General features: G+C 56.1%; 57 protein-coding genes and 2 pseudogenes (2 of these 59 cut by a window edge). 29 read left to right on the plus strand and 30 right to left on the minus strand.

The genetic code is table 11. The annotated features are described in order from the left end of the window. A protein-coding gene (locus DIT72_RS01130; protein WP_265937487.1) for an NYN domain-containing protein crosses the window boundary here: on the plus strand, positions 1–115 show its 3' end. 335 nt of this gene lie to the left of the window's left edge; 115 of the gene's 450 nt are visible here — the last part of the coding sequence; its start codon lies off the left edge, out of view; its stop codon occupies positions 113–115. Between the two features lie 36 nt (positions 116–151). Here the strand turns inward: DIT72_RS01130 and DIT72_RS01135 are convergent, their stop codons facing one another. Next, a complete protein-coding gene (locus tag DIT72_RS01135) occupies positions 152–475 on the minus strand; it encodes a hypothetical protein (protein ID WP_135953368.1) in 324 nt (107 codons plus the stop codon). A 241-nt stretch (positions 476–716) separates the two neighbouring features. Between DIT72_RS01135 and DIT72_RS01140 the strand changes: the two genes are divergently transcribed. Both DIT72_RS01140 and DIT72_RS01145 read left to right on the plus strand, forming a co-directional pair. Further along, a complete protein-coding gene (locus tag DIT72_RS01140) occupies positions 717–1262 on the plus strand; it encodes a nucleoside 2-deoxyribosyltransferase (RefSeq protein ID WP_135953369.1) in 546 nt (181 codons plus the stop codon). After that, entirely contained in the window at positions 1255–1584 is a 330-nt protein-coding gene (locus tag DIT72_RS01145) for an MOSC domain-containing protein (RefSeq protein WP_228260702.1), read from the plus strand. The genes DIT72_RS01140 and DIT72_RS01145 overlap by 8 nt, the downstream gene beginning before the upstream one ends. Positions 1585–1610: 26 nt before the next feature. Here the strand turns inward: DIT72_RS01145 and DIT72_RS01150 are convergent, their stop codons facing one another. From DIT72_RS01150 to DIT72_RS01180, 7 genes are all read right to left on the minus strand, one after another. After that, positions 1611–1940, minus strand: coding sequence for a thioredoxin family protein (locus DIT72_RS01150; RefSeq protein ID WP_135953370.1), 330 nt, complete (start codon positions 1938–1940; stop codon positions 1611–1613). Positions 1941–2032: 92 nt separating this feature from the next. Beyond that, positions 2033–2953 carry a M14 family metallopeptidase gene (locus DIT72_RS01155; RefSeq protein ID WP_135953371.1) on the minus strand — a complete coding sequence of 307 codons (921 nt, stop codon included), beginning with the start codon at positions 2951–2953 and terminating at the stop codon, positions 2033–2035. A gap of 33 nt (positions 2954–2986) precedes the next feature. Beyond that, positions 2987–3247 carry a hypothetical protein gene (locus DIT72_RS01160; RefSeq protein WP_135953372.1) on the minus strand — a complete coding sequence of 87 codons (261 nt, stop codon included), beginning with the start codon at positions 3245–3247 and terminating at the stop codon, positions 2987–2989. Between the two features lie 94 nt (positions 3248–3341). Then, positions 3342–3632 carry a hypothetical protein gene (locus tag DIT72_RS01165; protein WP_135953373.1) on the minus strand — a complete coding sequence of 97 codons (291 nt, stop codon included), beginning with the start codon at positions 3630–3632 and terminating at the stop codon, positions 3342–3344. A 135-nt stretch (positions 3633–3767) separates the two neighbouring features. Next, entirely contained in the window at positions 3768–4547 is a 780-nt protein-coding gene (locus DIT72_RS01170; protein ID WP_135953374.1) for a hypothetical protein, read from the minus strand. Positions 4548–4650: 103 nt separating this feature from the next. Then, entirely contained in the window at positions 4651–5751 is a 1101-nt protein-coding gene (gene rho / locus DIT72_RS01175) for a transcription termination factor Rho (protein WP_228260703.1), read from the minus strand. A gap of 46 nt (positions 5752–5797) precedes the next feature. Continuing rightward, the gene (locus tag DIT72_RS01180) at positions 5798–6253 is read right to left on the minus strand and encodes a metallophosphoesterase family protein (protein WP_135953375.1); all 456 of its coding nucleotides are present in this window, start codon (positions 6251–6253) and stop codon (positions 5798–5800) included. 148 nt (positions 6254–6401) lie between these two features. On the opposite strand from DIT72_RS01180, the gene DIT72_RS01185 reads away from it, so the two are divergent. Further along, entirely contained in the window at positions 6402–6833 is a 432-nt protein-coding gene (locus tag DIT72_RS01185) for a tautomerase family protein (RefSeq protein ID WP_135953376.1), read from the plus strand. A 194-nt stretch (positions 6834–7027) separates the two neighbouring features. Next, on the plus strand, positions 7028–7708 hold the full coding sequence (locus DIT72_RS01190; RefSeq protein WP_135953377.1) for an arginine N-succinyltransferase: 681 nt from the start codon (positions 7028–7030) through the stop codon (positions 7706–7708). Between the two features lie 58 nt (positions 7709–7766). Here the strand turns inward: DIT72_RS01190 and DIT72_RS01195 are convergent, their stop codons facing one another. The 4 genes from DIT72_RS01195 to bcp form a co-directional block, all read right to left on the minus strand. Further along, a complete protein-coding gene (locus DIT72_RS01195; RefSeq protein ID WP_135953378.1) occupies positions 7767–8207 on the minus strand; it encodes a DUF4174 domain-containing protein in 441 nt (146 codons plus the stop codon). A 318-nt stretch (positions 8208–8525) separates the two neighbouring features. Then, positions 8526–9356: a substrate-binding periplasmic protein gene (locus tag DIT72_RS01205; protein ID WP_135953379.1), complete on the minus strand. Its 831-nt coding sequence runs from the start codon at positions 9354–9356 to the stop codon at positions 8526–8528. 30 nt (positions 9357–9386) lie between these two features. Beyond that, positions 9387–9743: a hypothetical protein gene (locus DIT72_RS01210; RefSeq protein ID WP_228260704.1), complete on the minus strand. Its 357-nt coding sequence runs from the start codon at positions 9741–9743 to the stop codon at positions 9387–9389. Positions 9744–9846: 103 nt separating this feature from the next. Next, the gene (bcp, locus tag DIT72_RS01215) at positions 9847–10302 is read right to left on the minus strand and encodes a thioredoxin-dependent thiol peroxidase (protein WP_135953380.1); all 456 of its coding nucleotides are present in this window, start codon (positions 10300–10302) and stop codon (positions 9847–9849) included. Here bcp and DIT72_RS18385 point away from each other — a divergent pair. The 7 genes and pseudogenes from DIT72_RS18385 to DIT72_RS01250 all read left to right on the plus strand — a co-directional run bounded on the left by DIT72_RS18385 (position 10240) and on the right by DIT72_RS01250 (position 14837). After that, a complete protein-coding gene (locus tag DIT72_RS18385) occupies positions 10240–10626 on the plus strand; it encodes a nucleoside 2-deoxyribosyltransferase (protein WP_228260705.1) in 387 nt (128 codons plus the stop codon). The two genes, bcp and DIT72_RS18385, sit on opposite strands and share 63 nt — an antisense overlap. A 57-nt stretch (positions 10627–10683) precedes the next feature. After that, complete coding sequence (locus tag DIT72_RS01225; RefSeq protein WP_135953381.1) at positions 10684–10971, plus strand: type II toxin-antitoxin system ParD family antitoxin; 288 nt, start codon at positions 10684–10686, stop codon at positions 10969–10971. A 5-nt stretch (positions 10972–10976) separates the two neighbouring features. Beyond that, complete coding sequence (locus DIT72_RS01230; protein ID WP_135953382.1) at positions 10977–11312, plus strand: type II toxin-antitoxin system RelE/ParE family toxin; 336 nt, start codon at positions 10977–10979, stop codon at positions 11310–11312. Between the two features lie 66 nt (positions 11313–11378). Next, positions 11379–11576: pseudogene (locus DIT72_RS01235) on the plus strand (enolase C-terminal domain-like protein); the annotation flags it as partial. Positions 11577–11879: 303 nt separating this feature from the next. Then, positions 11880–12638 carry a DUF2914 domain-containing protein gene (locus DIT72_RS01240; RefSeq protein ID WP_206081037.1) on the plus strand — a complete coding sequence of 253 codons (759 nt, stop codon included), beginning with the start codon at positions 11880–11882 and terminating at the stop codon, positions 12636–12638. Between the two features lie 139 nt (positions 12639–12777). Then, complete coding sequence (locus DIT72_RS01245) at positions 12778–13977, plus strand: MFS transporter (protein ID WP_135953384.1); 1200 nt, start codon at positions 12778–12780, stop codon at positions 13975–13977. A gap of 68 nt (positions 13978–14045) precedes the next feature. After that, positions 14046–14837, plus strand: coding sequence for a cobalamin-binding protein (locus DIT72_RS01250; RefSeq protein WP_135953385.1), 792 nt, complete (start codon positions 14046–14048; stop codon positions 14835–14837). A 62-nt stretch (positions 14838–14899) separates the two neighbouring features. On the opposite strand, the gene DIT72_RS01255 is transcribed toward DIT72_RS01250, so the two are convergent. Then, positions 14900–16261 (minus strand): S41 family peptidase, encoded by a 1362-nt coding sequence (locus DIT72_RS01255; protein WP_168354998.1) that lies wholly within the window; start codon positions 16259–16261, stop codon positions 14900–14902. Positions 16262–16289: 28 nt separating this feature from the next. Beyond that, a complete protein-coding gene (locus DIT72_RS01260; protein WP_135953387.1) occupies positions 16290–16979 on the minus strand; it encodes a glutathione S-transferase in 690 nt (229 codons plus the stop codon). A gap of 1011 nt (positions 16980–17990) precedes the next feature. On the opposite strand from DIT72_RS01260, the pseudogene ribA reads away from it, so the two are divergent. Together ribA and DIT72_RS01275 are read left to right on the plus strand one after the other, a co-directional pair. Then, positions 17991–18562 (plus strand): annotated as a pseudogene (gene ribA, locus DIT72_RS18535) (GTP cyclohydrolase II RibA). Then, positions 18549–19502: a hypothetical protein gene (locus DIT72_RS01275; RefSeq protein ID WP_135953389.1), complete on the plus strand. Its 954-nt coding sequence runs from the start codon at positions 18549–18551 to the stop codon at positions 19500–19502. Before ribA ends, DIT72_RS01275 begins: the two are co-directional and overlap by 14 nt. Before the next feature lie 2 nt (positions 19503–19504). Here the strand turns inward: DIT72_RS01275 and DIT72_RS01280 are convergent, their stop codons facing one another. Beyond that, positions 19505–20818, minus strand: a complete 1314-nt coding sequence (locus DIT72_RS01280) for a DNA methyltransferase (RefSeq protein ID WP_168354999.1) — start codon at positions 20816–20818, stop codon at positions 19505–19507. Positions 20819–20932: 114 nt separating this feature from the next. Between DIT72_RS01280 and DIT72_RS01285 the strand changes: the two genes are divergently transcribed. After that, the gene (locus tag DIT72_RS01285) at positions 20933–21955 is read left to right on the plus strand and encodes a dCTP deaminase (protein WP_135953391.1); all 1023 of its coding nucleotides are present in this window, start codon (positions 20933–20935) and stop codon (positions 21953–21955) included. Between the two features lie 77 nt (positions 21956–22032). On the opposite strand, the gene urtE is transcribed toward DIT72_RS01285, so the two are convergent. The 5 genes from urtE to urtA form a co-directional block, all read right to left on the minus strand. After that, the gene (gene urtE, locus DIT72_RS01290; RefSeq protein WP_135953392.1) at positions 22033–22731 is read right to left on the minus strand and encodes an urea ABC transporter ATP-binding subunit UrtE; all 699 of its coding nucleotides are present in this window, start codon (positions 22729–22731) and stop codon (positions 22033–22035) included. Continuing rightward, the gene (urtD, locus tag DIT72_RS01295; protein ID WP_135953393.1) at positions 22731–23555 is read right to left on the minus strand and encodes an urea ABC transporter ATP-binding protein UrtD; all 825 of its coding nucleotides are present in this window, start codon (positions 23553–23555) and stop codon (positions 22731–22733) included. Before urtD ends, urtE begins: the two co-directional genes overlap by 1 nt. Beyond that, positions 23552–24691 carry an urea ABC transporter permease subunit UrtC gene (gene urtC / locus DIT72_RS01300; protein WP_135953394.1) on the minus strand — a complete coding sequence of 380 codons (1140 nt, stop codon included), beginning with the start codon at positions 24689–24691 and terminating at the stop codon, positions 23552–23554. Before urtC ends, urtD begins: the two co-directional genes overlap by 4 nt. 3 nt (positions 24692–24694) lie before the next feature. After that, positions 24695–26293: an urea ABC transporter permease subunit UrtB gene (gene urtB, locus DIT72_RS01305; RefSeq protein ID WP_135953395.1), complete on the minus strand. Its 1599-nt coding sequence runs from the start codon at positions 26291–26293 to the stop codon at positions 24695–24697. A gap of 101 nt (positions 26294–26394) precedes the next feature. Further along, positions 26395–27705, minus strand: coding sequence for an urea ABC transporter substrate-binding protein (gene urtA / locus DIT72_RS01310; protein ID WP_135953396.1), 1311 nt, complete (start codon positions 27703–27705; stop codon positions 26395–26397). A gap of 351 nt (positions 27706–28056) precedes the next feature. Here urtA and atzF point away from each other — a divergent pair, with 351 nt between their 5' ends. The 8 genes from atzF (at position 28057) to DIT72_RS01350 (ending at position 39319) form a co-directional block, all read left to right on the plus strand. Further along, positions 28057–29910 (plus strand): allophanate hydrolase, encoded by a 1854-nt coding sequence (gene atzF, locus DIT72_RS01315; RefSeq protein WP_135953397.1) that lies wholly within the window; start codon positions 28057–28059, stop codon positions 29908–29910. Positions 29911–29915: 5 nt separating this feature from the next. Further along, complete coding sequence (uca, locus tag DIT72_RS01320) at positions 29916–33548, plus strand: urea carboxylase (protein ID WP_135953398.1); 3633 nt, start codon at positions 29916–29918, stop codon at positions 33546–33548. Between the two features lie 436 nt (positions 33549–33984). Continuing rightward, a complete protein-coding gene (locus tag DIT72_RS01325) occupies positions 33985–34719 on the plus strand; it encodes a GntR family transcriptional regulator (protein WP_135953399.1) in 735 nt (244 codons plus the stop codon). 398 nt (positions 34720–35117) lie between these two features. Continuing rightward, entirely contained in the window at positions 35118–35399 is a 282-nt protein-coding gene (locus DIT72_RS01330) for a ComEA family DNA-binding protein (protein WP_135953400.1), read from the plus strand. Positions 35400–35530: 131 nt separating this feature from the next. Then, positions 35531–36310 carry a (Fe-S)-binding protein gene (locus tag DIT72_RS01335; protein WP_135953401.1) on the plus strand — a complete coding sequence of 260 codons (780 nt, stop codon included), beginning with the start codon at positions 35531–35533 and terminating at the stop codon, positions 36308–36310. Next, positions 36307–37746 (plus strand): LutB/LldF family L-lactate oxidation iron-sulfur protein, encoded by a 1440-nt coding sequence (locus DIT72_RS01340; protein ID WP_135953402.1) that lies wholly within the window; start codon positions 36307–36309, stop codon positions 37744–37746. Before DIT72_RS01335 ends, DIT72_RS01340 begins: the two co-directional genes overlap by 4 nt. Continuing rightward, the gene (locus tag DIT72_RS01345; RefSeq protein ID WP_135953403.1) at positions 37743–38402 is read left to right on the plus strand and encodes a LutC/YkgG family protein; all 660 of its coding nucleotides are present in this window, start codon (positions 37743–37745) and stop codon (positions 38400–38402) included. The genes DIT72_RS01340 and DIT72_RS01345 overlap by 4 nt, the downstream gene beginning before the upstream one ends. Beyond that, positions 38399–39319, plus strand: a complete 921-nt coding sequence (locus DIT72_RS01350; RefSeq protein WP_135953404.1) for a DMT family transporter — start codon at positions 38399–38401, stop codon at positions 39317–39319. The genes DIT72_RS01345 and DIT72_RS01350 overlap by 4 nt, the downstream gene beginning before the upstream one ends. 15 nt (positions 39320–39334) lie before the next feature. Here the strand turns inward: DIT72_RS01350 and gloA are convergent, their stop codons facing one another. Further along, entirely contained in the window at positions 39335–39895 is a 561-nt protein-coding gene (gene gloA, locus DIT72_RS01355) for a lactoylglutathione lyase (RefSeq protein ID WP_135953405.1), read from the minus strand. Positions 39896–39985: 90 nt separating this feature from the next. Next, on the minus strand, positions 39986–41035 hold the full coding sequence (locus DIT72_RS01360; protein ID WP_228260759.1) for an alkane 1-monooxygenase: 1050 nt from the start codon (positions 41033–41035) through the stop codon (positions 39986–39988). Between the two features lie 312 nt (positions 41036–41347). On the opposite strand from DIT72_RS01360, the gene DIT72_RS01365 reads away from it, so the two are divergent. The 3 genes from DIT72_RS01365 (at position 41348) to DIT72_RS01375 (ending at position 45670) form a co-directional block, all read left to right on the plus strand. Next, positions 41348–42406 carry a lysylphosphatidylglycerol synthase transmembrane domain-containing protein gene (locus tag DIT72_RS01365; protein WP_135953407.1) on the plus strand — a complete coding sequence of 353 codons (1059 nt, stop codon included), beginning with the start codon at positions 41348–41350 and terminating at the stop codon, positions 42404–42406. Further along, a complete protein-coding gene (locus tag DIT72_RS01370; RefSeq protein ID WP_135953408.1) occupies positions 42403–44619 on the plus strand; it encodes a glycosyltransferase in 2217 nt (738 codons plus the stop codon). The genes DIT72_RS01365 and DIT72_RS01370 overlap by 4 nt, the downstream gene beginning before the upstream one ends. 103 nt (positions 44620–44722) lie before the next feature. Continuing rightward, positions 44723–45670 (plus strand): YbgA family protein, encoded by a 948-nt coding sequence (locus DIT72_RS01375; protein ID WP_135953409.1) that lies wholly within the window; start codon positions 44723–44725, stop codon positions 45668–45670. A gap of 7 nt (positions 45671–45677) precedes the next feature. On the opposite strand, the gene DIT72_RS01380 is transcribed toward DIT72_RS01375, so the two are convergent. The 3 genes from DIT72_RS01380 to DIT72_RS01390 all read right to left on the minus strand — a co-directional run bounded on the left by DIT72_RS01380 (position 45678) and on the right by DIT72_RS01390 (position 48288). After that, positions 45678–46409 carry a DUF481 domain-containing protein gene (locus DIT72_RS01380; RefSeq protein ID WP_135953410.1) on the minus strand — a complete coding sequence of 244 codons (732 nt, stop codon included), beginning with the start codon at positions 46407–46409 and terminating at the stop codon, positions 45678–45680. Positions 46410–46431: 22 nt separating this feature from the next. Further along, positions 46432–47442: an oxygen-dependent tRNA uridine(34) hydroxylase TrhO gene (gene trhO / locus DIT72_RS01385; protein WP_135953411.1), complete on the minus strand. Its 1011-nt coding sequence runs from the start codon at positions 47440–47442 to the stop codon at positions 46432–46434. A gap of 123 nt (positions 47443–47565) precedes the next feature. Next, positions 47566–48288: a DsbA family protein gene (locus tag DIT72_RS01390; RefSeq protein WP_135953412.1), complete on the minus strand. Its 723-nt coding sequence runs from the start codon at positions 48286–48288 to the stop codon at positions 47566–47568. 108 nt (positions 48289–48396) lie between these two features. Between DIT72_RS01390 and DIT72_RS01395 the strand changes: the two genes are divergently transcribed. Continuing rightward, complete coding sequence (locus DIT72_RS01395) at positions 48397–49362, plus strand: NAD(P)H-dependent flavin oxidoreductase (protein WP_135953413.1); 966 nt, start codon at positions 48397–48399, stop codon at positions 49360–49362. 56 nt (positions 49363–49418) lie between these two features. Here the strand turns inward: DIT72_RS01395 and DIT72_RS01400 are convergent, their stop codons facing one another. The 3 genes from DIT72_RS01400 to DIT72_RS01410 form a co-directional block, all read right to left on the minus strand. After that, complete coding sequence (locus tag DIT72_RS01400; protein ID WP_135953414.1) at positions 49419–50969, minus strand: DUF5666 domain-containing protein; 1551 nt, start codon at positions 50967–50969, stop codon at positions 49419–49421. Between the two features lie 49 nt (positions 50970–51018). Then, positions 51019–51876, minus strand: coding sequence for a DUF6502 family protein (locus DIT72_RS01405; protein ID WP_135953415.1), 858 nt, complete (start codon positions 51874–51876; stop codon positions 51019–51021). 81 nt (positions 51877–51957) lie between these two features. Beyond that, complete coding sequence (locus DIT72_RS01410) at positions 51958–53400, minus strand: DUF5666 domain-containing protein (protein WP_135953416.1); 1443 nt, start codon at positions 53398–53400, stop codon at positions 51958–51960. A 157-nt stretch (positions 53401–53557) separates the two neighbouring features. Here DIT72_RS01410 and DIT72_RS01415 point away from each other — a divergent pair, with 157 nt between their 5' ends. After that, a complete protein-coding gene (locus DIT72_RS01415; protein WP_135953417.1) occupies positions 53558–53728 on the plus strand; it encodes a DUF6435 family protein in 171 nt (56 codons plus the stop codon). A gap of 133 nt (positions 53729–53861) precedes the next feature. On the opposite strand, the gene DIT72_RS01420 is transcribed toward DIT72_RS01415, so the two are convergent. Together DIT72_RS01420 and DIT72_RS01425 are read right to left on the minus strand one after the other, a co-directional pair. Further along, complete coding sequence (locus tag DIT72_RS01420) at positions 53862–54206, minus strand: chaperone modulator CbpM (protein WP_135953418.1); 345 nt, start codon at positions 54204–54206, stop codon at positions 53862–53864. A gap of 12 nt (positions 54207–54218) precedes the next feature. Next, positions 54219–55196 (minus strand): DnaJ C-terminal domain-containing protein, encoded by a 978-nt coding sequence (locus tag DIT72_RS01425; protein ID WP_135953419.1) that lies wholly within the window; start codon positions 55194–55196, stop codon positions 54219–54221. Between the two features lie 245 nt (positions 55197–55441). Between DIT72_RS01425 and DIT72_RS01430 the strand changes: the two genes are divergently transcribed. Then, positions 55442–55888, plus strand: the 5' portion of a protein-coding gene (locus tag DIT72_RS01430; protein ID WP_135953420.1) for a TVP38/TMEM64 family protein. Its footprint extends 306 nt past the window's final position; 447 of the gene's 753 nt are visible here — the first part of the coding sequence; it begins with the start codon at positions 55442–55444; its stop codon lies off the right edge, out of view.

Raw genomic sequence — 55888 nt, forward strand, 5'->3', positions numbered from 1 at the left:
CTCCTTCTCCCCGGTGAACTACGGCTACAAAAAACTCAGTGACCTCATCCGGGCCAGTGACTTATTCGAGATCAGCATGCGGGATAAAAACGTTTTGTACGTCAAGAGCCCATAGAGAACAAATCTGTCCCGGTTTTCGCGCACATAACACTCAGCCAAAATAATCCTGCATCCAGTCGAACAGCTTCGCAGAATCGAACTCCGAGAGGGCCATCTGTCTGAAATCGTCACCCACCTCATCCTCCATGGTCACAAACTGGTAGAGCAACAGGCCCGGCTGCTCATCATGCAGGATAAGCGTAATGCGCCGGTGGGTTCGCAGGCAGTCAATGGTCATCACGTCTGCGGGTATGCCGGCATCACGCATGCCACGACGCACTTCCACCACCGGGTTGATATGCTCATGGGCCGCCTGAATGCGGGCATGCGCATCGCTGGCCATATCGGACAGGGCCTTGAGGGGATCTTCTGACATTTTATTCAACCATTCCTGATTTCTGAACGAGACAGTTAAACACAGATCCCACACAGTATAACCCTGACGTTTCTTCTGGAAGCTGACCGCAGCCGGTGGCTGCTCAGTTTTGCGATTACACGCTGATTGCGACAATGCCTTGCTCCAGAAATCGGCCGCTCCCTGCAAAATCGACGTTCTCCGCCCTACCTCGAAAAGGCTGGATGCTATCCTGCAGTTTTATCAGCTCTGAGAGGCACCCATGGCAAAGCCAAAACGGATCTACCTCGCCGGCCCGGAAGTCTTCTTCCCGGCCACGGAACACCAGCCCATCATCGGCGAGAAAAAACGCCTGCTGCGGGAATACGGATTTGAGGGTGTGGACCCGCTGGACACGGAGCTGGCATTTTCAGACGACGAAGCAAAACCCGGGCGCGGGCAGCGGATCTACCAGGCCAACCGAGAACTGATGGACAACTGCGGTGCCATCATCGCCAACCTGACGCCCTTCCGCGGCATCAGCGCGGACCCGGGCACCGTCTTTGAGGTGGGCTACATGATCGGCCAGGGCAAGCCCGCCTTCGGATTTACCCTGGACAGCCGTCGCTACCGGGAACGGGCAGGCGCAACCGGCCTGGACAAACTGGGCCACACCATTGAGGACTTTGAGATGAGCGACAACCTGATGATCGAAGGCGGAATCAGCGATTCCGGTGGTCAGCTGTTCGTGGCAGAGCAGCCAGGCGAACACCGGTTTTTCTCGGCGGAACTGTTCCGCCACTGCGTGCGGGCGCTGACCGATGCCTGAACAAACTTCACTTCAGACCCTGTTCGACACCCTCCCCCAGACCGGCCGGGTGGAATGGATTGGCATCCGCCCCGCCCGTGGTGAGGCCATGGAGGCGCTCGACAGCGTAGCGGTCTCCCCCGGCAAAGGCCTGGAAGGTGACCGCTTCAAGGGCCGCGAGACCAGCAAGCGGCAGGTGACCCTGATCCAGAAAGAGCACCTGCACGCCATCGCCTCCTGCCTGCACCGGGAGGCCATCGCACCCGAAGTGTTCCGGCGCAACATTGTGGTGTCTGGCCTCAACCTGCTGGCCCTGAAAGGCAAGCGATGTCGCAATCAATAGAAAATAAATCTGTCCCGGTTTTCCCGTTAGGTCAAAAGCCCATAAGGCCGCTCCAGCGCAGCACGAACATCACCGATGGAGAACACCCTGGCGAATTCCGCGAATCGCTGCCCTTCAAACCACAGCTGAATAACCGGCAGAGAAAAAATACCGCGAGCCGCACATAACGGGCCGGCGGCTTCCTGGCAATCGATGTAAGCGGTTACCAGTTTTGGGAATTCTTCGCTGGCAAGCTTCTCCAGCCTGGGTTTTATGGACTGACAGACGCCGCAACTCGCTCCCCCATACAGGAGGAGCACCGCAGGGCTGGACTGAAGCAATTCCGATAAGGCCTCTTCTGAGCAGATTTTTTTCACAGTTACATCCTGATAAGCATGACCGGTTTAATCTCCAGCGCCTGGGGGGAAGGAATGAAAATAAACCTGTCCCGGTTTTCGTCCCGGTTTTCCTATCCGGACAGCGCATAGTCGATTGCCGCACATACCGCGGCAACCTGCGCGGCGTTGCATTGCCCGGGGGTCACTCTGTTGCTGTCCGGGTAGACCTCGGTGGTGGTCCTGTAGCGGGCGTTGGTCATGCTGGTGCAAAGGCCAAGCTGCGCCAGCGGATACTGAATAACGCCCCGGGCTGCCGCCGGTGAGCCGAGGATCTCGCCGTTGTCATCCGCCGGCGCGATATGGGTGATCTTTTCCACCGCGTTGATCAACGCCTGCTGGAATTCCGGCTGCGGGCTCTCCGTGTCATCCACCAGGTAGAAGCCGTCCGGAATGTCACCCGGCTCAAACGGTTTGCCATCACGGGCCGCAAGCGCCGGACGGAACTCGGTTTCGTCGGTATCGGTGGTCTCGTGCAGGTCGATGTGCAGCAGTATTGGCTCAGCTATCGAAGCGACCAGTTGCATGAGCGCCGCCGATTCCCCGGCCTGGCCGTCACCACGAAACGAGCGGTTTGGATCAATCGCGTTCGCGTTCCAGCGATGGATGCGTTCGTAAGCCCAGGGGCTGACGCAAGGCGCGACCAGCAGGTTTACAGGACCGGCATAATCCGCTGCATGTTGTTCAACGAACTGCAGCGCACCATGGACACCGCTTGTTTCATAGCCATGCACTCCGCCCGTAATCAGCACCACCGGCCGATCGGCACGCCAGTCGCGGCTGCGGATTGCCATCAGCGGATAAACGTCCGGGCCGTATTCCAGGCGGCCATACTCTTGCACGTTGAAGCGCGAACGCAGGCGCTCGACCACGCTCAATACGTCGGACTCGTAACTGCGTTGACGGGACTGCCGTGACAGCCACTCAGCACGTTCCACGTCACCCCAGGGAGTGCCGGGCGTACCGATTGGATAGGCCGCTGAAGCGGTGCTCATATCGCTTGTCTCCTTAGCAAAACCGGGACAGATCTATTTCTCAGATGCCGGCCTTCGCGGCTTACGAGCTTCAACTCTAATACCGATACGGTTTTCAATTTCATCCACGAACTTGCTGCCACCGGTCAGCTTGTTGCTATTGATCGCCGCCCGAATCAATTCATCTGACGGCGAATCATTTTCCTGCTCAACGAACTGCCGATAGGCCTCGACCCTCATCTGGTGACTGCCTGCCAGTGCCCGGAAGATGTCGGGCTCATCCAGCCAATGGCAATGCGCCCCCCCTACCAACAAAACAGGTCTGCCGACCAGCCAGGCGCTTCATCAGTTGAGGAATTGCGGTTGGTTCGACGAACACCGGGCACAATCACCCTGGCCTGTCTGGGCATCAGCTACTCCTTGCTTTTTTCGGCACAGAATCCGTTCTCCGGTTATTTTGTGTCAACCAAGCTATTGAGGTGTCGCGCATCGGTAGCCCCCTATCCTTGGCGATGGTCAGATATTCACTATAGATCGCGGATAGTGCAGACCGGCCCTCGCGACTATAGATTAATGGCGCATGAACCAGCAGAGGGTCGAGACGAATATCTTCATTTTTACGAAGGCGCTCAACTATTGCTGCCTCAGCAAGTATGAAATCGTAATCATTCAGGACCTGATCTAAAGTTTTTCTTCCCAAAATATTCAGCTCCTCATGAGCCAGTCTCGATTAGAGTGTCGATAACGCCCAGGGAAGCAGCGCCACGACAGTAGCGTCCGCCTTACGCAGCTTTTTAAATCAATGCCGGAATCGGATAGGAGTTCACAGCGACCCTTATTTGCCATACCGCATCTGATGGGCCCGCAGGATGGGTTCATTGAGCATGAGCGCCCGTTTGAGTCGTGTTTGAAGGGATGACCCACCGGCCTTCACCTGCAGCAGTGCCGAATGCGCGGCACACAGCGTTGTTGCCGCTCCCCAGTCGCAAAACAGGGCCTGTGCCCATTCCCGGAATTCCCTTGCCGCTCCGGCACGTTTTTCCAGCGCAAACGGCAGCGTGGGATGCAGACTCACAAGGCCTTTCGCCCCCACCCCCGGGAGCCAACCGGGCAGCTCTGTGTACCCAAAGGTATCGTCCACGTGGATCGCACCCGAGTCGGGATGGAACACCAGCACGGATGAGAAATGCACGTTTTCGTTGTCGGAAATGAACTCAACGCCCCGCGGCACTGAAAACTGCAGGTCATCACGGTACTTTTCATGAAGGGCATCGTGCTCGGTGCATTCGGATTCCCAGGGTAAATGCGGGAACCGGTTACGATGCCGGGCCGTGCCGTAGAGTTTCGCATGGGGGTAAAGCTCGTGCATCCTCTCGACATTAACGGTGTGGAAAGGGTGTACATTGAGAATGGCCTCTACCCTGGAACCGCCAATGATCGAGTTGATCGTGTCCTGCTGATCAGCATCGAAAGCGTAGGCGTCGAGGAACACGAAGTTGCCGCTGGCAAGCTGTACCAGGGAGGCCTGCGTTCCGATATCAATACGCCCCCCGAGCTTGAACGACCCGCGAATATTCCAGAATGTGTCGGCCACCTTGACGATGGAATTGTCCATATAAAAAACGATCCTTTCCGGTTCGGCTTTGTAAAAAGTTGATGCTTGCCGCGCTTCTCGAAGAAATCAATGGTCTTTCTGATCAGCGACCGGAAACGCGGATTCAATCGATGGGCGTCCCGGGGATGTTGTTCAGAAGCTGGGCATTTGTGGGGTACTTCTCAAGCAGTTCAACCAGCTTTCTTGTGCCCTCTAGCGGTTTGAGACCGCCAAGCGCCCGGCGCAACGCTCTTATCTTGTCTGAATATTTCGGATCTAACAGCAGCTCTTCACGGCGTGTACTGCTTTTCGAAATGTCCAGCGCGGGGAAGACTCGCTGATTCGCAACGTCTCTTGATAAAACCAGCTCCATGTTCCCCGTGCCCTTGAATTCCTCAAATATAACCTGGTCCATACGGCTGCCGGTATCAACCAGAACGGTTGCCAAAATGGTAAGCGAGCCGCCATTCTCAATATTTCGTGCAGAGCCAAACAACCTCCGCGGGATCTCCATCGCTCGAGCATCAACCCCGCCAGACATAGTACGACCGCTGCTCTTTCGCTCCGCATTATGCACGCGCGAAAGCCTGGTGAGAGAATCAATCACAATCATGACGTTGTGACCCTCGCCAGCTTGGCGGCGGGCGATATCAAGAAGCTCATCGGCAACGCGAACGTGATGAGCATAGCTTTCATCCGAAGAAGAAGCGTGTACCTCAGCGGGGACGCTACGCCTGAAATCAGTGACCTCTTCGGGTCGCTCATCTATCAATAACGCGTAAAGTTTAATCTCGGGATACGCCTTTCCCACCGCCTGGCAAATATCTTTTAAAATCGTCGATTTTCCAGACCCCGGCTGTGCCACTATCAAACCTCGCTGCCCCATTCCAATCGGCGTGATCAAATCCATCGCACGCACCGTGAGTTTTTCTGAACCTGACTCCAAACGAATCCCCGGCATTGGATTGATAGCCACACCGTTTAAAAAACGTTTTTGTGGATCAGCCTCAACCTCAACCATAGCTTCGGCTTCCTCAGCCACTGGTTTAGTGCTTTTGTTTGGTTTCCGGGTTAAACCTAATGTCTTTCTCGTCATGGGTGTTTGATAGCTCTTGTTTGATAGATATTTTTCGAAATGGGCTGATAATGCCAAAAACAGAAGCCCTGACAGATTGCCGAAGACCATTTTCGACAAAGCCAGCCCAAGGCAAAAACCAGTGTGCACAAAATAAGTCTGTCCCGGTTTTCCCAGTCACGGTTTTCCCAACTGATCAAACCTGCAGTTCAATAATCTCACCAACCACACCGTCTTCGCTCACCTGCAGCCGCCCCACCGTGATCGGCAGAGTAAAGCGCCGGGGCCCGGCGCCACCTGGATTGAAATAAAGCACATCGCCAATCCACTCATTACGGGGCTTGTGGGAATGTCCGGCGATGACCACGCGGTAACAGCCTTGCGGATTGATGTCGAGAGTTTTGGCGTCGTGGAGCATGTAAAAAGCGTGGCCTGGGAATTCCAGATCCTGAACATCGGGAAGAGTCGATGCGCGGCCTGTTTTGTCGATATTGCCACGGATCGCAACCAGGGGGGCGATCGCTTCCAGCGCTTCCAGAACCTCGTCCCGACCCACGTCACCGGCATGAAGGATCAGATCCGAGCCTTTCAAAACCTCCAGGGCTTCGGGACGCATTTTGCTGTGGGTGTCTGCGATCACTCCGATTTGCATGCTTACGCCCCTTCTAATCCTCAATGACGCCCACACAGCCCGTGCGCGTGGCCATGCAGGCAAGCGTTGCTATAGTGAAACAAGACCACCTGATTCTCAAGATCGGCCACAACAGGTAAATACATGTCACTCCCGGTAGGATTTCCTCATGCCCACTTATACCGTCACGGTCGCGAACCTATCTCTATCGCAGCAGCAGAAATCACAGATAGCGGAGGCCATAACAACGGCCCACAACACGCAAACCGGCGCGCCCCGTTTTTTTGCCCAGGTTTTGTTTTCTTCTGCCAATGAGGGCGAGCACTTTGTAGGCGGCAGCGTGAACCAGGCGCCCCAGGTATATGTGCACGGCCTGGTACGACAAGGGCGCAGTACCGGGGTCAAGCAGGCCCTGATGAGCCAGATGCTTGAAGAGATAGCCCGAATTGCGGGCATCACTGCTGAGGAGGTGTGGATCTACCTGCAGGACATTCCAGCCACTCAGATGATCGAGTTTGGCCGGTTTCTGCCAGCGCCGGGAGATGAAGCTGAGTGGGTGCGGGAAATGACTCCAGAAAAGAGGTCCAGGTTGCCTAAATAACCGGACGCGGGCACTGACAGTAGTTACACTAGTGCTTGATAGCTCAGTAGAAAGGGGCGTGAGAAAAGGGGTACTAGACAACGCCACATCCGCGTTCTTGCCCCATCACTGTAAGCCGGCTGGTGGATCGCATGGAAGCCGCGGATTCGAGAAGCGTGGCAGAGAATTCAGACTGCAACCAGGTAACATTGGGAATGAGTGAGTCCATCGAGGATAAAAGAGCATCAGCGCCGCCGCCCGCAAAGAGGGGCTTCAGTGGTTTGCAGGTCTTTGGCATCGTCCTGCTCACCCTCGTTGCCACCATCGGCGTTGGTTACTGGTGGTTAAGCCACTACGTGTTTCCTGAGCACTTCGAACCCGTAACTCTTAATGCCAGTGAACAGGATTCACTCAACACTAAACTGAATACTCTGGGTATCGATACCCAGGGCGCCGAATCTGGCCGCCCGTTGCAGCCGGAGCCCTACAGTGAAGACGGCGCCAGCCGGGAGGTACGCTTCAGCGAGCGGGAACTCAACGGTATGCTGGCCAATAACACCGATCTGGCTCAGAGACTCGCCGTCGACCTTTCGGATGATCTCCTGAGCGCCGTGCTTCTAGTGCCTCTCGAAGAGGGTTTCCCTTTACTCGGTGGCAGAACCCTACGAGTAAATGCCGGAGTAGAACTCTCCTTTGCCAACGGTCGCCCCCTGGTTAAGTTAAGGGGTGTCAGCCTAATGGGCGTCCCCATTCCGAATGCCTGGCTGGGCAACCTCAAGAATGTGGACCTCGTCAACGAGTTCGGTGCCAACCCGGGATTCTGGCAATCCTTTGCAGCAGGTGTGGATTATATCCAGGTCGAGGAGGGGCGGTTACTCGTCCGGCTCAAGGAATAGGCCCTGGCACTGATCAGAAAACCGGGACAGATCTATTTTTCCAGTCGCTACTGCTGCTTCAATTGGTGCGCATCTCGCGAATGCGCATCGGCATGGCGTCGATACGGCGGAAAATAGCACCAAGGTCGAGACTGGACTCCCGGCTTTTGATACCGCCGTCTTTGCCTATCAACAGCACCCGGGCATCCGAACGGGACTCTTCAAGCAGAGTCTTGACGTCGCTCTCGAGGCTGCCCGAAAGAGGTTTCTGATTTGAAACCACGTCCGACCCAGTGTTCACAAACCAGACAATATCACGGTCATCAACTGCGGCCCGGGCACTCTTGAGCGTTTCAATCTCACCGCCATTCTCATTTGCTGCCTGCACCAGAATGAGTCGGTTTTTCCACTGATAGTCGCTCAGTCTGTTCATGTCAGCCCCGAGAGTAGTCAGCGTAATAAGCGAAAGTACCACCGTCAGGATGGTTTGCCTTCTGGTGGCGACAAAATTGAAACTCATTTTTTTGTTCCCGTAATCGTCCGCTCAAGAAAATACGAGATTTTGTGCTCAGTTGATCATCCGAACGGCCACCAGGGATCGTGAGAACCGGCTGGCGATTATGACCGCGTTGAACAATATGATGGGGAAAACCGGGCACAATCACCCTGGCCTGTCTGGGCATCAGCGTCTCCTTGCTTTTTAAGCACAGAATCCGTTCTGTGCATTGAACGGTCGATGTTAACCGAACTACAAAGCCGGTTAATAGGGGCTCAAATTGGCCTCGAGGTACAGGAGAAGCCGGAAAATAAATCTGTCCCGGTTTTGGTTCTCGCCGCGTTATCGATAACTTTCGATCAAAGTGTTCAGTTGTGACTGGAATTCGGGATTCTGCATGGCCGCATCAACCTGATTGATCACATCCATAGCGGACGGAAGCTTCCGCGAAACGCCAATGTGGAAAGGGATCCTGGAATTCGGAATAAAATCAACCTTGCGAACTTTCAGCTTCTTCGAATAGCCAAGTTCTCGAGCAATGAATCGGGCGTCTTCAGCCGGCTGCACCAAAAAATCTCCGGCCTCCCGTAGCATAAGAAGATGCATCATCGCTTTCGTGTCCCGGCCCGGCACACGTTCCAGATAGTCGGGAATATTGTCCTCTTCCCATTGGGAGCCCTTCTCAACGATCACCGTCAGACTGGACAAGTCAGCAAAGCTGGTAGCCGATTCGATCAGGCCTATGTTGGGGTTATCAGTCGAGTAAACCAGATGGCCAAAGTCCTGAGTGAAGAGTGGCCTGGCTGAAAAGATGGCGTATTCCTCTCGCTTCTCCGACGGATACGTGAGAAGGCCATCGGTAAGGCCCTGTCTGATGTTGTACTGTGCCCTGGACCAGGGCACCACCACATTTTCCGTGGCATAGCCGGGGATAAAACTGAACGTCAGCTGCACCAAATCCGGAAACAGCCCGACAGCTTTCTCGTCAAGCGAGGAACTGTAAGGCGGTGATTTTTCGCTGAACGCGAATGTCAGATTGCGGCTGCCCATCGAGACACCAGGCAAAGCAAGGAATACAACCAGGAACGCGAGGCAAAACGACGCCGCAAATCCTTCCAGAAGATGCTTATTCGCCAAGGTTACCTCTGAGGAGCTCTTTGCTTGCATGAACAAGTCTTCATCTCGCTAACACGTCAGCTTTAATTATAGCGTGGAAATGCCGTCGATCTCGGTCACCGTTTTGGCATCCGCCCGCTCAATAATTTTCACGAGGGTGGATTGAATCGTTTCATCCTCCCGGGCATCACCGCCACTTACAAACGTTTGCTTCTGGGGATCGGCGCCCTCTTCCTCAGTAAATGAAACAACGACCTCGGTGGCTGAATCCGGCGCTTTACCAAAGTTCGCTTTACCAAAGTACTCCAGCGACACCAACGGATAGCCATGAAAGCCCTTCTTAACCTGCTTTGCAATGCGCTTTTTTGCTTTATCCAAATGCATAATAAGGCCTGTCGCTGCGCTTGTTATCTGGGTGCCACGTGAACATCCAGTTGATGCCATTCGCCAATTCCATGCCGTTAAATCCTTCAAAAAATAGATCTGTCCCGGTTTTCTGTTTGATTTGGCAACCAGAGCAACTACATCCTCCTGATGCAGCTTCTTTTTATGTCAGGTCATCCAATATTTCCTGCACATGCTGTGCCGGTTTGACCTTGCCGTAATGGCGCAGAATCACTCCCTTTTCATCAATTAGGAATGACTCCCGGTTCACGGACATCACCTGTTTACCGTACATGTTTTTCTGTCTGAGCACTTCGTACTGGTTGACCACCACTTCTTCGGGGTCCGCCAGAATCGGGAAGTTCAACGACTCTTTTCGGGCGAACTTCTCGTGTGAGCGAACCGTATCCCGGCTCACACCCAGCACCTGCACACCATGACTGCGGAGTTCGTCCAGCCGGTCCCGGAATTGCTGAGCCTCGATGGTACAGCCAGGCGTGTCGTCACGTGGGTAAAAATAGAGCAGGACTTTCTGTCCCTGATAATCCGACAGAGAGTGTTCTTTACCTTCCTGATCTTGCAGAGTGAAATCGGGTGCGCTTTTGCCTTCCCAGCTCATAGGGTTTTCCTCCTTACAAAATCTCAGGCTAACGATATACGAATCCGGTACGAGTTAAGAGTAAAATCTGCCTGGAGGGCTTGTCTCACCGGCCTGCCGAACCCACGTCATCCGTCCTACCCCAAAAATACCGGATGCTATCCTGCAATTCTTCAGCTTTCAGAGGCACCCATGACAAAACCAAAACGAATCTACCGGGCCAGCCGCGAACTGATGGACAGCTGCGATGCCATCATTGCCAACCTGACTCCCTTTCGAGGCATCAGTGCGGACCCGGGCACTGTCTTTGAGGTGGTTAACCATCAGAGTCACCGCATCCCCTAGACAGGAAATTCACGCATTGGCATATTATGCCAATGCAATTCCGACAGGATCACTCTAATGGCAACGAGAAACATTGTACTTACTGACCATCAATCCCAGATTGTCGATCACCTGGTTGCCTCGGGCCGTTATCAAAATGCGAGCGAGGTACTTCGAGCCGGCCTGAGAATGGTCGAGGAAGCCGAGTCCCGCTACGTCACCAAAATGAATGACCTAAGAGCCGCCATCGATGCGGGCCAGAAAGACCTGGAGGCTGGCAGAACCAGAACACTCACCGGTGACGAGTTCGCTACCTACCTCTCTAAGCGTGCGGAGCAAGCCATCAGGAAGAAACGGGATACCTGATTACGATGAAACCATGGAAGGTTATTCTCACGGATGCTGCTCTAGCCGATCTCGACGATATTCTCGAAACCACCCTTGAGGAATTCGGCACACTGCAACTGAAACGATATACCGAGCAAATCGAAAGGCCGATTAGAGAGCTTGAAGAAGCCGGAAACCTCGCGCCACTCCTAAAACACAGGTCTGACATTCGGTCCGGGATCGCTACCTATCCGCTTGCAAGGGAAGGCAAAGCTTCACCCCATCAGTTTTATCTTAGGATGGAAAAGGATACGCACAATCAGTCCATTATCATTTTTCGGGTCTTGCACCAAAGGATGGATCCTGAGGCGCACCTCTGACCGTCAAACTATCTGATTACTGGTTGCCAGCAGAATAAATAAGTCTGTCCCGGTTTTCTAGCGACGGCTGCCTATGCACACCTCGCCGCCAGCACATCACCCAGAGCCTTGCTGAATACCACTGATTTGCACAACTACAACACAGTGCAGCTTGCCACGGGTGCCCCGGAAGTGGCGGACGGCCGAATGTGGCTCAGTGATCGACCCGGGCTCGGCGTTGTGCCAGACTTTACCTTACTTTCCTTGCGGGATGTCTACGAGTAAGACTGAGAAATGAACCTGTCCAGGTTTTGATGCCGAGAGTGAATTAACGGCACCGTAACCTCGTATTTCCACCAGTTTGCTATATTGTCTTTTTAATAATTTTGTCTTCCGTGCTGGCAAGTTGCTCCCTTTTTTTCGTCTAACACCTTCGCAACCCGCGATGTGAAGCTGTTGTACACCTTCTAATCATCCTTTGCCCGTTTCAAGGAAGAACAACCAGTGAAAACAGCGATACCGAAAGAGCGACCTTTTTCAGCTCAGTCCTCCCGCCTACCCGAGCCCGTAGAACCCCAAGGAACTGTTGTGTATCTTTGGGGGCGCATCTTCGCTGCTCTCTTCGCATTATTTCTGGTGGTGGGGGGCATAATATGGGGAGCCTTTGAGATCTTTGGCACCGGGGAACAAAAGGAAGCGCTGGTAGAGAATCAGAGCGTTGAGGCGCCTTCTCTCCCGTCGGTATTTATCGACCAGCCCGCGTCCGAGCCTTTATCTATCCAGTTACCGAAGACCGCAGCACGAGAAAAACCGGAAGTTGGCGCACCCCCTCCCATGCCAGACCAGACAAATTCAGTTCAGGCAGAAGCTGCCGAGCCGCCTGCCTCGATGTCCGAAACTGCCTCGGAAACCGCGTCGAGTGAATCCAGTGCAGAACCCGCCTCCCGTCCGGCGCCGACTGCAGAAGAATCCGAACCGTCTCCGGAAGATGCTACGTCCATCAAGCTACTTTCTGATCACTTAATCCGGGCGCAATTGAGTACCGGCCTGGAAGAAAAAGAGCCAATCGACGAAATCCCGAACGTTTTAAGGATGGACAGTGACGGACTGATTCGAATTTACCTGTTTACCGAAATCCAGGGCATGGAAGGCCAGCTGCACTTCCACGACTGGTATCTGGAGGACGAACGGGTTGCACGGGTGGAAATCAGGCCGTCGGTCGACCCCATGCGCGCATCCTCAGCCAAGTATATCGACCGGCACATGTTGGGAGACTGGCGAGTTGAGGTGGTGACAGAGGAAGGCGAGCTTTTGGCCAAGGGGGCGTTTTCCGTCCTCCCTCAATAAGCTTCGTGGGGCTCGTCCCTCAGCCCAAGCAAAAATAAGTCTGTCGCGGTTTTCCACGTCTGTCGGCATCATGCTTCGGTTCGCCCGGCCCTTCTGATAGGGTAGCCAACTTTTAAAGATCGCCGACCGGGACTCCTGCATGCCCTCACCCAAGCAACATCGCTTGTTTCCGCTGCTTATTTTCCTGGGCGCAGCCTTCACCTTCAGTGTCACGATGATCGGCACCACCATGCCGACGCCTCTTTACCCGATCTACCAGGACCGTTTCGGGTTTTCCGACCTGATGATCACCATCATCTTTGCCGCCTATGCCTTTGGTGTGATCGCCGCACTGGTACTGACCGGACGCTGGTCTGATCAGATAGGCCGCCGGCCTTTACTGTTTGCGGGCCTGGCTTGCTCCATCACCAGTGACCTGGTGTTCTGGCAGGCCGATGGCCTGGCGATGATCCTGACCGGCCGGGTGCTATCGGGACTGTCCGCAGGGATCTTCACCGGCACGGCCACGGTGGCAGTCATTGAACTTGCCCCGCCCCACTGGCGGGAGAAAGCCACTTTCTTTGCCACGGCGGCGAACATGGGCGGGCTGGGCCTGGGGCCGATGTTAGCTGGAGCTCTTTCCCAATACCTACCCTGGCCACTGCAGCTGACCTTTCTGGTGCATATTGCCATGGCTGTGCTGGCCGTGTGCTGCATCTGGGCAGCGCCTGAGACCGTCTCGAAACCCGCTCGCCCCAAACTGTCCATCCAGCGCCTGAACGTGCCAGCGGAAGTCCGGGGTGTATTTATTCCCGCCGCCATTGCCGGTTTCGCAGGCTTCGCCATGTGCGGCTTCTTCACATCCATCGCCCCGGCGATGATGGGCAAGGTCCTGGGCTACGACAATCGGTTGTTGATCGGCGTTGTGGCCGGCAGCATCTTCATCGCCTCAACCCTGGGCCAGTTCCTGCAGGGCACACTGCCGCTCAGGCTGCGCCTACCTCTGGGCTGCGTTTCCCTGATGCTCGGTGTGATTCCGATAGCGCTAGGCATATATACCCAGTCCCTCGCGCTGTTCATCGCCGGTGCTGTGATTGCCGGTATGGGCCAGGGCATCTCATTCCGCGCCGGCATGGGCGCCATCGCCGCGGCCAGCCCTGCGAGGGAGAAGGCAGCGGTGACGTCCACGTTCTTTGTCGTGGCCTATATCGCTATCTCGGTGCCGGTGATCGGCCTGGGATTGATGGCGAGCATGACCAGCCTGAAGACGACCGGGATCACTTTCGCCGCTGTGATGGGATCACTGGCGGCGCTGGCTTTGGTACTGCTGATTCGGCGGGAACGGGCAGGCGGAAAATAGATCTGTCCCGGTTTTCGTGAAATCAACGCCAACGGGCAAATCCCCCGCTTCCGAGTTATAGTGCCCCGATGAATTATCCCCAGCGAATTGTCTGCCTTACCGAAGAAACCACAGAGACACTCTACGCCATCGGCGCAGAGGATCGCATCGTCGGCATATCCGGATTCACCGTCCGGCCCGAGAGAGCCAGGAAGGAAAAACCCAAGGTCTCTGCCTTCACCTCTGCCAAGGTTGGGAAAATTCTGGAACTGAAGCCAGACCTGGTGCTTGGGTTCTCAGACATGCAGGCCAACATCGCAGCCGAGTTGGTGCGCAGCGGCGTCGCCGTGCACATCTTCAATCAACGCACCGTGGCGGGAATCCTGTCCATGATCCGAACCCTCGGCGGCATGCTGGGCCTCGCGGACCAAACCGACTCCTACGCGCAGTCGCTATCCGACAGGATTGAACGAATAAGAGCGGAAAGAGCGAAACCCAATCGCCCCCGGGTCTACTTCGAGGAATGGGGCGACCCGATGATCACCGGAATAGGCTGGGTGTCAGAGCTGATCGGTATTGCCGGTGGCGAGGATATCTTCCCGGAACGGGCAGCCGAGCCCGGCGCCAGGGAGCGCATCATCGAAAACCCCGAAGACGTCATCCAGCGCAAACCAGACATCATCATCGGCTCCTGGTGCGGGCGTAAATTCCGCCCGGAGCAAGTAGCCGATCGGCCAGGTTGGCGTGATATCCCAGCCGTGGCAAACAACCACCTGTACGAGATCAAATCACCGCTGATTCTTCAGCCGGGGCCGGCAGCGCTGACGGAGGGGCTGGATGCGTTGTGTGGGATTATTGATCGGGTGTTACCGCCGGGCTGAGGAGCTGGAGAAGCCGGAAAAATAAATCTGTCCCGGTTTTCCTCAAAACGCCAACCCCGTGATTAATACTTCGACCAGCAACCGCCGACCAGCTTAATTACCCGCTCCAGCATTGGGTCTTTGCCTTCCTCGCGCCCTTTTCGGCCAAGGTACTTGAGACGGATGTGTGGCGGGATGCCGACATCTTCGTATATCTCACCGTCGTAGGCCCGGTAGATTTCATTGGACAAGGTCAGGTGCCAGCCATTTGGCAGATGGCGATCGAGCGTGTCGGAAAGGATGCCCTGGGTAGGCTCGCCAATAAGGGTGAGACGGGGATGCTGCAGCAATGAGAGCACGAAGATTTCTGCGGCACTGGCCGTTAGCTCGCTGGTCAGCACAAACAGGTTGCCCTGGTAAGTCTCATTGACAGGCGTGATATGGACAGACTGCTTTCCGGTGAATCCATTGCCATGACGGGCTGACTTGGTGAAAGCCAGCCGTTTGCGATCCATCAGGTACGCTGAAAAGCGCAGTGCGACACCATCGTACCCCCCACCATTATTGCGAAGATCGACCACCAGATTGGGGAGCTCGCCAACATCTGCCAGCACCCTCTTCATCACACTATCGACCGCACTGAGATCTGCAGCCGGTTTGCCTGACTTGCCGCTTTGCCCGGCCATGGCCCGGATATTCAGGTAACCGATGAGGTCATTAAGGCGCCCCCACTCCACCAGCCGGTTGCCGCCATGGCTAACGGCGCTTGCGAGATAATCCTCATGGATCACGTCACGCGCCGACTCGTTGAGATCGCCCAGGTAGCTGATGAGCTCCCGGTCATCATTGGCGTCTTCAAGTTCCCGTGTCAGCCGCCTGAAGAGCGCCGGCTGGGCACCTGCCCTGTAATGACCCCAAGGTGAATGCAGACGAATATGGCCATCCCTCAGGGGCCGTAGCATCGCAACCATGATGGCAAAGAGCGTTTCCTGTGATGTGTTCGCGTTAATCTGGGGAAGATAGTCATGATGCGCCCGGTCCCAGGCCACACCCTTGAGTTCAAACAGGGCGTATTGCTCGTGAAAGGTTCGCCAGAAAACGTCAAAGTTGTATTGCGGATCCTTAGCCCTGTGCCTGTGACTTTCAGTGACAGTGGCGGGCAATCCTTTCAGGCGACGGAAGCTGATACGTGCTACGCCAGTTACCCGATGGGCACTGAACGCCTGGCCACCAGGGGATACCGCCAAATCTTCGTAATAGTGGCCAAGCTCTTCAATACTGCCCGCATCAATCTTCAGGCAGCTGATGCTGGTTTCTTCAAAAAGGGTGTACCAATCTTCCTCGATCAGCAGCACAGTGCCGTAACCCTGGGAACGCCAGACACCCTGCAGGCGCGCAAAATCAGAGCTGGAAAGAGAACTGCCGCGGCGTTGGGCGGTTTTCATAGAGGACTCCAGCTCCATTAGCTCCGCACTACCGTATGACGTCCCGCAAAGACTGCTCAATCTGACCACCACAGTAGGCGTTACCCAATTCCCGCCGCTGATTGTCCAGAAAAGCACCTATAGAGGGGCGGCTTTCCATACGTTCGCAGAGGTTCGCCACCGTGGGGGAGTGGTGTTCCAAATCCCTGGCGAGTTCCGGAAAGCTGTGGACCAGGGAACCGAACAGTGCAGCAGTCGCAATATCGGCCACCGTGAGCCTGGTGCCCAGCAGATAGCCCGTGTCCGGCTTGAGGGAATGCGCCTGACCTGTCTTTTCAAATATGGTCATCCAGTCGGCCAGACGATGGGCCCGGAACTCCTGCCATGTGCCCTCTTCCCACATCACCATGCCATTGTGGTTGGTGATTTCCATGAGGACATCGTTGCAGTCCAGAATCACCTTCAGGGCCAGGGTGTGTTGCTCAGCTTCGTCGGGAAGAAAATGGTACGCCTTCGCCAGATGCATGAGAATTGCCGGCATCTGGGCGAACCAGACCTGGGCCCTGCAGTCGTAAAGATAGGGTGGTGCCATCCCGGGGTACTGGATGTTCAGGTTTTTATCAGGGTAGACCTCGCTGGCATCCAGCTTGCGGTAATCCGCCCCAACCTCCTCCAGAAAAAGTTGAATAAAATTACCGCGAAAGGGCAGGCCCCAGTAATAGAGTTCGTAGTCCTGCATTGTGACTCTCCCACTCTGACAGTTGAGAAGATAACTGTTGTCTGGAAGTGTAGCGCACAGGAAAAGACCCGATCCGAAAGCCAGGTCTATTCAACTCAATACCGCTGGTTTAGCAACCTGGTTTCAAAAGCCGACAATGTTAGGAAAAACCGGAGCTGAAAATAGATCTGTCCCGGTTTTCAAGGATGGAAAAGGATACGCACAATCAATCCATTATCATTCTTCGGGTCTTGCACCAAAGGATGGATCCTGAGCCGCACCTCTGACCGCCCAACTATATGATGGCTGGTTGCCAGCAGAATAAATAAGTCTGTCCCGGTTTCCCGTGGCCTCTCAAACTGCGTAGTGCGTTCGATCAGCTCAAGCCGGCCGGCTCCGATAACCCGAAGGTTCGTCATCAGGCAATAGCTGAACACATCCAGCTCATAGATCTGCTTCCATTCCTGAACGTTTGCGAGGTAGTACTCTAAATCACGGCGTTCGAAGGATGACGATTGGCGGTTATGACCGCGTTGAACAATATGATGGGGAAAACAAAGCACAATCACCCTGGCTTGTCTTGGTATCAGGGCCTCCCTGCTCTTGAACCACAGAATCCTTTCTGTGTGCTGGCAGCTGATATTAACCGAAGTACGGAGAGGGTTGGTAGTCGCTCAAATAAGCTCTGAGCCATCAGATAAGGCACGAAAATAGATCTGTCCCGATTCTCCGGTCTTAATCTGTTCTGGTTTTCTTGATTTGTCGCCAACATTAATGAGACAGTATCGAGTACGTCTAATCCGAGCCAGAAATCAATGCTTAAGTCCAGACAGCGCATCCAAGACAGGTTCTCGGCCCTCTCAAAAATTGCCAAAAATGTTAGTTTGAGATTTTTATTTAATGCTTTACAGTTTCCGAAATTGAACATTTAACACTCGAATTGAAAGTTCTTTGAGAACGATTAAAACGGACTTCTGTAGCACAAAAAATTTTTTGCAATCTTACAATGAACTTAAATGGAAAGAAAATTAAGTGGGTAAAGAAACAAAAATACAATTAGAAACAAAACATGGCAAATTAATAACTTACACTCACACTCTTAATAATGAAACGTGCGTGGTTATTAGAAGTGAAATACTCCCAAGATCACCATTCTTGAGAATCCATTCGTCTTGTTTGTTTAGCGAAAGTTTCCACGCCACAGATTGCGATTGCGCAAGCCAACTAGATGCAGCTCTTGAATATATCAAAAAAATGGTGGACTCATTATATATCTATATCAAGAGGGAAGAGGAATAGGGATTAGTGAAAAAGTAAAGTCAATACACCTAGAACAAACCAAGTCATTAAATACAGCTGAAGCATTCTCTGTATTAGGACATCAAGACGACCCTAGAAACTACGCAATAGCGATCGATGTTCTAAAAATAGAAAATATACAAAACGTAATAATTGCGACCAACAATCCAAATAAGGTGAAATCACTTCTGGAGAACGGGATCACTGTAGAGAGCCGCATAAATCTAGACATCGAAAAAAATGAAACCATGACCAGGTATCTGGAAGCCAAAACCGAGGCGCTGGGCCACTATGAAAAAGATTGAGGATCTTCTATCAAAGGAGCTATTTAAGGTTGATCCAATTTCATGTATGGAGCACGCAAAGGTACTGAGTACGTACACCCGTCCAAGTGAAGAACTACCCTGGTCTTCGGAAGACAAGCAGGACCAACTCGTATTCAAAGTAGCGTTTATTTCTGTATGTCATCAATTCAACTGGGATTTCCTTCAATCAAAGATTGCCGAGGACTTATTTAAAAATCGTGAAAATATTCTTGAACGTTTGCAAGAAATTACTGCAGCAGATATTAGTGATCTTTTGAAAGATTATCCCAAACAACAGCGCGTCAGAGCAAAAGAACGAGCAAAGCTTCTGAGAGATATAGGGATACAAGTCAAGAATATTTTCGGTGACAAGTTCGACTTTTATCAGGAAATTTCGAAAACTAAATTTTCTGACGGATCTTTTCATAGAACCTTCGATTCCTTTATTGCATATTCTGAAGATCCTTTAAGGAAAAAAACCAATATATTGAGTCATGAACTTGTCAAGGAATCTATTATCAGGTTTGAAGACGAAGAGTTCGTGAAACCTGCCATTGATTACCATATCATGAGGGTATATTTAAGAACTGGCAGAGTGGTTCCAACGGATCCTGCAATATTCCAACAGCTTGGGAAAACGCCGAACCCCAGAGGAACATTGGTAAGAATACTGCGTGAGTCGGTTGCGGAAGCTGAGGAGCTCACAGCGTTTTACGCAGGGATAAACGTTGCGGACCTAAACTACATCGAATGGCAAGTCGCACGCTCTATTTGCACCAACGTCGATCCGAGATGTACTGCAACGGAAATAGGCGTCCCTGACGATGTAAAAAAACTATGCAGCCAGGGTTGCCCTTACAATCCATTTTGTACGGCTTTTAACTATGACAAAAGGTTCATTGAGTTAGAGGAACCAAAGTTCATAAGTAGAATGTATTAGTTTTAATTTGAAAAAATCAAAACATCTTCAGTATGCTCTTTTTTTCCTTCTTTTCCCTTTCTACCTTTTCCCAAGTTATTTATATTTATCCTTACTGACTCGCGGCGTAAAATTTTAGAATCAACGCCTAGGTAAGCAAACATTTCAACAGCAATATCACTCACAGGTATAAATAAATCTTTATAGGTATTATTCTGTAAAACAAGAATGCCACTCGCTTCTTGAGATAAAACAAACTTGACTCTTTCAAGGAAGAAAAACAGTGACCTAAAATACTGAACATAAGTCCATATATAATATGACCCACTAGCATAACTTCCATGACTCCTTATTGATTCCAAAATATGGTTGCATGTTTCCCCCCACCTTTCCTCACTCGGAGATTTATTTACTATCTTAGGCGTCCCAATCATCCTTCGGCGAGCCCCTTCGATATCAACTGGAACAAATCCCGATAGAACAAGTAAATTTGGCAAGTGCTTAATTATGTAATCTAATCTGGTGAGATACGGTGGCGAAGTAATAATAAAGTTAACACGAATTCCAAGTAATTCTGTCGTCAAATCTTCTACGCTAGCATTAAATATTTTTATATTTCTTCTACTTGCATAGATATGCAAATCTGACAAATCGGACATAATCACTTCCGACATCGTTTGAGCTGGACCCATGATACTGCTTACGACATCCATCTCACCATCCTTAGCCTTCCGATACCAAGTGGGATTTGACCCTCTTACAACCTTGGCCGAACTTTCCGCAGCTATACACAAAGAAGTGAGAGCTACTACCTCCGAATCGTACTCCCCCTTCTCATCCTGCAAAATCGTATCTAAATAGTTTTTAGATCCATTTAATTTTATACTTTCTTTAATGCTGCCTATTACCTTAGCGGCATAATCAATACACGACTCTGAAAAAAAGCGGTAAGTTTCATCACAAAAATCAACTTCATCGCTATAAACTGATGCAGGAGATTTCAAAATCTTCTGCACTTTATCTCTATCAAAATCTAGCGCAACCTTGCATCGGGACAATAAACAAGCGAATGGGTCGAGATCAATACCGACAGCTGGCAGTCCCTTTTTTAGGCAGCTAACAAGTGTAGTTCCTGAACCAACGAACGGATCCAAAATAACCGAATCATCCTGCAGCCCCATTGCATCTATACTTTTATTTACGAACTCTTCAGAAAAAGATGCATAGAACTTAGTCCAGCCATGAACACCAAGCTTATCCTTAGCTTTGGTCTTTGCGGTGGGTAACAATCCTAATTGACTGTCCTCTGCTAACAAGCTTAACTGTTTAGCTCTCATTGCGCATGTCATCTCAAAAAAACAGCGGAATACCATTAAACGAATAGCCGGCAACTATAGCACAATCCCCTAAAATGCGCTATCTTCCTTGAAAGTTTCAGGTTTGGATATACGATGTACCTTACAGACAAAGAGCTCCACAACATCAGCGGCACCGTAATATCTGAGTGTAACCACCCAGATCACGCCTTCGACGCAGACAAACAGATTAAAACCTGTTCAATTGATATTCGAGTTTCCAATATATTCTGGATACCAAAAAGGCAGAGAAATAGCTTCGATTTAGGAAGAAGAAATATCTTTGAGGTATCCCCCAGAAGGATGTGGAAAAAAATTGTTTTGGCTGACAACGAATCAATTACTTTAAAGCCTGGCCAAATGATACTTGGTCGGACCTATGAAAAAATTTCGATCCCAAAAGAAAATGTAGGCAAGCTCACAACTAGAAGTTCATTTGCAAGACTTGGATTATGGACGGCGGGGAATTGCGATCTGGTAAACCCTGGATATTCTGGACATGTCCCTCTGGAACTAATGAATACCTCGCCTAACAAATTTGTGATTCACCCATATCTTCCTTTAAGTCAACTGTTCATAATGAGACTAGATGGTGAGCTTGGGAACTCTTATGACAGCGATCAATTAAACAGCAAATATGTTGACGATGATGGAGGTCCTTCTGTTTGGTGGCGTGACGAACTAGTTCAAAAAATATCTCGGCATATTGCTTCCAATGCCCTTACAAAACCGGTTCTTGAAAGACTTCAAAAAGAAGTTCATAAACTCGATGATAGGTGCTTATTCAGGCTCGATAGATTTATAGATTCCAAAACCTTTTCAAATTCTGACGACTTGTTGAGCCAGTTTGCTAAATCAGAGAGAGCTCGATTTAGCTTATATAAATTTCGGCGTACAATCTTCCTTTGGGCGTTTCCAACAGCTTTAGCTTCACTCGTCATACCTGAACTTTTACAACCGGTTAGTAAAACAATAAGCTTGTTAAAAGACTTTGACGCCTCACTCTATACCAGAATAGTGGCAACAACTATTCTTGCTTTTCCAGCTGCATATTATTTTTTCAGCAAAAAAGTGCGTTTTTTCCTTGATGAAAATGACAGGCAACAAGATGCTGATTAGGGATCAATTCTCGATCTCTAATAGGTGATTCATCCCGATACTTGAGCTCGTTTAAACGTGGGTTCTAAGCAATTGAATCAAACTTTCAGATGTTTTCGGATCAACTCATCAGACAACTCCCCAATCTCCCCCTCAGCAACCCGCCGCCCACGGTCAAGGATGGCAAACCGATCCGCATACTTCCGCGCAAACGGCAACTTCTGCTCAACCAGCAGCACCGTCAGCCCGTCTTCTTCGATTAATCGGCGAATAACCTCCCCAATCTGCGCCACAATATTCGGCTGAATACCCTCCCCCGGCTCATCCAGAATCAGCAGCCTGGGCTCAATCACCAGCGCCCGGCCAATGGCCAGCTGCTGTTGCTGCCCGCCAGAAAGATCGCCGCCTCTGCGGTTTTTCATTTCCTTCAGCACCGGAAACAGCTCATACACCCGCTCGGGGATTTTTTTGCTGCCGTCCTTGCGCACCGCCAGGCCGGTGCGGAGGTTTTCTTCCACGGTCAGCAAGGGGAAGATCTGCCGTCCCTGGGGCACGTAGCCGATGCCGAGGCGTGAGCGGTCTTCGATTTTCTTTTTGGTGAGCTCCACGTCTTCGGCAAACTCAATGCTGCCGCTTTTGGTGGTTTCCTCGCCCATGATGCATTTCATCAGCGTGGTTTTGCCCACGCCGTTGCGGCCCATTACGCAGGTGCACTGGCCCTGGGGGACGTCCAGGTCCAGATCCCAGAGGGTGTGGCTTTCGCCGTAGTATTGGTTGATCTTCTGAATCTTCAGCATTACGCCTCCTCCCCCAGGTATACCTTGATCACTTCCGGGTCGTTGGAGACCTGGTCCATGGTGCCTTCGGCCAGCACGCTGCCCTGGTGCAGTACGGTCACCTGGCGGGCGATGGAGCGCACGAAGCCCATGTCGTGTTCCACCACCACAACGGACTGTTTGCCGGCCAGGCTGGTGAGCAGTTCGGCGGTGCGCTCCATTTCCTGTTCGGTCATGCCCGCTACCGGCTCGTCCACCAGCAGCAGGCGAGGTTTCTGCATCAGCAGCATGCCGATTTCCAGCCACTGTTTCTGGCCATGGGAGAGGATGCCGGCGAGGCGGTCCCGCAGGTCTTTCAGGCCGATCATTTCCAGCACTTCGTCAATGCGGTCCCGGAATTCGGGTTTCATGATGGCGGTGAGCGTGGGTAGTACCCGCTTGTCCGCCGCCATGGCCAGCTCCAGGTTTTCGAACACGGTGAGTGCTTCGAACACGGTGGGTTTCTGGAACTTGCGGCCGATGCCCAGGGAGGCGATGTCCGGCTCGTTCATGGTGAGCAGGTTGTGGCGGCTGCCGAACCATACCGAGCCGGTGTCTGGCCGGGTTTTACCGGTGATGATGTCCATCATGGTGGTCTTGCCCGCGCCGTTGGGGCCGATGATGCAGCGCAGCTCGCCGTCGTCGATGGTGAGGTTGAGGTTGTTGATGGCCTTGAAGCCATCAAAGCTCACGTTTACGTCTTCCAGGTACAGAATGGGGCCGTGGCGCACGTCCACCGGGGACTGTACCTGGGTAAGAAACTCGAACACATGCTCGCGGTCGGCCAGTTCCTGAAAAATGCTCATGCGGTGGCCTCCTGCCCGGTGGGTGTGTCGTCATCAGTTTTGGCTTTGCGGCGTTTCTGCAATAACCCGGCGATGCCCTTGGGCAGGAACACGGTCACCAGCACGAACAGACCGCCGAGGAGGAACAGCCAGGCGTCCGGCATGACGCCGGTGAACACGGTTTTGGCGTAGTTCACCAGGATGGCGCCGATCACCGCGCCGTAGAGGGTGGCGCGGCCACCCAGTGCCACCCACACCACGATTTCAATGGAGAACAGCGGCGAGAATTCGCTGGGGTTGATGATGCCCACCTGCGGCACGTACAGCGCCCCGGCCACACCCGCCAGCATGGCGGATACCACGAACACGAACAGCTGCACCCGTTCCACCCGGTAACCCAGGAAGCGGGTGCGGGCTTCGGCGTCGCGGCAGGCGATGCTGACACGGCCCAGCTTGCTGGCCACGATGGCACGGCAGACCACGTAGCCAATGGCCAGCGCAATGCCGGTGGCGATGAACAGCCCCAGCCGTGTGGCGTCGGTGCGCAGGTTGAAGCCGAGGATGTCGCGGAAGTCGGTCAGGCCGTTGTTGCCGCCGAAGCCCATTTCGTTGCGGAAGAAGGCCAGCATCAGCGCAAAGGTCAGCGCCTGGGTGATGATCGACAGGTACACCCCTGTCACCCGTGAGCGGAAGGCCAGGAAGCCGAACACCAGCGCCAGTATGCCCGGTGCCAGCAGCACCATGATGAAGGCAAACCAGGCCATGTCGAAGCCCAGCCAGTACCAGGGCAGCTCCTGCCAGTTCAGGAACACCATGAAGTCCGGCAGCACCGGGTCGCCGTAGGTGCCGCGGTCGCCGATCTGGCGCATCAGGTACATGCCCATGGCGTAGCCGCCGAGGGCAAAGAAGGCGCCGTGGCCCAGGCTGAGGATGCCAAGGTAACCCCACACCAGATCCACCGCGACCGCCAGCAGCGCGTAACACAGGTATTTACCCAGCAGGGTGACGGTATAGGCGCTGACATGCAGGGCGCTGTCCTGGGGCATGAACAGGTGGAGGAAAGTCACCACTACCAGGGCGGCGAACAGTACGCCCAGGAATATCTGTGTGGAACGCTCCTGAAAAGGCCGGAGCAGCCAGTTCTGTGATGACGACATAACTTATCCTTCTGCCGCTCGGCCTTTCTGGGGGAAAAGCCCCTTCGGCCGTTTCTGGATAAACAGGATGATAAACACCAGCACGATGATCTTGGCGAGTACGGCACCGGCCCAGGGTTCCAGCAGCTGGTTGATGGTGCCCAGGGACAACCCGGCGATAAGGGTGCCCCAAAGATTGCCCACGCCACCGAACACCACCACCATGAACGAGTCGATGATGTAGTTCTGGCCCAGGTTGGGGCCCACGTTGGTGAGCTGGGAAAGCGCCACACCGGCCAGGCCGGCAACGCCGGAGCCCAGGGCAAAGGTCATGATGTCCACCCGGGTGGCGCGAATGCCCATGGAACGGGCCATGTTGCGGTTCTGGGTAACGGCGCGCACTTCCAGGCCCAGGCGGGTCTTGCGCATGATCAGCATCAGTGCCGCGAAAACCACCAGCGCGAAGCCCAGCACATACATGCGATTGAGAGTAAGGGAGAGGGCGTCGTTGATCACCAGCGAGCCGCTCATCCACTCCGGCGTCACCACGGTGCGGTTCTGGGGAGAGATGACGGTACGCACCAGTTGCTGCAGGATCAGGCTGATGCCGAAGGTGGCCAGCAGGGTTTCCAGCGGGCGCCCCTTGAGGAACTGGATAACGCTCCGTTCGATGATGATGCCGGCGGTGGCGGCGACCATGAAGCCGGCGGGAATAGAGAGGATCAATGCCAGGCCGGGCTGGCCCGGTAGCAGCTGCTGCATGCCCCAGGTGGTGTAGGCACCCAGCATGATCAGTTCGCCGTGGGCCATGTTGATGACACCCATCACGCCGAAGGTGATGGCCAGGCCGATGGCGGCGAGGACCAGCACCGAGCCGAGAGAGAGCCCAAAATACAGGGTCTCGGCGGCGCGGTTCAGTTTCAGTTTCTGTTCGATGGTGCCCAGCGCCTGGCCGGCCTTTTTCGCCAGTACCGGGTCATCGCTGCGGACGGCCTGGTTCAGGGCTGCACGGGCCCGGGGATGCAGGCTTCCGGCCAGTACATCCACGGCCTCGATATCGCCCTCTCCTACGCGGTAGATAGCCAGGGCTTCCTCAATACGGTTGCGTACCTGTGCGCTCTCTTCCAGTTCCAGCCGCGCTTCCAGCGGCTCGATTAGTGAGGCATCGACTTTGCCCATCATGTCCTGTGCAGAGGCTTCACGCACATCCGGGTCCGGGGCGTTCAGGTCCAGCATCGCGAGTATGCCCTCAAGCTGGCCCCGAATGGCGTTGTTGATGGCGATTCTGTCCAGCTCACGGCGGGACATTTCGCCCATGTTCTCTCCGGTCAGCGGGTTGGCAATTTCCCAGTCCCGGCCCCGGTTATTCAATACCACGACCACCTGCCCCGTGTCTTTTACCCGGCTCAGGCGATTGTTGCCATAGGCTTCAAGCCAGCCCCTGGCTCTTGGGTGGCCGCTGCTGACGATGGCATTGAGGGCCTCTTCCACCCCGCTGTTCGGCGCTTCGGCAAGATTCACCAGCAGTTCCCTGCCGGGATCGTCGTCCTGGGCGCTGGCAGGGAGCGACGACACCGAAACCAGGGCAATAAGCAGCAGAGTGAGCGATCGGATGATGCCCATGAGTGTGTCCTGTCTGTTGAAAGCGGATTGCGGGGGCGACAACCGGGGGCAGCGTGGCTACCCCCGGGGATTGCCTGTATTGCTATATCAGCTGCTATGGCTTATTCGGCTTCTTCAGCCGCCATTTCACCGGCGGAAGCGCCGCACTTGCCGGTGGCAGTGTTGAAGGTTCCGCAGAACATCGGCTTGCGCCAGTCGGCGATCATGTCCCGTGAACCGGGCAGGTAATCAGACCAGGCATCACCAGCCACAGTGGACGGGGTTTCCCAGACTACGGAGAACTGCCCGTTGTCCTGGATTTCGCCAATCAGCACCGGTTTGGTGATGTGGTGGTTGGGCATCATGGCGGCGTAACCACCGGTGAGGTTGGGCACGGTGACACCGATGATGGCGTCTTTCACCGCATCCACGTCGGTGGTGCCGGCTTTCCTGACCGCCTCAACGTACATGTTGAAGCCGATGTAGTGGGCCTCCATCGGGTCGTTGGTGACCGCTTCGTCGTCTCCGGTGTGCTCGATCCACTGGTCGATGAAGTCGTAGTTGGCGTCGCTGTCCACGCTCATGAAGTAGTTCCAGGCAGCCAGGTGACCAACCAGCGGTCCGGTGTCGATGCCGGAAAGCTCCTGCTCACCCACGGAGAAGGCAACCACCGGGATATCAGAGGCGGAGACGCCCTGGTTGCCCAATTCGCGGTAAAAAGGCACGTTAGCGTCGCCGTTGATGGTGGACACCACGGCGGTCTTCTTGCCGGCCGAGCCGAAGCTCTTGATGTCAGAGACAATGTTCTGCCAATCGGAATGGCCGAAAGGCGTGTAGTTGATCATGATGTCTTCGCTGGCCACGCCCTGGTCCATCAGGTAGGTCTCAAGGATCTTGTTGGTGGTGCGCGGGTAGACATAGTCGGTACCGGCCAGAACCCAGCGTTCAACGCCGATGTCGTTCATCAGGTAGTTCACCGCCGGAATCGCCTGCTGGTTGGGCGCGGCGCCGGTGTAGAAGACGTTCTCTGAAGACTCTTCACCTTCGTACTGAACCGGGTAGAACAGCAGGCCGTTGAGTTCTTCCACCACCGGCAATACCGATTTGCGGGAAACCGAGGTCCAGTTACCGAAGATCACATCCACTTCTTCCTGGGCCAGCAGTTCACGGGCTTTCTCAGCAAACAGGGGCCAGTTGGAGGCCGGGTCTACCACCACCGCTTCCAGCTGGCGGCCCAGAACCCCGCCTTCGGCATTCTGCTTTTCGATGAGCATCTCCACGGTGTCTTTCAGGACCGTTTCACTGATGGCCATGGTGCCGGAGAGGGAGTGGAGGATACCGACCTTGATGGGGTGTTCGTCGGCCATGGCATTAAGGGATACAGAGAGGGCCAGCGCTGACAGGCCGATTTTCACGTGTTTTTTGATCGTCATGTTTGTGCGTCCTTGTTTGCAGGTTGGTTCGTGCCATTCGCTTGAGTAAACGCACTTCTGCCACTGCATCTGTCGTTCCAGCTTTCATCAATCCCCATTAAGAACAATAAGTTATCTAGTATACAAGCTATCAGAAGGCGCCTTTAGCAGACACGGGCGCCCGTAAATCTCCGGATCAGGAGCCTTTTTCTGGTGCGTCTGCCCATCAGTGGTGCGCCCCGAAAATACCGAGACACTTCCCGCGAACTCATATCTATCTGTTTCTATTGGTTATTTCCTGAAGCGTTCCGAATGGCACGGGCATTGCCATGGCTCATGTATACAAGTTGATAACGCACATGAGGACGAACCATGCCCGCAACACCCGGATGGACCATTGAGGATTGGCGGAAGGCCTACCACTCGGGCGCGAAACCCGAGGAACTTATTGGCGAACTGGTGGCCCGCCTGGACACAACCGACAACGCCTGGATTGCACTGTCAGACAGCACGCAGTTGCAGGCGGCCCTGTTCGACCTGGCGGGCAGCCTTAACAAGGTAGGTGGCGATATCAGCCGCCTGCCTCTGTATGGCGTTCCTTTTGCGGTCAAGGACAATATTGATGCCACCGGGTTCGATACCACCGCCGGCTGCCCTGGCTACGCCTACCAGCCGAAACAGGATGCCAACACCGTGGCCCGGCTCAAGGCCGCTGGCGCTGTACTGATTGGCAAGACCAACCTCGACCAGTTTGCCACCGGGCTGGTGGGGACTCGATCGCCCTACGGTGCGGTCCCCAACAGCTTCAGGCCGGAGGTGGTGAGCGGCGGTTCCAGTTCCGGTTCTGCCTCGGTGGTGGCCCGTGGCCTGGTGCCTTTTGCGCTGGGTACGGACACCGCCGGCTCCGGCCGCGTGCCTGCGGGGCTGAACAATCTGGTGGGATTGAAGCCCACCCGGGGGCTGTTCAGCATTCAGGGCGTGGTACCCGCCTGCCGTTCCCTGGATTGTGTGTCCGTGTTTGCCCTGACCGTGAACGATGCCGGGCTGGTAGCCGGGGCCATCGCCGGCTTTGATGCCGACGATGCCTTCTCCCGCAGGGCGCCCTACGCGCTGCCCCTGGACGGCCCGGCCATCCGGCGGCCCGGCCCGGTGAAACGCATAGCCATTCCCGAGCACCCGCAATGGTTCGGCGACCAGCAGGCGGAAGCGGCCTGGAACACCTCCGTCAGCCTGTGGCGGCAGCAGAATGTGGAGCTGGTGCCGCTGGATTTCAGCCCCATGCTAGAGCTGGCGGCCCTGCTTTATGACGGCCCCTGGGTGGCAGAGCGACACGCCGCGGTGGAATCTTTCATGGCCAGCCACGGCAATGAGATGAACCCGGTGGTGAAAGGCATCATCAGCAATGCCACCCGATTCACCGCCACCGATACCTTCAGGGCCCGGTACCGCAAGGAAGAGCTGCAGCGCCAGATTGACGAACTGCTGGCCGACATGGATGCCCTGCTGGTGCCCACTGCGCCCACGGCGCCGACGATTGAAGCGGTCAACAATGACCCGGTCACCCTCAACAGCCAGTTGGGCACCTACACTAACTTCGTAAACCTGGCGGATTTCTGCGCCCTGGCCATCCCCGCCGGCTTCCGGGACGACGGCCTGCCCTTCGGCGTTACCCTGATCAGCGGCGCCTGGAAAGACACCGAACTGCAACACCTGGCCTGCCAGTGGCTGAATGCCCAGCCCACCCCCCTGGGTGCCACCGACAGACCCCGGCCGCAGGAAACCCCCGGCGCCGAAATTTCCACGCCGACGGTCCAGGTGGCGGTGGTCGGTGCCCACCTCAGCGGCATGCCCCTGAACACCCAGCTGACCGAGCGTTACGCCGCACTGCTGGAGCAGACCACCACGTCTGCCAACTACCGGCTCTGCGCCCTGCCCAACACCACACCGCCCAAACCCGGGCTAAAGCGGGTCGCGGCCGGCGGGGGCAAGGCGATCATCGTGGAAGTGTGGGAAATGCCCGCCTCGGCTTTTGGTTCATTCGTCGATCTGATTCCGGCACCGCTTGGCATCGGCAAGGTGGAACTGGCCGACGGTCGCTGGGTGAACGGGTTTATCTGCGAAGGCTACGGCCTCGAGGGTGCGCGGGATGTGACCGGGTTCGGCGGCTGGCGGGCTTTTGTTCAGGGGTCTGACCTCGCGGGTCTGACCCCAACTACGGGAGTTTAAACATCATGTTCAACAAAGTACTCATCGCCAACCGCGGCGAAATCGCGGTGCGCACCATCCGCACTCTCAAAGCCATGGGCATTGCCAGCGTGGCGGTGCACTCCTTTGAGGACCGCCACAGCCTGCATGTGACAGCGGCGGACGAAGCCGTGGCGCTGGCAGGCAACGGCGCCAGCGAAACCTACCTGGACAGGGCCCAGATACTGGCCGCGGCCAGGCACACTGGCGCCGAAGCCATCATTCCCGGTTATGGTTTTCTGTCCGAGAATGCGGATTTCGCAGAGGCCTGCGAGGCGGACGGCATTGCCTTTATCGGCCCCACGCCCGGCCAGATGCGCGAGTTCGGCCTCAAGCACCGGGCCCGGGAACTGGCAGAAGCCGCCGGCGTGCCACTGGCTCCCGGCAGCGGCCTGCTGGAAAGTCTCGGGGAGGCAGTGGCGACCGCCAACCGGCTGGGCTACCCGGTGATACTCAAAAGCACCGCCGGTGGTGGCGGCATCGGCCTGACCCGCTGTAACAGCGAAAGCGAACTGCGGAAAGCCTTTGAAACCGTCCGTCGTCAGGGCCAGAGCTTCTTCAACGACAGCGGCGTGTTCCTGGAGCGCTTCATCGCCCGCGCCCGCCATGTGGAAGTGCAGATGTTCGGTGATGGCGAAGGCAATGTCGTTGCCCTCGGTGAGCGGGACTGTTCCCTGCAGCGCCGTAACCAGAAAGTGGTGGAGGAAACCCCGGCCCCGAACCTGCCGGCCGCGACCCGCCAGAAAATGCTGGATGCTGCAGTTTCCCTCGGCCAGTCGGTGAATTACCGCTCTGCCGGCACCGTGGAATACATCTACGACGCTAACCGGGATGAATTCTACTTCCTGGAAGTGAATACCCGCTTACAGGTTGAGCACCCGGTAACCGAGTCTGTCACCGGTCTGGACCTGATCGAATGGATGCTGAAAATCGCCGCCGGCGAGAGCCCGGACCTGGCCAGCTTTGAGCCGGAGCTGAACGGCGCGTCCATGGAGGTTCGCATCTACGCCGAAGACCCGCTGAAAGATTTCCAGCCCTCCCCCGGAGAACTGACCGATGTGCACTGGCCGGAAGAGGACGTTCGCGTGGATACCTGGGTGGAAAACGGCAGCCAGGTATCCGCCCACTACGACCCGATGATCGCCAAGCTGATTGTCCACGGCAAAGACCGCGCCGATGCCCTGGCGAAACTGAAAGCTGCCCTGGGCGAAACCCGGCTGATGGGCATTGCCACCAACCTGGATTACCTGCGCCAGGTGGTGGGCCAGCAGAGCTTTGCCGACGGCATTGTCTCCACCCGTGCGCTGGAGGAATTCGAGTTCAGGCCCTCGGTGGCGGAAGTGGTCAAACCCGGCACATACACGACCGTGCAGGATTATCCCGGCCGCATGGGCTACTGGAACATCGGCGTGCCCCCCAGCGGCCCGATGGACGACTACGCCTTCCGTATCGCCAACCGTATTGTGGGTAACCACCACGAGGCGGCAGGCCTGGAAGCTACCCTGATCGGCCCCAGCCTGAAGTTCCATAAGGAGTCGGTGGTGGCGCTGACCGGTGCGCTGACCGAAGCGACCCTGGACGACAAGGCGGTCGAGTTCTGGAAGCCAATCAGGATCAAAGCCGGCCAGGTTCTGGCAGTAGGCAAGGCCATCAAGGGCTGCCGCACCTACCTGGCGGTGCGGGGTGGGTTTGATGTGCCGGTGTACCTGGGCAGCCGCTCCACCTTCGCCCTCGGCCAGTTTGGCGGCCACGGTGGCCGGCCCCTGCGCCCCGGGGACATGCTGGGCATCAGCCAGGTCAGCCTGCCTGCGTGTACCACCACTGCCCCGACCCATGATCCTGCGCCAGCTGATCCTGACCTCGTACCCGATTATCCCGACCACTGGCAAATCGGCGTGCTCTATGGCCCCCATGGCGCCCCGGATTTCTTTACCGAGAAGTCCATCGGGAAGTTCTTCGAGCAGGACTGGCAAGTGCACTACAACTCCAATCGCCTGGGCATTCGCCTCAACGGTCCCAAGCCGGAGTTCACCCGCGCCGACGGCGGTGAAGCGGGCCTGCATCCCTCCAACATCCACGACTGCGAATACGCCATCGGCTCCATTAACTTCACCGGCGACATGCCCGTGATCCTCACCAGGGACGGCCCCAGCCTGGGGGGCTTTGTATGCCCGGTGACCATCGCCAGGGCAGAGCTGTGGAAAGTCGGCCAGGTCAAACCCGGCGATACCATTCGCTTCGTGGCCATCGACAATAACACCGCCGTCAAACTTTCCCAGCGCCAGGAACTGGCCATCAGGAGTCTGATGGCACCGCCGCTCCCGGAACTGGTGGCGCCAGACCTCGCACCCCTTAACGGCCTCTCCGCCACCATCCTCGCGCACCTGGAAGAAACCGACGGCCGCCCGGAAGTCACCTACCGCCAGGCCGGCGACCAGTACATCCTGATGGAATACGGCCCCAACGTGATGGACCTGGGCGTGCGCCTGCGCATCCATGCGCTGATGGAAGCCATTGCCGATGTGCAGCCCTCCGGATTGCTGGAACTGTCCCCGGGTGTGCGCTCCCTGCAGCTGAGATACGACGCCCGCATCCTGCCGCAGGAATCACTGATGACTTACCTGCTGGACCTGGAAGCCACGCTGCCGCCCACTGACGAACTGAAAGTCCGCAGCCGCGTCATCCACCTGCCCATGGCCTTCGAAGACACCGCCACCCTGGAAGCCGTGGACAAATATCGCCAGTCCGTCCGCGACACCGCCCCCTGGCTGCCCAACAACGTCGACTTCATAAAACGCATCAATGGCCTGCCGAGCCGCGAGCAAGTGCGCGATGTGCTGTTCTCCGCCCGCTATCTCGTGCTCGGCCTCGGCGACGTCTACCTGGGCGCCCCCTGCGCCGTACCCCTGGACCCGAGGCACCGACTGCTGACCTCCAAATACAACCCGGCGAGAACCTACACCGCCGAAGGCACCGTCGGCATCGGCGGCGTCTACATGTGCATCTACGGCATGGACTCCCCCGGCGGCTACCAGCTGGTAGGCCGCACCCTGCCGATCTGGAACAAATACCTGAAAAACCCCCAGTTCGACGACGGCGCGCCCTGGCTCCTGCAGTTCTTCGACCAGGTGTGCTACTACCCCGTGTCCGAAGCTGAGCTGAATGAAATGCGGGACCAGTTCCGCGCCGGCCAGCTGACGGTGAAAATCGAAGAAGAAACCTTCGACCTCAAATCCCACCAGGCCTTCCTCGACGCCAACACCGACTCGATCGCCGAATTCCGCAAACTTCAACAAGCGGCGTACGCAAAAGAGGTCGCCCTGTGGAAAGACAGCGAAGCGGCAGAACTCGACAAACTCGCCAAGGCCCCGCCGAAAACGGATGTGTCTGACCTGGAGAAGTTCGGCGAACTGGTCAGTGCAGAGATTGCCGGCAATATCTGGAAGTGCCTGGTGAAGGCCGGGGATACGGTGGCAGAAGGCGATCCGCTAGTGATCGTGGAGGCCATGAAAATGGAGTTCGAGATCAACGCCACCCAATCCGGGGAGATCAGTGCCATGCATGTTGAGCCTGGCAAGGCTGTAACTCCCGGGGAGCCCTTGTTGAGCATCAAGATCTGACTTGGGAGTTTGACTCCTTACTGCACTGTCCGCTTGTTCGGTGGTAGGTCGATGGGGGAAGGGGTGTACCAGAAACGCCGTGAACCCATCCTTGGGGGCTTGAGCGCAGCGTCCCTGCTGCGCACATTCTGGTACACCCCTTCCCCCACCGACCGGCCAACTATTGGTGCATGCAAGTTTAAAAACAGAAATGGCGGCGTTTCGCTGAAGGCCCGCTACAAACATGGTGCCTGAACATATGCAGGCAAAGGGAGTCGGGGACGGATGTTGGGAGGGGCTATTCAAAAGTGTGCGCAGCAGGGATGCTGCGCTCAAGTCCCCATGGATGGGTTCACGACGTCTTTTGAATAGCCCCTCCCAACAGCCGGCCCCAGAGGCCAAACACCAACAGATGAGGCCCCGGAAACAAAGGGAACCAGAGGGAATCAGGAAAAAAATGGCAACAAACACCAAAAGAAAAGAGTCCATGGCAGACAGGGTTTACGAGGCCCTGAAGGACGACATCTTTGAGTTCCGGCTGATCCCCGGCGACAAATTCAGCGAGGGGGATGTGGGTTTGCGCCTGAGTGCCAGCCGCACGCCAGTGCGGGAGGCGCTTTACCGATTGCAGCGGGAAGGTTTTGTGGAAGTGCTGTTCCGCAGCGGCTGGCAGGTTAAACCGTTCGATTTCCAGCAGGTGGAAGAACTCTACGACCTGCGGATTACCCTTGAACGGGCGGCGATGCACAAGATCTGTCAGTTGCCGGCAATGCCCCAGACCGTAAGGACTCTCACCGCCATCTGGAACCCCGACCACCCCTCCGAACGTGCCGTTGGCAGCACGGTAAGGGCACTGGATGAAAGCTTCCACTGTGACCTGGTGGCCGCCGCCGGCAACCGGGAGATGACGCGGATTCACCGGGAGATCACCGATCGGCTGCGGATTATCCGCCGGCTGGACTTCACCCGCGATGACCGGATAGACGCTACCTACCGGGAACACGCCGACATACTCGACGCGCTTCGTGCGGGCCGTGCTCTCGATGCGGCGAACCGGTTAACACGCCATATTCGTATCAGCCAGAAGGCCGTTCGCGAAATCACCATGGTGAAGATTCGCGAAGCCGCGGAAGCCCATCAGGCATCATCCAGAAGCTTTCCCGGCACTGCAGAAACACCAGCAAAAACCTGAACTTATATTCATTTTATGGCTGTGAAAATGATTACATATCTGTAAGAAATATCGCACAAACCACAGAGCGAATGTCCCATTACCTGAAAATGGCTCACGCGTAGAATGAGGAGCGTCAGGGATGAGAAGCCGGCATGGAAAGCTGGCACAGGGAAGATAACCCCACGGATCAGGGGTTGCCCAGGGAATCAGGGCTTACAGGGAAGACGCGCTCAGGACGATGCGCAGCCTGAAGGATCAGGCATGGGGTCAGCCACGGGCAGAATCACACGGAAAGTGGTTCTGCCCGTGCACCTGCCAACGGTTTGACCTTTCCTTTTCTTTTCCAACCAGCTCCGCCGCTTTTACGTCCTGACCAACAATCAGAAACGTAAATACACTTTCAGGAGCAAGCTATAATGAAATCCACCCCGAAACCCACCCAGTTCATGGCCATGCTGGTCCTTCTGTTCAGCCTGTTTGCCGGTTTTGCCCACGCCGAGCCTGCCGCCATCAATATCAACACCGCCGACGTCGCCGCCCTGGCCAGCCTCAATGGCATCGGGCAAAGCAAGGCCGAAGCCATCGTGGCCTATCGCGATGCCAACGGCCCTTTCCAGTCCAGCGAGGACCTTGCCAACGTCAAGGGCATTGGTGAGCGCACGGTTGAAAAGAACGCCGAGCGCCTGACGGTCGAGTAACCCTGCCGGGCAGTGGCCTGGCGCCGCTGTCCAGCTTTCCTCAAAAATTTCCCATAAAGTCGTCTGGCAACACATGCTCCGCCACCCTATAGTTGTGGGTTACAGTCAACGATAACCCCGGCGGCAGCAATATGGTTGATCCCATCAAGGTTTACCCGGCCAAACCTCCCAAAGTCTATTTCTACGGCACCTGTCTGGTGGACATGTTCTACCCGGACGCAGGCATGGCCGGCATTCAGTTACTGGAACGGGAAGGCGTCGAGGTGATCTATCCCGAAGACCAGACCTGTTGCGGCCAGCCTGCCTACACCTCCGGCTACCACGACCAGGCCCGCGCGGTTGCGAAGGCCCAGCTCGGGCTGTTTCCGGAAGACTGGCCGATTGTGGTTCCTTCCGGGTCCTGTGGCGGGATGATGCGCAAGCACTACCCGGCTCTATTCAAGGACACCGCCGACGAGGTGAAGGCGGCGGAGATTGCCGGCCGGGTATGGGAACTGACGGATTTTCTGGTAAACGTTTGCCACATCAGGCTGGACGATCTGGGCGAACCCACCACCGTAGCCATGCATACTTCCTGCACGGCCCGCCGGGAAATGGGCGTGGCGGAAGTAGGGCCGAAACTGCTGGGTCAGCTGAAGAATGTAAACCTGGTGGAACAGGTGCGGGCTGAGGAGTGTTGTGGTTTTGGCGGCACCTTTGCGGTGCGCCACCCGGAGATTTCCGGTGCCATGGTCAGTGAAAAAGTGGATACCCTGGTGAATACAGGCGCGAAGGAATTCGTCACCACGGATTGCGGCTGCCTGATGAACATTGACGGCTACGCCGAGAAAAACCACAAGCCTGTCACCGGCCAGCACATTCTCAGCTTCCTCTGGGAACGCACCAACGGCGATGGGAGTAAACGCTCATGAGTGAAACCGCGCAACAATCACCCCATCACATTGATGTGAAGGAATTCCACCCACGCGCCCGGGCGGCCATCCATAACCCTCAGATTCGCCAGAATTTCCGCAAGGCAATGGACGGGCTGATGACCAAGCGCAAGTCCGCATTCGAGGGCTGGGACCTGGAAACGCTGCGGGACCTGGGCGCCAATATCCGCCTGCGGGCGCTGGCCAACCTGCCGGACCTGCTGGAGCAGCTGGAACAGAAACTGACCGAAAATGGCATCACCGTTCACTGGGCGGCCGATGGTGATGAAGCCTGTGAGATTGTACGGGACATTTGTGTAGCCCGTAACGCCAGCAGCGTGATCAAGGGCAAGTCCATGGTGTCCGAGGAAATGGAACTGAACCATTACCTGGAAGAACAGGGTATTGAAGCCCTGGAGTCGGACCTCGGCGAATACATCGTGCAACTGGCGGAAGAAACGCCGTCCCACATCATCATGCCGGCGATTCACAAGAACACCGAAGAAATTTCCCAACTGCTGCATGACAAGACCGGCACCGACCTGTCCCACGATGTCGAGTACCTGACCGCCAATGCCCGCCTGCAGCTGCGCGAGAAATTCATGAATGCGGATGTCGGCGTTTCCGGTGTCAACTTCGCCGTTGCCGAAACCGGCACCCTGTGCCTGGTGGAGAACGAAGGCAACGGTCGCATGACCACCACCGTGCCGCTATGCCATATTGCCGTGACCGGCATCGAAAAGGTGGTGCCCAACCTGGAAGATGTTACCGCCCTGCTGGCGCTGCTGACACGCTCCGCTACCGGGCAACATATCACTACCTATTTCAACATGATTTCCGGCCCCCGCAAGGCGGACGAACTGGATGGCCCCGAAGAGGTCCACCTGGTGCTGGTGGACAACGGCCGCTCCACCATTTACCAGGATGACGAACTGCTGGATACCCTGCGCTGCATCCGCTGTGGCGCCTGCATGAATCATTGCCCGGTCTACACCCGCGTCGGTGGCCATGCCTATGGCACCACCTACCCCGGCCCCATTGGCAAGATACTGATGCCCCACATGGTCGGCCTGGACGAAGGGCGGCACCTGCCCACGGCTTCGAGCCTCTGTGGTGCCTGTGGTGAAGTCTGCCCGGTGAAAATCCCGATACCGGACCTGCTGGTGCGCCTGCGCCAGGAATCCGTGGACGGTGACAAGTTGCACCCGGCAAAGGTCCGCGGCCATGGTGCCAAGCGCAGCAGTATGGAAGCGATGATCTGGAAGGGCTGGAGCTGGATGCACGCCCGCCCCGGCATGTACCGGATGGGGACCAGCCTGGGCGCCCGCTTCCGCAAACTGCAGCCAGGCAAATTCGGTGGCTGGACCCGATACCGCACGGCGCCAAAGCTGGCTGCCAGAACTCTCCACGAACGGATGAAGGAGCGCAGCCAGTGAGTTCCCGTGACGCCATTCTCCAACGCCTGCGCCACCGTACCGGTGGCGAGCTGACCGCTCCGGAATGCGACTTCTCGGTTCTCAACCGGCCCGAGTGGAGTACTGCAGAAAAGCTGGACATGTTCGAGCGGACCATTGAGTCCGTCCATGGCGAAGTGCATCGCACCACGGAATCCGGCTGGATTGACCGTCTGGCCGAAATTCTGCAGACCCGGGGCGCCGGGACATTGCTGATTGCGAAGGAGCACGAGATCGGCAAGGCGTTGCAAAGCGCCACGAAAAGCCGCGAGGACCTGCCGCAGCTGCTGATTTATGACGAGCCGGTGGAAAGCTGGCAGGAAGCGCTGTTCAGTGAAGTGGATGCCGGCATTACTTCAACCCGTGGCGGCATTGCCGAAACCGGATCACTGATTCTGTGGCCTTCCGTCGATGAACCGCGGTTGATGAGCCTGGTGCCGCCGATCCATATTGCAGTGCTGAAGGCCAGTGAGCTTTACACCACCTTCCACCACGCCATGCAATCCCAGAACTGGGCCGCTGGCATGCCAACCAATGCGCTGTTAATCTCAGGGCCGTCGAAAACCGCCGATATCGAGCAGACCCTTGCCTACGGTGTCCACGGTCCCAAGGAACTCATCGTACTGGTTATTGAATGATTCAAGGCGCATTACTGATCGCCCTGGCAGCCCTGCTCTGGGCGACCACGGGTATTGTCGCGAAATTCCTGTTTACCGGCACCGAGCTGCAAGCCGTAACCCTTGGTTTTTTACGTTTGGTGGTAGCCCTGCCGTTTTTCTTTGCACTTATGCGCAGAGAGCAGCGGGCGCTGGCTCGAAGCGCTACTGCGCTGCCGAAATTCACACGCAAGGCACTGGCTCCGCTGGTCGCGCTGGGATTGTTCCAGGCCGTCTACCAGGGCAGTTACCTGGTGGCCGTGGATATGACCGGCGCGGGCATCGCCACACTGATTGCTCTGTGCCTGGCACCGGTACTGGTGGCCATCCTCGCGGCGCCCCTGCTGGGGGAAAAACCCGGAGTGGTCACTATTCTGGCGCTGGCGGCAGCCATTGCCGGCACTGCCATGCTGGTGGTCAGTGATATGGACAGTGCCGGCAGGCTGCGCCTGGCGGGCATTCTGATGGCGGTTCTGGCAGCGCTGGTTTACGCCGGGTTCACCCTCACCAGCCGTCATACGTCCACTGGCACGCCGGTATTTACCACAGCGTTTGTCTGCTTCTTTACCGCAGCGCTGATCCTGTTGCCCGTGGTGGCAGCCAGCGGTGGTTTCGACGGGCTTGAAAGTCTGGGGTTCGGGCAATGGCTGATGGTGGGTTATATCGGCGTTGTGCCGACCTGCCTGGGGTATATGTGCTTTTTCAGTGGCATGAAGACAACGCCGGCGACCCTGTCCAGCATTATCGTGACCCTGGAGCCGCTGTTCGTGGCACTGCTTGCGTGGATTTTCCTGGGCGAGGAACTGGGTGTGATCGGGCTCACCGGCGCACTGATTCTGACGGCAGCGGTGATCGTGGCATCCAGAAGCAGTGCCGGGAATCGGCCCGACACTGCCTGATACAGCAGGATGCTGTCAGTCACCTTCCTCCTGCAAACGGCGCTGTTTTTCAAGCATGTCCGGTTGCAGGATCTCGATCCAGTAGCCATCGGGATCCTTGACGAACGCCAGCCCTTTCATTTTGCCATCGTCCGGTTTCTTGACGAACTCGACACCCAGCTTTTCCAGCCGCTCACTGGCGTAATAGACATCCGGAACGGCAACGCCTATATGGCCGAAGCCCTGGGGTTCATCGTTACCATTGTGGTAGCTGAAATCCGGGTCGTTTTCGGTGCCCCAGTTATGGGTCAGCTCGAGCATGGCTTCGCGGCCAAAGATGAAGGTGGTGCGATGGCTATCGTCATTGGGAACCATGTTGGCCTGGCGGTCATCCAGGTAGGCGAGAAAGTAGAGGGTGAATTTCATTTCCGGGAAGTCGAGTTTTCGGACCAGCCGCATGCCCATTATCCGGGTGTAGAAGTCCATGGAGCGCTCCGGGTCCTTTATACGCAGCATGGTCTGGTTGAAGACATAGCCTTCGGTGTCAGGCACGGGTGCTTCGTGCAGGCCTGGGGCTTGTTCGAAGTGCTTGGGCATGGGAACTCCCTTATTTATGCGTCGAGGATTCAACCATTATACCTGTGTACCTTTCCGGAAGATTTCAAGGGCGCCGTTTTTTGATTGGTCCTACGCCAGTTGGTGTTCTTCGCCATCGTAGTAGGCCTCCACTTTCGGGTTCATAACCTTCCTCCACAGTGGCGGGATCATTGCCAGGACGATCATGGCTGAGTAGCCGGCGGGTAATTGGGGCGCGACCTCGTGATGGCGAAGCACCTGGTAGCGGCGTTTGGGCCAGGCGTGATGGTCGCTGTGGCGCTGGAGGTGGAACAGGAACACATTGGTCAGGAAGTAGTTGGAGTTCCAGCTGTGCTCCGGGCCGGTGCGTTCGTAGCGGCCATTGGCGAGTCTGCGCCGGTGGAGACCGTAGTGTTCCAGGTAGTTGACGATTTCCAGCAGGTTGAGGGCAATGAAGCTCTGACCCAGGAAGAAGACGGCGCCGAGCCAGCCGAAAGCAATAGTGAAGGCGGCGAACACCAGAGCGGAGATGCCGTACCACCAGATCAGCTGGTTGCGCCAGCTGAAGGCTTTGTGGCCTTTTTTCTGCAAGCTTCTGGCTTCCAGTTTCCAGGCGTTCATGAAGTTGCGGGCCCAGGCCCGGGGCAGGAAGTTATAGAGGGACTGGTTGTAGCGCGAGGACGAGGCGTCTTCCGGTGTCGAGACGTGCACGTGATGGCCGCGCAGATGTTCGACCTTGAAGCCGGCGTAGCAGACCAGTGACAGCAGGAAGCCGCCAGCCCAGGTTTCAAGTTTGCCGTCTTTATGGATGAGTTCATGGGCGACATTGATGCCCAGGCCACCGACGATGCCGACGGAAAAAATCCAGCCGATGCCACCGGCCACACTGAAAGTGCCGGAGGCCAGCACGAACATGCTCCATACCAGCAGCACCACGAAGGCTGTAACCCAGCCCAGGGTGATGAACTTGTAGAAAATTTCGCTGTTCATGCGGGGCGTATCTGTTTCCTCGTCCGGGTTGAGGGAGTCTTGGCCCAGCAGCAGGTCAAGGATGGGGATGATGCCGAAAACCACGACGGGAACGCCCCAGGCGAACAGGTTTACCCATCCGCTGGCCTGCCCGGCCGCCAGCAGTAATGGTGGCAAGACAAGAGGCACCATGGCAATCAGGTAGCTGTATTTCTTCAGTGTCAGCAGCACTTTCCGGCGTGTGGATCCGGGGTCCGGGGTCACTGATTTGCTACTCACGGATTTTTCCTCATCGGCAGTTACACTGAATTCTGGTGATCGCTTTTTGCTGCCTGAATTATTGTCCTACAATACGACAATCGTCAACCCGTTGTTGGTCATTATGGGTTTTCAGACCGGGATCTGTCTTTTGGAGATGGCCGACTCTGCGACCCAACCCACTGACTCCAGTGACTATCTGGCTCATTACCAGTAAACTGCCAGTCTCCTGATGGCAGGCAGCCCATGACCAGAATTCCGGATCAAGATTATCAACAGCGCGCGTCCTGGCGCAGGCTGACTGTGTTCAGCCTGATCTTTGTTGTCATGACAGCAGCCGGGCTCTACGCCGTGTACGACCAGTTCGCCGGGCGCAGTGTCAGCTTTGACCAGCGCCTGGTTTCCCCACAGGCTGTTGTCTCGATTGTCGCACTGCTGACCGTTTACTTTGCAGCCGACGGGCTGCGGCTGTACTTCACCCTGCGGGCGCTGGGCCACCGCTTGCCCTTCCCGGTGATATTCCGGCTGGTATTCATCAATCTGTTTTTCTCCAACGTCACACCCATGGCCACCGGTGGCGGTTTTGCGCAGATCTGGTACCTTCAGCATCACGGCGTGCCGGTGGGCCGTGCCACGGCAGCAACGACTATCCGCACGGTCATTGCGGTGATCTTTATCTTCTCTCTGACGCCGGTTTTCCTGCTCACTCTCGACGCACTGGACAACCAGCCCATCGTTGGCGAACTGGGGCCGATACTGGCAGTGCTCATCCTCCTCTACCTTGGTTTCTTCATGGTGGTTCTGTTCCGCACACATTGGCTGATCGGCCCGCTGGGGCGACTGCTAAGCCTGTTGCACCGGTTCCATCTGATCGGGGAGCGACGGCACAGACGCTGGCAGTTCAAGGCCAAGCGGGAAATGCTGCGCTTCGCCCTCAGCTTTGGCCACTACCTCAACGGGCCGAAACAGTATGTGGCATTGTCGGTCGTATTTACCTTTGTGTTCCTGATCAGCCTGTTCAGCTTTCCGGCGTTGCTGATATCGTCTCTGGATTACGAGGTAGACTACATCGTCAGTACCGGGTTGCTGGTGGTAACCACCTTTGTGATGTATTTTTCACCAACACCCGGCGCGTCCGGCATATCGGAAGGGGTATTCGGCATTTTCTTCCGGGACATACTCACGGCCAATCATCTGGTGCTGGTGACCATCAGCTGGCGATTCATCACCATTTACATCGGCATGCTTCTGGGCCTGGTGATTCTGCAGAGGGAACTGATGAGGAACGGTAAGGAAACTCCATGAAAAGCCGTCACCCGTTAAAGGTGTTGTTTTACATCAATCTGGCGATTGTCCTGCTGCTGATCGGGTACAAGGCTTACCTCAACCTGTTCGCACCAGAGTTCGAGGCCCTGCACACGGAGCAGGTGGCCAGGATCAGTGACAAGCTGTCGGGGCCCGGTGGGTTCAGCTTTGCGGTTGTGGGCAACATCAACAACTCCGTTGGCGTGTTCGAAGAACGCATGATTCCGGTACTCAACCAGGCCGACCTGGACTTTGTCGTTTCTGCCGGTAACGCAGTCAGCGGGGGCGGGGAAGACAAGTACCGGGCCATCCAGGGCACCCTGTCCAACCTGGACGTGCCCTACCTGCTTACTTTTGGTGAAAATGAGTACGACAACTTCGGCAGTTACCGCTTTTATGACCACTTTGGTCCGCATTTCTTCAGCATAAAAGCAGGCGACGCCCGGCTGATCTTCCTCGACAGTACCGGCAAAACACCCTGGCAGTGGCAGATTCGCTGGCTGAATGACCTGTTGAATCAGGAGCCCGACCGAGCTCGGTTTCTGTTTATCGGCCACCCGGTACTGGAACCGGAACAGGAGGCCCCGTTTGAACAGGACGACGATTTCCTGCAGCCTGCGGAATTCCGGCAGGCCCTGCTCGAGGCCATCGCCAGGCACGATGTGGATATGGTGTTCTCGGCCAACCTGTCCCTGTATTCGGACCAGGTAAGGGGCAACACGCGATTCATCACCACTGGTGGGGCCGGGGGGCTGATACTCAACGACGACACCAGCTTCTACCATTACGTGCGGGTGGATGTGAGCGAAGACGGTGAAATCAGCCATTCCCTGGAGCGGCTGGAGGCCGGGCAAAATCCGGTACTGAGCACACTGGAATCCCTCTGGTTTTTTATTTACTCCCTGTTCTATGTCGGCTACGTCAACTTCATCCTGCTGGTGGCCGTGTTTGTGATGATCAGCATCAAGCTCTACACCGCCATTTTCGTGGAGAAAGACTACTACCCGGACTATGATCTGGACCCGCAGCCATGGCTGTCGCGACCACTGCGGGTTGCCATGTTCACCAACAATTATCTGCCTTTCATTGGTGGTGTACCCATCTCCATCGAACGATTGCGAAAAGGCCTGGAAACCCTCGGCGATGTCGTCCTCATCGTGTGTCCCAGATACCGTGACCAGCCCCCGCATGAGGCCCGGGTAATTCGGGTTCCGTCCCTGCTGTCCATGGGGGAAGATAGCGAATTCCGGCTCGCCAATATTTTCCTGTCACGTATCCGCAAGCAGCTGAGGGCCTTCAAGCCAGACATCATCCACTTGCACCATCCCATCTGGCTGGGATCCCTCGGGCTGTTCATCGCCCGGCGCCTCAAGGTGCCGGCGGTGTATACCTACCACACGCGCCTGGAGCACTACGCGCATTTTGTGCCCCTGCCGGGCAACCTGTTCCGCAACCTCATCTCCCATGAACTGGTCAAGCACTTCGCCAACAAATGCGACGGCGTTATTGTGCCCACCTACTCCACCGAAGAGTACCTGCGGATGATCGGCGTCAAGAGCCCCGTGTTCATTCAACCCACCGGCATCGAGTATCAGCGGCTCCAGGAGGTTGACGACGAAGACATCCGCAAGCTGCGGGAATCCCTGAACATCGGCGAGGAAATTGTATTTGTCAGCGTCTCGCGGCTGTCGAACGAAAAGAACATCGACTTCATGATCGATGCCATCGACGAGCTGCGCAGGCGTTCCGAACGCCCTTTCCGTTTCCTGATGATTGGCGAGGGGCATCAGCATGAGCGACTGCAGGAGCGGATCGACAAACTGGCATTGCAGGAGCACTTTACTCTGGTTGGATCCATTCCTCCGGAGGATATGGCCACCTGGTATCATCTGGGCGATGCCTTTCTGTTTGCCTCCAAATCAGAAACCCAGGGCATGGTGATTCTGGAAGCCATGGCCGCGGGGCTGCCGGTGGTTGCTGTGCGTTCCAGCGGCATAGACGATGTCGTGCGCCACGGTTTCAATGGATTCAAGACCCCGGAGAAGCAGGACCAGTGGTGTGAGCGGGTGCAACAACTACTGGAAGATGACGGGCTGCGCAAGGAACTGGCCGACCACGCTCTGGAGTTCGCGGCAGATTATTCCGTCGAGCAGTTTGCCCGGGATGTGCGGGAAATCTATGCCCTTACCCTGGCGAGCGTCTCTTCCCGATAGTCAACGGAACGCAACTTTTTACCCCATTTTTTAACTCCGGAGATGATCGGTCTAGACTGTGAAAACGTACTTACAGTGTACCTTTTCAATCCGGAGACAGACTGTGACAGGCATTCCCGTTGGTATCAGCACCTGCCTGCTGGGCAAGGAAGTCCGCCATGACGGCGGCCACAAACATTCCCGCTTCTGCACCCAGGTACTTTCCCGCCACTTTGATTTCCGTTCCATATGCCCGGAGCTGGAAGCAGGTCTGGGCGTGCCCCGGCCTGCCATCCACCTGCGGGAATACAGGGACGGCCTGAGACTGATCGAAACCAGGGGCACGGCAGACCATACGGACGCCATGCACGGCTTTATCGATGAAGTAATGCCCTCACTGGCAGATCTGCGGGGGTACATCCTGATGGCCAAGTCCCCCAGCTGCGGCATGGAGCGCATCAAGGTGCATAACGAAAACGGCAACGTGACCCGCCGCGATGGCCGGGGGCTGTTTGCCGAGGCCCTGATGCAGCACTACCCCCTGATGCCGGTGGAAGAGGAAGGCCGCCTGAACGACGATACGCTGAGGGAGAACTTCATTGAGCGCGTGTTCGCCTACGACGACTGGATGCAGAACGTAGCCGGCGACCGTCTTACAGGCCGTGCGCTCATCGAGTTTCACACACGCCATAAATTCCAGCTTCTGGCCCACTCCGAAAAAATCTACCGCCAGCTGGGCCCAATGCTGGGGGATCTGAAGTCAGAGCCGCTGGCAGACATTGCCGACCGATACATCACCTTGTTCATGGAAGCGATGACCCAACGCGTGCGCCGGGGCTCTCATGTGAATGCCATGCAGCATCTGATGGGGTATCTGCGGGATTCCATGGCGGATGAGGACCGCAAAGTGCTGATGGAGCAGGTGCAGGCCTATCACCGGGGAGAAGTGCCGCTGGTCGTGCCCATGACCCTGCTGCGGATGGCCCAGCGGAGGGAGCCGGTGGACTACCTCCACAGCCAGAAGTACCTGACCCCCTACCCCGACGAGCTGGGGCTCAGGAACCGGGTCTGATGCCCTGTCAGAATCCGTAAAGCAGCGACAGCGAGATTTCGGTATCGGTGGCTTCCGCACCTGCAGGCTCATCCGACAGGTGCTGTACAAGGTAGGCCACTTTCATTGAAAGGTTGCTCACCACCGTGGCCTGCAACGAGGTTTCAGACTCTGTAATGGTGTCGTTTTCATCGAGTCCGACTTCGGTGCTCAGCTTCTGGCGGAACAGGGCATTTTCCGACAGCGAGTAATCGAACTGGGCTGCCAGACGGCCGATGGCTTTCTCGTCGTCCCGGTTACCGTCTTCATCCGGCTCTTCGAGCTTGTTGAACCGGTAACCGACACCGGCTGACAGGTCCAGAAAGGAGGCCTCGCCGCGCTGCCAGACCCGGTTACCATAACCGGTGGTCGCGGATGACTGGAAATCAAAGCCCGAGAAGCGGTCGTCCTCATAGGCGCCGCGGAGAAACAGGTACTGGCTCCCCTCAAATTTGTAATCGGTCTGCAGCTCTGCCCGGTACTTTTCGGCAGTGGTTTCATCCTCTGACTCGGAGAAGTTGGAGCGGAATTCGCCGGTATGACGCCACTCAGGCACTTCGTAAATGAGCCCGAGACGGCTGTTGGTGTTGGTTTCCTCGGTGTTGCCTGAGGTTATCAGGACACCGAGCTCACCTTCACCCTCCCAGTTCTCGAAGTCTTGACCAGGCACCAGCGGCGATATGGCCAGCGTGACAATGGCAAGGGTTGCTCTGAACTGCATGAAGTCTCCTTGGTTTTGACGGTCAGGATTTCGCACGACGCTCGCCGATGGCACTTTTGCGGGCCTGCTGTTCACGCTCTGCCTTTTTGCGGGCTTTTCGCTCCGCAATGATACGCGCCGCTTCGCCACCCACATGGGCCTCACCGCGCTGCTCTGCCAGACGCATCTGGCGTTCACGCTCGGCAAAACGGGCTTTCTGCGCTTCCGTCAGCGAGGCGACACAGCGATGACAACTCACGCCCTGCTCGTATTCCGGGCGCTGCTTGTCTTCCTCGGTGATCGGCCGGCGGCAGGCGTGGCACTGGTCGAACTCGCCCCGTTCCAGCTTGTGGTTCACGGTTACCCGGTCATCAAACACAAAGCATTCTCCCTGCCAGAGGCTCCGGGACTCGGGAACCTCTTGGAGGTACTTGAGAATGCCGCCCTTCAGGTGATACACCTCTTCAAAGCCCTGTTCTTTCAGGAAAGCCGTGGATTTTTCGCAGCGAATGCCACCGGTGCAGAACATGGCTACCTTCTTGTGCTTTGAAGGGTCCAGGTTCTCCTTCACGTAATCCGGAAACTCGCGGAACGTATCCGTGGCCGGGTTTCTGGCATTCCGGAAGGTTCCAATTTCCACTTCGTACTGGTTACGGGTGTCAACAACCAATACGTCCGGGTCAGAGATCAGATCATTCCACTCTTTGGGCTCGACGTAGGTGCCCACGATGCGCTTCGGATCGATACCCTCCACGCCCATGGTGACGATCTCTCTCTTGAGCTTCACCTTGGTGCGTTTGAACGGCTGGATATCCACAAAGGATTCCTTGTAGTCGATACCTTCAAACCGGGGGTCGGCATCCAGCCAGTTTTTGATGGCATCGACGCCTTCACGGCTGCCGGCAATGGTGCCATTGATGCCCTCACGGGCAAGCAGCAGGGTGCCGTGCACGTCTTTCTCAAGCATCAGGTCCAGCAGGGGCTGGCGAAGGGTTTTGTAATCATTCAGGACTGCGAACCTGTAGAGGGCGCAGACAACAACATCCTGGCTCATATGTCGGGATACTCCTGCGGGCCGGACCGTAAATCCGGAGCATGGTTAATGATCGCCAAAGGCGTGAGGCGGCCATTCTAACGGATCCGGGCGCAGGAGAGTATTACGGGGAATTACCTGCCTTCAGTCAGCCAGCTCGCGCTCGACAACGGCAGACAGCTGTCCCCAGCCCGGGCGTGTCAGGCGGACGTTGTCCACCAGGACGGTGGGTGTGCTGGTGACACGAAGCTGCATCGCTGCACGACGACTCTGTTCGATATCATCGATATGAAGGCCGGTATTCATACAACGGCGGAATCTGCGCTCGTCCAGCCCCAGGTCATTGACGTAACGGCTGAAGGTGTCCACGGGGCTGCCGGAACCGCTCCACTCGGTTTGCATATCAAACAACTCGTCATGCATTTCCCAGTAGGCGCCCTGATCTCCCGCACAACGTGCGGCCTGGGCAGCAGGCACGGCGTTGTCGTGTTGATCCAGCGGCAGGTCAAAATATACAAAGCGGACCTTGCCGGATTCGACGTACTCCTGTTTCAACTGCTTGCTGGCATCTGAAAAGCGGGCGCAGGCGGGGCACTGGTAGTCTGCGAATTCTCTCACTACCACGGGCGCATCGTCTTCGCCTACCGATACCCCGTAACGATCCAGTTGTGCCGGGAAGGGGTCGGCGTTGGAGGCGGCAACCGGCAGTCCGTCGGACGTAGGGTCCGGACTTGCGGTGAGGAAAAAAACACCAACAGCAACAAACACCAGAATAATAACACCAAGGCCGGCATACAGCGGTTTACGGTCTTTCTGCTTGCGGGGCGGCGGGGCACCGGTTTCTTTTCTTCTTTTTGCTTCGCCCATGATGGAGCTCCTTGTTGTTTATTCGTTTCTGATCATTCTCAGGCGGTCGCGGGCACGTTAAGATCCCCTATATCGTACAAAAATTCCAACGGAAATTAAGGAATTCTCATGGCCTTGCCTGAATCGCTGAAGAACTCGCTGACCCTGCCGCTGGTCGCAGCTCCCATGTTTCTCATCTCCGGCCCGGAAATGGCACTTGCATGCTGCCAGCAGGGCATTATTGGCAGCTTTCCGGCTCTGAACCAGCGCTCCAGCGAAGATTTCGAGCAATGGGTGATTCAGATGAACGAAGGCCTGGAGGACTTCCGCCAGACCCATCCGGACCGGAAAACCGCGCCCTATGCCGTTAACCTGATCGTTCACCGCACCAACCCGCGCTGGGAGGCCGACCTGGAACTGTGCGTGAAACACCAGGTACCCATTGTGATCACTTCCCTCGGTGCTGCAACCCGCGTGACGGAAGCGGTGCATGGTTACGGTGGCCTGGTGTTCCACGACGTCACCAACCAGAAACATGCCCGCAAAGCGGCCGAAGCGGGGGTGGATGGCATCATCGCGGTTTCCGCCGGCGCAGGCGGCCATGCCGGCACTATCAATCCGTTCGTGCTGGTGCACGAGATTCGGGAAGTGTTTGACGGCATTATTCTGCTCGCCGGCGGACTCTCCAAAGGCGAGGACATACTGGCAGCCCGGGCCATGGGCGCGGACCTGGTCTATATGGGTACCCGTTTTATCAATACCGCCGAATCACAGGCGGAAGCGGGTTATCAGAACATGGTCATTGAGGCGGTATCCGGCGACATTATCCACACCCCCGCGGTTTCCGGCATCCCCGCCAACTTCATGCGCCAGAGCCTGGAGGCGGCAGGTTACCCCATGGACAAACTGAACGAGGCCGGCAAGCTTGATTACGGCGAGAAACTGAAACCGGTGGACGACGAAGCAAAAGCCTGGAAAACCGTATGGTCTGCCGGCCAGGGTGTGAGCCAGATTACCGATGTTGTGGCGGTCAGTGAGCTTGTCGGGCGACTGGGCATCGAATACCGTGAAGCCCGCTCGCGGGTTTGTGGGTAGGACTGCCGCCGTTACCGGGGTGCCCGAAAAGGCACCCACGTTGCGGCTATTGCTGATCAATCGTCTTCATTTTCTTCGAGTTCAATGTCAGTAGCCTCGTAAGGGTATTGCCCTACCACAACCGGCAAATAATCAACTTCAACTACCGGAAATTCGCCGGTTACCGGATTTACCAACTGCTCGATTTCCCACCTGGGAGCATCATCGTCAAAGGCACTGGCATCTGCGGTCATCCTCACGCCCAGAACAGTGATAGATAGATCATCTATACCACGTAACTTTCCTTCCAGCTCAAACTCGCGCTGTTCCTCGCCATCATCTTCAGACTCTTCACGCTCTATCTTGAGGGCTTCAAGAAAAATACGCCCACTGCTGTCTTCCCGTTCGACACCCTCTACCTCGACCTGATCGCCGGCAAACAGATTTTCCAGGCTGGTACGGCTATCGTTATCGTTGTCAGTGATGATGGTAAACGACGTCACTTGCACCCAAACTCCGCCAACCTCAAAGGTGCCGGCAGTGCGATCAACGACCGAAGTGATAACGCCTGTAACTTCCGCGTTAGCCTCCCTGAGCGTGATTTCTTCAGCCAGAATTGTTCTCGCACCGGTGAACTCGCCCTCGACCTGCACCAGGATTCCCTGCTGCAGATCGCTGACCGCAAGATCATCATCAAGCCCGGTATCGTCGGTCACCCGAACGATAAGGCCACTGATCACGAAGGTTCCTTGCTGGCTACCGGATCCGTCCGGGCTGAAAGGATCCTGAATAATGCTGGTGAATTCGATGTCTGCATCAGTATTGCGGCCATAGCGGCGGAAATCATCGCGCTCAATCTCCCGCGCCTGCAGTGTTCCCGTCGAATAATCGCCCTCAACCTCAAAGAAACGCCCCGCAACCAGATCGCTTACGCCAAGCCCTTCCCCGAAAACAACGGTACTGGCGTCGTACGTCACCTCAATGTCACCGATGGTGAAACTGCCCTGCTGAACAGAACCTTCTTCAATGACGCCTTCCAGTTCCACATCTGCTTTGGTGTTCCGGGTGAGTACGCCAACATAACTTGCGCGGAATGAGCCATCCGCCTGCCGCCATGCACTGACCCTGACATTCAGGCCTGTACCATTGCCAGCCAACAGATTTGCGAACGTTGTGCCATTGACCACGGTCTGTTTTTCGATAATTACGGTCTGGCCCATCACTACGAGTTCAACATACCCGCCAGCGCCAGATCCGTCAGGCGCCACACTCTCAACCTCACCCCTGAGCGTATCGTCATACTCAACGACATTCGCCGTGCCTGTGCCATCATCCTGCCATTCACCATCAATCCGCAGGATCATTCCCTCTTCCAGCTCCGACTCCGCGGCAATACCGTCATCGCTCTGAACCTGGCCGTTCAGACCCCCGGTATCAAACCGGACGCCATTGACAAACACACTGCCGAATCCGGAAACCGGCCCCACGCTGGATCCCGTCCCGCGAATGCCACCATCGGTGATATCAATGCTTGCGCCGCTGCCCCCGCCTCCACATGCGGTCAATATGCTCACAGCCAATGCGCTCAATGCGAACCCGATAGTTGATTGAATGGTCATCCGTTTCATGTGAAGTGCTCCCAGCATTGCCCGGCTTGTGAACAGGCTGCACGATGTGTCATTCCGGTTCTCTGTCTGCGTCTGGCTGAACCGGATCTTCGAAGTAGAAAATACCGACCCCGGTCCTTACCGCCTCCCCGGTTGCCTCAGCTTCACCATGGCCGGCAATATCGCGGTCGTGGGGCCCCAGCCACCTGTCCATCTGTTCCAGCATAGCCTGTGACTGTTGCGCCGCATACCGGCGCCAGCGTGCCATGACTTCCGGGGGTATGTTGTTGTAGACCAGTGTTCTCTGGAAAAGTGGCTGACTGAACTCTTCGCTGCTCACCAGATTGTGATCAATGGTCGCTACAAGATCGGACACATCCTCACCGAAGATCTGCAGCATTTCTTCACTGTCGCCCGCCGGCACATAGGCCCGTTGACGCAAAACCAGCTTTCCGGATGCATCTGTTGCTACAACGCCCACCCGCGCCAGCTCTTCCAGCACCGCCCGCGGCGTCATATCGCCACTGTAGCGTTTGACCAGTTCGGTGAAACTGAGCGGGCCGTCAAAAGGCAGATCGGCAGGTTCGCCATCACCGGTCTGGAATGCGGAATCATGAACCCAGCCAGAAACCACACGCGCCGCACGGTTCTCATGGCGGGCGCCAGCGCTGCGCCCCTGTTCACCTGCCAGAATCCCGCGCTGTTTTCTGACCTCCTTGCGTGTAAGCCCTGTCATCACCGCGGCACGGGAATCGGTTGGCTTTTTACGCCCGTCGGAAAAGTCTTCCAGGGCAGCGTCCACATAGGCGCGCCTGACCAGCTCCGCGAACTCCGCAAACGGTATACCGTTGCGAAGCAGCAGGCGTGCCAGGGGGCGAAGAATGCGATACAGCGCCCGGTGCAGGGAATTTGTCTTTGAATCTGTCATCTTTGGGATTGTATTCCCATGGTGACATCAAAACCAGAACGGGGGCCCGGGAACGCCAGGGCCGCGCCGGTGTTCAGCTGATCAGTCATCTGCCTCAATCTTGCCGATGACGTAATCACCGCCGTTATTACGGAAGTAATCCACCTCTACCTGGTTACCCACGCGGATATCAGAGATCTCCCCGTCACCAATGAGCAATGTAAGGCCCAGGACCGTGACAGAGCTGTCAGTGACCGCCGTTACCCGCCCCTCCATTTCAAAGTCGTCGTCATCGTCATCTTCACGCTCTATTTTGATGGCTTCGAGGAAGCCATCATCGGATGTGCGCTGGCGACCTTCAATTTCGACATAATCACCCACATCGAGGCTTTCAACATCCTGAGTACGCATGGTGATGCGGTCGTCGTTTTCATCATCGTCATCGTCATCTTCGATCAGCGTGTTTCCGGTCAGCACCACACGGACGCCACTGACAACCAGTTCGTCGCCATTTTTCGATTCGATCACACCTTCCAGCTCTGCATCACCTTCGCGAGGTTCAATTTCTTCGGCAACAAGGATACCGTTACGGAAGCGGCCCTCGACTTTTACCAGTAGGCCATCGCCCAGATCGCTTTCGCTCAGACCATCGTCGAATTCGGTATCGCCATTTACCTGAACAGTGATGCCGTTCAGGCTGAACTGACTGTCGGCGTCGTAGTCGCCGGCAATCGCGCCGGCAATTTCGACATCGTCTTCGTCGTCGAAAAGATCGTCTTCCCCTTCAATCTCTTCGGCAATCAGAACACCGTTTTCGATGATCCCCTCGACCTCAATGATCAGGCCGTCAAAGAGATCATCCCGGTCCAGATCACCATCGAACCCGGCATTCTGATAATCCACATCGATGCCATTTATCCGAAAGGTCTGTAACTCGGCATCGAGACCGCTGATTTCGCCTTCGATTTCGACCTCACTGACGTCATCAAAGTCATCATCGATAAGCTTCGCGCCCACATAACTGGCGCGGAAGCTGCCATCATCCAGGCGCCAGGCACTGACACGCACCCGGTAGCTGTTAGCCGAGGCGTCAGCCAGTGCCACAGGCGTAGCGCCCTTGAACACCGTCTGATCGTCTACATGGATATACTGGCCTGCAACCTGAACAGAGCCCACGCCTTCTGCCTCATTCCAGACAGCAGACTCCAGGGGTCCGCGAACACTGTCGTCATAATCCAGGCGATCTGCCTCGCCCCGGCCATCGTCACCCCAGCGACCACGGACCTTGAGAATCATGCCTTTCTCGAGCTGGGTCTCCCGCTCAATGCCATCGTCACTGTTAACGCTGCCGTTGGTATCGAACCTGGTCCCGTTTACAAACACACTGCCAAAGCCGGACACCGGCCCGACACTGGTACCAGAGTATGGCGCATTCTCAGTAGACGAGCCGGTTCCGGAACCACCACCGCCACAGGCGGCCAGGGAGCCCGCGATAGCGCCGGCCAGGGCGAGTTTGACGGCGGTTGCCAAAGCATTGCGTTTCATCGGTCTTCTCCTTTTACCGGGATTATATTTCCAAGCTTTATTTGGGAATTTATTCCCAATTTTTGAGCCTGTCCAGTTCCTGAACATGATATTTTGTGAACTTTCCTGCCTGACAGGCGTAAGCTACTGAACACACAAATGAAAACAGGTGAAGAAAATGTTGGGTTTTCTGAAGGGCGATCCGAAGAAAAAACTGCAGAAAGCGTATGAAGCCAAGCTACAGAAGGCGCTGAATGCCCAGCGCAACGGCGACTTGCGCACCCACGGTACGTTGATGGAAGAAGCGGAAAAGATTTATGCGGAACTGCAGAAGATGGATAAGGAGTAAGGCTCCGAGTTTGGCGGGAGGTCCGGCTGGTATCCCCTGTTCAAAACCGTGGAGCGCCAGGCATGGCGCGACGAGCCCTACATGGAGGTATTTACGGGCGTTTTTTGAACAGGGGGTACCAGCCGGACCGGTACTAGAAGTCTCCCATCAGATGGCGAAGTTGCCGATTCAGACGATCGACTTCACGCCGCATCTGCTGGACTTCATCAAGAAGCTCCAGCGACATGGCCAGGCCCGGCAGGTTCAGTTTTAAGTCGCGCTGAAGACGCTGGGCCTTGCGCAAACGGGCCAGGGCCTGGAGATCAAACTCCCATTGCCGCGTCTCCGGCGACTCCTCCACCGGTGCGATCACACCGTAGCTCACCAGCTTGATAACGAACTCGGCATGGCAGTCTCCACGCTCGCAAATCTCACGCAAGGTGAATGTAGCGGTGGGTTCCACCAGTTCGACGCTCAGAATCCGGTCTTTGTCAGTCATCCTTCACCCCGCTTACACGTGCAGTTTGCTGCGTGGATTGAACCCTTTTTCAGCCTCTGCCAGCTGTTTGTACAGCTCCTCGGCCTCTTCACTGTGCTGCTCGGGCATCACGATCTGAAGTACCACCAGCTGGTCTCCCGGATGCTTGCCAGGCAGGCCCTTGCCCTTGAGCCGCAGTTTGCGGCCGCTGGAGGAGCCCTTGGGCACTTTCACATTCACCTTCGAGCCCACGGTTGGAACGGTAACGGACGCACCGAGAGCGGCTTCCCAGGGTGCAATGGGAATGGTCACTACTATATCCCGGCCTTCCACCGTAAACAGTGGGTGCGGTGCGTATTCCACTTCGATGAAAAGATCGCCATTCTCCGCGCCACCAACGCCGGGCGCACCCTGGCCTTTCAGGCGGATATGCTGCCCTTCCCTCATGCCGGCGGGTATTTTCACGTTCAGGGTTTTCTGGCGCGGCACTATCCGGCCATTGGCATCAGGCTCGTGAACGTTGAACGAAACCTGTTTATCGCAACCCTTGAATGCTTCTTCCAGGAACAGTGCCAGCCGGGCGTGAACGTCTTCACCCCGCATGCGCATGGAGTGACGCTGGCCACCGAAACCGCCTCCGAATCCCGGACCGCCTCCCCGGCGCCGGCCACCACCGAAGATTTCCTCAAAGAAGTCGCTGAACTGGGCGGCATCGGCTTCGGTATAACCACCGCCGCCAAATCCGGATGCGCTCTCCCAACCGGGAGGACGCTCAAACGATCCGTCTGCCCGGGCGCCATACTTGCGTAATTCATCGTATTCGGCGCGTTTTTCAGGGTCTTTCAGTACTTCATAGGCCTCGCCGATGTCTTTGAATTTCTCATCGGCGTTCTCCTCCTTACTGACATCCGGATGGTATTTCCGGGCCAGCTTGCGGTAAGCCTTTTTGATCTCCTCGGGGGAGGCAGACTCGCTCACACCGAGTGCGGCGTAATAGTCTTTGAAGTCCATTCTTGTCCTCACACCTGTTTAAAAATGCTGGGCGTCATTTGCCCGGTTACTACCACTATATTTGATGAGGAAGTGGAAATTACAAGGTGGAAGCGTATCAGAATTGACGCGTATCAGCTGTCTGGCTGTGTCTGTACCCTTGTTTTCACCCCCTGGCCTATCCTAGGCTTGACAGGATAACAGCAACATTTCAGGCATGGCATGCCACTCATTTTCGTTTTCGTTGCGGGAGGACACCTTCCACCATGCAAGAAGCAGAGCTGGAACGGAAAGCCGGCTGGAAAAGTTCTCCCATTCTCGGGATGCTGGCCAGCATCGCTTTTGTCGGCGTTATTCTTGCGGTTCTTTATTCCCTGGGCATCCATGAACAGGTCGTGGCCCTGCTTCAGTGGTTTGAAGCTCAGGGAGCCTGGGCTGCCCTGTTGTTTATTCTGCTGATGACTGTGACCGTGGCGGCCCTGCTGCCCGGCTTTCTGTTTACCACCGGCGCGGGCTTCGTATTCGGGGTGGTGGAAGGCACCATCTATGTGGTCACGGGAACAGTGCTGGGGGCTTCCCTGGCGTTCCTGATAGCGCGCTATCTTTTTGGCGACCGGGCCAAAGAATTTGTAATGGCGAGAGCGCGCCTGCGGCTGATGAGCGAAGAGCTGACGCCCCATGGCTGGAAAATCGTCCTGCTGACCCGGCTGATT

It is taken from the genome of Marinobacter orientalis, assembly GCF_004792665.1.
Classification (GTDB): Bacteria; Pseudomonadota; Gammaproteobacteria; order Pseudomonadales; family Oleiphilaceae; genus Marinobacter; species Marinobacter orientalis.

Excerpts from the sequence above, each read along its gene's own strand:
- DIT72_RS01135 (WP_135953368.1), bottom strand. The coding sequence starts at position 475 with ATGTCAGAAGATCCCCTCAAGGCCCTGTCCGATATGGCCAGCGATGCG.
- DIT72_RS01140 (WP_135953369.1), top strand. The coding sequence starts at position 717 with ATGGCAAAGCCAAAACGGATCTACCTCGCCGGCCCGGAAGTCTTCTTC.
- DIT72_RS01145 (WP_228260702.1), top strand. The coding sequence starts at position 1,255 with ATGCCTGAACAAACTTCACTTCAGACCCTGTTCGACACCCTCCCCCAG.
- DIT72_RS01155 (WP_135953371.1), bottom strand. The coding sequence starts at position 2,953 with ATGAGCACCGCTTCAGCGGCCTATCCAATCGGTACGCCCGGCACTCCC.
- DIT72_RS01170 (WP_135953374.1), bottom strand. The coding sequence starts at position 4,547 with ATGGACAATTCCATCGTCAAGGTGGCCGACACATTCTGGAATATTCGC.
- DIT72_RS01180 (WP_135953375.1), bottom strand. The coding sequence starts at position 6,253 with ATGCAAATCGGAGTGATCGCAGACACCCACAGCAAAATGCGTCCCGAA.
- DIT72_RS01185 (WP_135953376.1), top strand. The coding sequence starts at position 6,402 with ATGCCCACTTATACCGTCACGGTCGCGAACCTATCTCTATCGCAGCAG.
- DIT72_RS01190 (WP_135953377.1), top strand. The coding sequence starts at position 7,028 with ATGAGTGAGTCCATCGAGGATAAAAGAGCATCAGCGCCGCCGCCCGCA.
- DIT72_RS01195 (WP_135953378.1), bottom strand. The coding sequence starts at position 8,207 with ATGAGTTTCAATTTTGTCGCCACCAGAAGGCAAACCATCCTGACGGTG.
- DIT72_RS01210 (WP_228260704.1), bottom strand. The coding sequence starts at position 9,743 with ATGGCATCAACTGGATGTTCACGTGGCACCCAGATAACAAGCGCAGCG.
- bcp (WP_135953380.1), bottom strand. The coding sequence starts at position 10,302 with ATGAGCTGGGAAGGCAAAAGCGCACCCGATTTCACTCTGCAAGATCAG.
- DIT72_RS01225 (WP_135953381.1), top strand. The coding sequence starts at position 10,684 with ATGGCAACGAGAAACATTGTACTTACTGACCATCAATCCCAGATTGTC.
- DIT72_RS01230 (WP_135953382.1), top strand. The coding sequence starts at position 10,977 with ATGAAACCATGGAAGGTTATTCTCACGGATGCTGCTCTAGCCGATCTC.
- DIT72_RS01245 (WP_135953384.1), top strand. The coding sequence starts at position 12,778 with ATGCCCTCACCCAAGCAACATCGCTTGTTTCCGCTGCTTATTTTCCTG.
- DIT72_RS01250 (WP_135953385.1), top strand. The coding sequence starts at position 14,046 with ATGAATTATCCCCAGCGAATTGTCTGCCTTACCGAAGAAACCACAGAG.
- DIT72_RS01255 (WP_168354998.1), bottom strand. The coding sequence starts at position 16,261 with ATGAAAACCGCCCAACGCCGCGGCAGTTCTCTTTCCAGCTCTGATTTT.
- DIT72_RS01260 (WP_135953387.1), bottom strand. The coding sequence starts at position 16,979 with ATGCAGGACTACGAACTCTATTACTGGGGCCTGCCCTTTCGCGGTAAT.
- DIT72_RS01275 (WP_135953389.1), top strand. The coding sequence starts at position 18,549 with ATGAAAAAGATTGAGGATCTTCTATCAAAGGAGCTATTTAAGGTTGAT.
- DIT72_RS01280 (WP_168354999.1), bottom strand. The coding sequence starts at position 20,818 with ATGAGAGCTAAACAGTTAAGCTTGTTAGCAGAGGACAGTCAATTAGGA.
- DIT72_RS01285 (WP_135953391.1), top strand. The coding sequence starts at position 20,933 with ATGTACCTTACAGACAAAGAGCTCCACAACATCAGCGGCACCGTAATA.
- urtE (WP_135953392.1), bottom strand. The coding sequence starts at position 22,731 with ATGCTGAAGATTCAGAAGATCAACCAATACTACGGCGAAAGCCACACC.
- urtD (WP_135953393.1), bottom strand. The coding sequence starts at position 23,555 with ATGAGCATTTTTCAGGAACTGGCCGACCGCGAGCATGTGTTCGAGTTT.
- urtC (WP_135953394.1), bottom strand. The coding sequence starts at position 24,691 with ATGTCGTCATCACAGAACTGGCTGCTCCGGCCTTTTCAGGAGCGTTCC.
- urtB (WP_135953395.1), bottom strand. The coding sequence starts at position 26,293 with ATGGGCATCATCCGATCGCTCACTCTGCTGCTTATTGCCCTGGTTTCG.
- urtA (WP_135953396.1), bottom strand. The coding sequence starts at position 27,705 with ATGACGATCAAAAAACACGTGAAAATCGGCCTGTCAGCGCTGGCCCTC.
- atzF (WP_135953397.1), top strand. The coding sequence starts at position 28,057 with ATGCCCGCAACACCCGGATGGACCATTGAGGATTGGCGGAAGGCCTAC.
- uca (WP_135953398.1), top strand. The coding sequence starts at position 29,916 with ATGTTCAACAAAGTACTCATCGCCAACCGCGGCGAAATCGCGGTGCGC.
- DIT72_RS01325 (WP_135953399.1), top strand. The coding sequence starts at position 33,985 with ATGGCAACAAACACCAAAAGAAAAGAGTCCATGGCAGACAGGGTTTAC.
- DIT72_RS01330 (WP_135953400.1), top strand. The coding sequence starts at position 35,118 with ATGAAATCCACCCCGAAACCCACCCAGTTCATGGCCATGCTGGTCCTT.
- DIT72_RS01335 (WP_135953401.1), top strand. The coding sequence starts at position 35,531 with ATGGTTGATCCCATCAAGGTTTACCCGGCCAAACCTCCCAAAGTCTAT.
- DIT72_RS01340 (WP_135953402.1), top strand. The coding sequence starts at position 36,307 with ATGAGTGAAACCGCGCAACAATCACCCCATCACATTGATGTGAAGGAA.
- DIT72_RS01350 (WP_135953404.1), top strand. The coding sequence starts at position 38,399 with ATGATTCAAGGCGCATTACTGATCGCCCTGGCAGCCCTGCTCTGGGCG.
- gloA (WP_135953405.1), bottom strand. The coding sequence starts at position 39,895 with ATGCCCAAGCACTTCGAACAAGCCCCAGGCCTGCACGAAGCACCCGTG.
- DIT72_RS01360 (WP_228260759.1), bottom strand. The coding sequence starts at position 41,035 with ATGGTGCCTCTTGTCTTGCCACCATTACTGCTGGCGGCCGGGCAGGCC.
- DIT72_RS01365 (WP_135953407.1), top strand. The coding sequence starts at position 41,348 with ATGACCAGAATTCCGGATCAAGATTATCAACAGCGCGCGTCCTGGCGC.
- DIT72_RS01370 (WP_135953408.1), top strand. The coding sequence starts at position 42,403 with ATGAAAAGCCGTCACCCGTTAAAGGTGTTGTTTTACATCAATCTGGCG.
- DIT72_RS01380 (WP_135953410.1), bottom strand. The coding sequence starts at position 46,409 with ATGCAGTTCAGAGCAACCCTTGCCATTGTCACGCTGGCCATATCGCCG.
- trhO (WP_135953411.1), bottom strand. The coding sequence starts at position 47,442 with ATGAGCCAGGATGTTGTTGTCTGCGCCCTCTACAGGTTCGCAGTCCTG.
- DIT72_RS01390 (WP_135953412.1), bottom strand. The coding sequence starts at position 48,288 with ATGGGCGAAGCAAAAAGAAGAAAAGAAACCGGTGCCCCGCCGCCCCGC.
- DIT72_RS01395 (WP_135953413.1), top strand. The coding sequence starts at position 48,397 with ATGGCCTTGCCTGAATCGCTGAAGAACTCGCTGACCCTGCCGCTGGTC.
- DIT72_RS01400 (WP_135953414.1), bottom strand. The coding sequence starts at position 50,969 with ATGAAACGGATGACCATTCAATCAACTATCGGGTTCGCATTGAGCGCA.
- DIT72_RS01405 (WP_135953415.1), bottom strand. The coding sequence starts at position 51,876 with ATGACAGATTCAAAGACAAATTCCCTGCACCGGGCGCTGTATCGCATT.
- DIT72_RS01410 (WP_135953416.1), bottom strand. The coding sequence starts at position 53,400 with ATGAAACGCAATGCTTTGGCAACCGCCGTCAAACTCGCCCTGGCCGGC.
- DIT72_RS01415 (WP_135953417.1), top strand. The coding sequence starts at position 53,558 with ATGTTGGGTTTTCTGAAGGGCGATCCGAAGAAAAAACTGCAGAAAGCG.
- DIT72_RS01420 (WP_135953418.1), bottom strand. The coding sequence starts at position 54,206 with ATGACTGACAAAGACCGGATTCTGAGCGTCGAACTGGTGGAACCCACC.
- DIT72_RS01425 (WP_135953419.1), bottom strand. The coding sequence starts at position 55,196 with ATGGACTTCAAAGACTATTACGCCGCACTCGGTGTGAGCGAGTCTGCC.